General features: G+C 64.3%; 51 protein-coding genes (2 of these 51 only partly in view). 16 read left to right on the top strand and 35 right to left on the bottom strand.

The window, feature by feature from the left end; all coding sequences use genetic code 11:
• The 4 genes from BerOc1_RS19115 to BerOc1_RS10510 all read right to left on the bottom strand — a co-directional run.
• A protein-coding gene (locus BerOc1_RS19115; protein ID WP_165610808.1) for a hypothetical protein crosses the window boundary here: on the bottom strand, nucleotides 1–88 show its 5' portion. 65 nt of this gene lie to the left of the window's left edge; 88 of the gene's 153 nt are visible here — the first part of the coding sequence; the start codon lies at nucleotides 86–88; its stop codon lies beyond the left edge, outside the window.
• A 10-nt stretch (nucleotides 89–98) separates the two neighbouring features.
• Entirely contained in the window at nucleotides 99–1,259 is a 1,161-nt protein-coding gene (locus tag BerOc1_RS10520) for a putative sulfate exporter family transporter (RefSeq protein ID WP_071545656.1), read from the bottom strand.
• 27 nt (nucleotides 1,260–1,286) lie between these two features.
• Nucleotides 1,287–4,193, bottom strand: a complete 2,907-nt coding sequence (locus BerOc1_RS10515; RefSeq protein WP_071545655.1) for a hypothetical protein — start codon at nucleotides 4,191–4,193, stop codon at nucleotides 1,287–1,289.
• A 1,621-nt stretch (nucleotides 4,194–5,814) separates the two neighbouring features.
• Complete coding sequence (locus BerOc1_RS10510) at nucleotides 5,815–6,969, bottom strand: iron-containing alcohol dehydrogenase (RefSeq protein WP_071545654.1); 1,155 nt, start codon at nucleotides 6,967–6,969, stop codon at nucleotides 5,815–5,817.
• Nucleotides 6,970–7,249: 280 nt separating this feature from the next.
• Here BerOc1_RS10510 and BerOc1_RS10505 point away from each other — a divergent pair, with 280 nt between their 5' ends.
• Nucleotides 7,250–8,143: an AraC family transcriptional regulator gene (locus BerOc1_RS10505; RefSeq protein ID WP_071545653.1), complete on the top strand. Its 894-nt coding sequence runs from the start codon at nucleotides 7,250–7,252 to the stop codon at nucleotides 8,141–8,143.
• 72 nt (nucleotides 8,144–8,215) lie between these two features.
• Here BerOc1_RS10505 and BerOc1_RS19280 read toward each other — a convergent pair whose 3' ends face one another.
• The 6 genes from BerOc1_RS19280 to cooS form a co-directional block, all read right to left on the bottom strand.
• Nucleotides 8,216–10,369, bottom strand: coding sequence for a methyl-accepting chemotaxis protein (locus BerOc1_RS19280; protein ID WP_071545652.1), 2,154 nt, complete (start codon nucleotides 10,367–10,369; stop codon nucleotides 8,216–8,218).
• Between the two features lie 211 nt (nucleotides 10,370–10,580).
• Complete coding sequence (locus BerOc1_RS10495) at nucleotides 10,581–11,690, bottom strand: NADH:flavin oxidoreductase/NADH oxidase (RefSeq protein ID WP_071545651.1); 1,110 nt, start codon at nucleotides 11,688–11,690, stop codon at nucleotides 10,581–10,583.
• 150 nt (nucleotides 11,691–11,840) lie between these two features.
• Nucleotides 11,841–14,021 (bottom strand): MASE3 domain-containing protein, encoded by a 2,181-nt coding sequence (locus BerOc1_RS10490; protein ID WP_071545650.1) that lies wholly within the window; start codon nucleotides 14,019–14,021, stop codon nucleotides 11,841–11,843.
• Between the two features lie 238 nt (nucleotides 14,022–14,259).
• Nucleotides 14,260–16,284, bottom strand: coding sequence for a methyl-accepting chemotaxis protein (locus tag BerOc1_RS10485; RefSeq protein WP_071545649.1), 2,025 nt, complete (start codon nucleotides 16,282–16,284; stop codon nucleotides 14,260–14,262).
• 125 nt (nucleotides 16,285–16,409) lie between these two features.
• Nucleotides 16,410–17,213, bottom strand: a complete 804-nt coding sequence (locus tag BerOc1_RS10480) for an ATP-binding protein (RefSeq protein WP_071545648.1) — start codon at nucleotides 17,211–17,213, stop codon at nucleotides 16,410–16,412.
• 301 nt (nucleotides 17,214–17,514) lie between these two features.
• Nucleotides 17,515–19,392, bottom strand: coding sequence for an anaerobic carbon-monoxide dehydrogenase catalytic subunit (gene cooS / locus BerOc1_RS10475; protein ID WP_071545647.1), 1,878 nt, complete (start codon nucleotides 19,390–19,392; stop codon nucleotides 17,515–17,517).
• Between the two features lie 422 nt (nucleotides 19,393–19,814).
• Between cooS and BerOc1_RS10470 the strand changes: the two genes are divergently transcribed.
• On the top strand, nucleotides 19,815–20,060 hold the full coding sequence (locus BerOc1_RS10470) for a hypothetical protein (RefSeq protein ID WP_071545646.1): 246 nt from the start codon (nucleotides 19,815–19,817) through the stop codon (nucleotides 20,058–20,060).
• Between the two features lies 1 nt (nucleotide 20,061).
• Here the strand turns inward: BerOc1_RS10470 and BerOc1_RS10465 are convergent, their stop codons facing one another.
• Nucleotides 20,062–20,721: a Crp/Fnr family transcriptional regulator gene (locus BerOc1_RS10465; protein WP_071545645.1), complete on the bottom strand. Its 660-nt coding sequence runs from the start codon at nucleotides 20,719–20,721 to the stop codon at nucleotides 20,062–20,064.
• Nucleotides 20,722–20,843: 122 nt separating this feature from the next.
• Between BerOc1_RS10465 and BerOc1_RS10460 the strand changes: the two genes are divergently transcribed.
• From BerOc1_RS10460 to BerOc1_RS10450, 3 genes are all read left to right on the top strand, one after another.
• Nucleotides 20,844–21,644, top strand: coding sequence for a substrate-binding periplasmic protein (locus BerOc1_RS10460; RefSeq protein ID WP_071545644.1), 801 nt, complete (start codon nucleotides 20,844–20,846; stop codon nucleotides 21,642–21,644).
• A 3-nt stretch (nucleotides 21,645–21,647) separates the two neighbouring features.
• Nucleotides 21,648–22,268: a class I SAM-dependent methyltransferase gene (locus BerOc1_RS10455; RefSeq protein WP_071545643.1), complete on the top strand. Its 621-nt coding sequence runs from the start codon at nucleotides 21,648–21,650 to the stop codon at nucleotides 22,266–22,268.
• A 331-nt stretch (nucleotides 22,269–22,599) separates the two neighbouring features.
• Entirely contained in the window at nucleotides 22,600–23,325 is a 726-nt protein-coding gene (locus BerOc1_RS10450; protein WP_071545642.1) for a TerC family protein, read from the top strand.
• A gap of 772 nt (nucleotides 23,326–24,097) precedes the next feature.
• Here BerOc1_RS10450 and hisG read toward each other — a convergent pair.
• From hisG to BerOc1_RS10435, 3 genes are all read right to left on the bottom strand, one after another.
• A complete protein-coding gene (gene hisG / locus BerOc1_RS10445; RefSeq protein ID WP_071545641.1) occupies nucleotides 24,098–24,976 on the bottom strand; it encodes an ATP phosphoribosyltransferase in 879 nt (292 codons plus the stop codon).
• Nucleotides 24,973–25,350: a phosphoribosyl-AMP cyclohydrolase gene (gene hisI / locus BerOc1_RS10440; protein WP_071545640.1), complete on the bottom strand. Its 378-nt coding sequence runs from the start codon at nucleotides 25,348–25,350 to the stop codon at nucleotides 24,973–24,975. Before hisI ends, hisG begins: the two co-directional genes overlap by 4 nt.
• Before the next feature lie 110 nt (nucleotides 25,351–25,460).
• Nucleotides 25,461–26,498 (bottom strand): PrsW family glutamic-type intramembrane protease, encoded by a 1,038-nt coding sequence (locus BerOc1_RS10435; protein WP_071545639.1) that lies wholly within the window; start codon nucleotides 26,496–26,498, stop codon nucleotides 25,461–25,463.
• 130 nt (nucleotides 26,499–26,628) lie between these two features.
• Here BerOc1_RS10435 and BerOc1_RS10430 point away from each other — a divergent pair, with 130 nt between their 5' ends.
• Nucleotides 26,629–27,789 (top strand): DegT/DnrJ/EryC1/StrS family aminotransferase, encoded by a 1,161-nt coding sequence (locus BerOc1_RS10430; protein WP_071545638.1) that lies wholly within the window; start codon nucleotides 26,629–26,631, stop codon nucleotides 27,787–27,789.
• A 269-nt stretch (nucleotides 27,790–28,058) separates the two neighbouring features.
• On the opposite strand, the gene BerOc1_RS10425 is transcribed toward BerOc1_RS10430, so the two are convergent.
• Nucleotides 28,059–29,246: a GGDEF domain-containing protein gene (locus BerOc1_RS10425; protein WP_071545637.1), complete on the bottom strand. Its 1,188-nt coding sequence runs from the start codon at nucleotides 29,244–29,246 to the stop codon at nucleotides 28,059–28,061.
• Between the two features lie 147 nt (nucleotides 29,247–29,393).
• The gene (locus BerOc1_RS10420; RefSeq protein ID WP_071545636.1) at nucleotides 29,394–29,609 is read right to left on the bottom strand and encodes a hypothetical protein; all 216 of its coding nucleotides are present in this window, start codon (nucleotides 29,607–29,609) and stop codon (nucleotides 29,394–29,396) included.
• A 256-nt stretch (nucleotides 29,610–29,865) separates the two neighbouring features.
• Here BerOc1_RS10420 and BerOc1_RS10415 point away from each other — a divergent pair, with 256 nt between their 5' ends.
• The gene (locus BerOc1_RS10415) at nucleotides 29,866–30,552 is read left to right on the top strand and encodes a response regulator (protein ID WP_071545635.1); all 687 of its coding nucleotides are present in this window, start codon (nucleotides 29,866–29,868) and stop codon (nucleotides 30,550–30,552) included.
• A 434-nt stretch (nucleotides 30,553–30,986) separates the two neighbouring features.
• Here BerOc1_RS10415 and BerOc1_RS10410 read toward each other — a convergent pair whose 3' ends face one another.
• The 10 genes from BerOc1_RS10410 to BerOc1_RS10365 all read right to left on the bottom strand — a co-directional run bounded on the left by BerOc1_RS10410 (nucleotide 30,987) and on the right by BerOc1_RS10365 (nucleotide 39,469).
• On the bottom strand, nucleotides 30,987–31,619 hold the full coding sequence (locus tag BerOc1_RS10410) for a redox-sensing transcriptional repressor Rex (RefSeq protein ID WP_071545634.1): 633 nt from the start codon (nucleotides 31,617–31,619) through the stop codon (nucleotides 30,987–30,989).
• Nucleotides 31,620–31,734: 115 nt separating this feature from the next.
• Complete coding sequence (locus BerOc1_RS10405; RefSeq protein WP_071545633.1) at nucleotides 31,735–32,043, bottom strand: ATP synthase F0 subunit C; 309 nt, start codon at nucleotides 32,041–32,043, stop codon at nucleotides 31,735–31,737.
• A 71-nt stretch (nucleotides 32,044–32,114) separates the two neighbouring features.
• Complete coding sequence (gene atpB, locus BerOc1_RS10400) at nucleotides 32,115–32,837, bottom strand: F0F1 ATP synthase subunit A (RefSeq protein WP_071545632.1); 723 nt, start codon at nucleotides 32,835–32,837, stop codon at nucleotides 32,115–32,117.
• A 26-nt stretch (nucleotides 32,838–32,863) separates the two neighbouring features.
• Nucleotides 32,864–33,277, bottom strand: a complete 414-nt coding sequence (locus tag BerOc1_RS10395) for an ATP synthase subunit I (protein ID WP_084641372.1) — start codon at nucleotides 33,275–33,277, stop codon at nucleotides 32,864–32,866.
• Nucleotides 33,249–33,590, bottom strand: a complete 342-nt coding sequence (locus BerOc1_RS10390; protein WP_371912957.1) for an AtpZ/AtpI family protein — start codon at nucleotides 33,588–33,590, stop codon at nucleotides 33,249–33,251. The genes BerOc1_RS10395 and BerOc1_RS10390 overlap by 29 nt, the downstream gene beginning before the upstream one ends.
• Nucleotides 33,591–33,866: 276 nt before the next feature.
• Nucleotides 33,867–35,111, bottom strand: a complete 1,245-nt coding sequence (locus BerOc1_RS10385) for a DUF3426 domain-containing protein (protein WP_071545630.1) — start codon at nucleotides 35,109–35,111, stop codon at nucleotides 33,867–33,869.
• Nucleotides 35,112–35,144: 33 nt separating this feature from the next.
• Nucleotides 35,145–35,675 carry a hypoxanthine phosphoribosyltransferase gene (gene hpt / locus BerOc1_RS10380; protein WP_071545629.1) on the bottom strand — a complete coding sequence of 177 codons (531 nt, stop codon included), beginning with the start codon at nucleotides 35,673–35,675 and terminating at the stop codon, nucleotides 35,145–35,147.
• Between the two features lie 14 nt (nucleotides 35,676–35,689).
• Nucleotides 35,690–36,148 (bottom strand): N-acetyltransferase, encoded by a 459-nt coding sequence (locus BerOc1_RS10375; protein WP_071545628.1) that lies wholly within the window; start codon nucleotides 36,146–36,148, stop codon nucleotides 35,690–35,692.
• Nucleotides 36,149–36,153: 5 nt separating this feature from the next.
• Nucleotides 36,154–36,684: a TlpA family protein disulfide reductase gene (locus BerOc1_RS10370; protein WP_071545627.1), complete on the bottom strand. Its 531-nt coding sequence runs from the start codon at nucleotides 36,682–36,684 to the stop codon at nucleotides 36,154–36,156.
• Between the two features lie 373 nt (nucleotides 36,685–37,057).
• On the bottom strand, nucleotides 37,058–39,469 hold the full coding sequence (locus BerOc1_RS10365; RefSeq protein WP_071545626.1) for a homocysteine S-methyltransferase family protein: 2,412 nt from the start codon (nucleotides 39,467–39,469) through the stop codon (nucleotides 37,058–37,060).
• A 295-nt stretch (nucleotides 39,470–39,764) separates the two neighbouring features.
• Here BerOc1_RS10365 and BerOc1_RS10360 point away from each other — a divergent pair, with 295 nt between their 5' ends.
• From BerOc1_RS10360 to glpX, 7 genes are read left to right on the top strand one after another with little or no spacing between them, the layout of a single operon-like run.
• On the top strand, nucleotides 39,765–40,859 hold the full coding sequence (locus BerOc1_RS10360) for a sigma-70 family RNA polymerase sigma factor (RefSeq protein WP_071545625.1): 1,095 nt from the start codon (nucleotides 39,765–39,767) through the stop codon (nucleotides 40,857–40,859).
• Between the two features lie 29 nt (nucleotides 40,860–40,888).
• A complete protein-coding gene (locus tag BerOc1_RS10355; RefSeq protein ID WP_071545624.1) occupies nucleotides 40,889–42,640 on the top strand; it encodes a tetratricopeptide repeat protein in 1,752 nt (583 codons plus the stop codon).
• On the top strand, nucleotides 42,637–43,512 hold the full coding sequence (locus tag BerOc1_RS10350) for a hypothetical protein (protein WP_071545623.1): 876 nt from the start codon (nucleotides 42,637–42,639) through the stop codon (nucleotides 43,510–43,512). The genes BerOc1_RS10355 and BerOc1_RS10350 overlap by 4 nt, the downstream gene beginning before the upstream one ends.
• 23 nt (nucleotides 43,513–43,535) lie before the next feature.
• Complete coding sequence (locus BerOc1_RS10345; RefSeq protein ID WP_242652951.1) at nucleotides 43,536–43,841, top strand: hypothetical protein; 306 nt, start codon at nucleotides 43,536–43,538, stop codon at nucleotides 43,839–43,841.
• Nucleotides 43,838–44,278 (top strand): ribose 5-phosphate isomerase B, encoded by a 441-nt coding sequence (gene rpiB, locus BerOc1_RS10340; RefSeq protein ID WP_071545621.1) that lies wholly within the window; start codon nucleotides 43,838–43,840, stop codon nucleotides 44,276–44,278. Before BerOc1_RS10345 ends, rpiB begins: the two co-directional genes overlap by 4 nt.
• Nucleotides 44,279–44,303: 25 nt before the next feature.
• Nucleotides 44,304–46,265, top strand: a complete 1,962-nt coding sequence (gene tkt / locus BerOc1_RS10335) for a transketolase (RefSeq protein ID WP_071545620.1) — start codon at nucleotides 44,304–44,306, stop codon at nucleotides 46,263–46,265.
• A 9-nt stretch (nucleotides 46,266–46,274) separates the two neighbouring features.
• Nucleotides 46,275–47,258 carry a class II fructose-bisphosphatase gene (gene glpX / locus BerOc1_RS10330; RefSeq protein WP_071545619.1) on the top strand — a complete coding sequence of 328 codons (984 nt, stop codon included), beginning with the start codon at nucleotides 46,275–46,277 and terminating at the stop codon, nucleotides 47,256–47,258.
• 226 nt (nucleotides 47,259–47,484) lie between these two features.
• Here glpX and BerOc1_RS10325 read toward each other — a convergent pair whose 3' ends face one another.
• A complete protein-coding gene (locus BerOc1_RS10325; protein ID WP_242652949.1) occupies nucleotides 47,485–48,345 on the bottom strand; it encodes a 4Fe-4S ferredoxin in 861 nt (286 codons plus the stop codon).
• 102 nt (nucleotides 48,346–48,447) lie between these two features.
• Here BerOc1_RS10325 and BerOc1_RS10320 point away from each other — a divergent pair, with 102 nt between their 5' ends.
• Nucleotides 48,448–48,804, top strand: coding sequence for a PilZ domain-containing protein (locus BerOc1_RS10320; protein WP_071545618.1), 357 nt, complete (start codon nucleotides 48,448–48,450; stop codon nucleotides 48,802–48,804).
• Between the two features lie 10 nt (nucleotides 48,805–48,814).
• Here the strand turns inward: BerOc1_RS10320 and BerOc1_RS10315 are convergent, their stop codons facing one another.
• The 8 genes from BerOc1_RS10315 to BerOc1_RS10280 all read right to left on the bottom strand — a co-directional run bounded on the left by BerOc1_RS10315 (nucleotide 48,815) and on the right by BerOc1_RS10280 (nucleotide 56,489).
• On the bottom strand, nucleotides 48,815–49,702 hold the full coding sequence (locus BerOc1_RS10315) for a DMT family transporter (protein ID WP_071545617.1): 888 nt from the start codon (nucleotides 49,700–49,702) through the stop codon (nucleotides 48,815–48,817).
• Nucleotides 49,703–49,746: 44 nt separating this feature from the next.
• Nucleotides 49,747–50,574 carry a substrate-binding periplasmic protein gene (locus tag BerOc1_RS10310; protein WP_071545616.1) on the bottom strand — a complete coding sequence of 276 codons (828 nt, stop codon included), beginning with the start codon at nucleotides 50,572–50,574 and terminating at the stop codon, nucleotides 49,747–49,749.
• Between the two features lie 86 nt (nucleotides 50,575–50,660).
• Entirely contained in the window at nucleotides 50,661–51,479 is an 819-nt protein-coding gene (locus tag BerOc1_RS10305) for a TatD family hydrolase (protein WP_071545615.1), read from the bottom strand.
• Between the two features lie 10 nt (nucleotides 51,480–51,489).
• On the bottom strand, nucleotides 51,490–52,476 hold the full coding sequence (locus tag BerOc1_RS10300) for a glycosyltransferase family protein (RefSeq protein ID WP_071545614.1): 987 nt from the start codon (nucleotides 52,474–52,476) through the stop codon (nucleotides 51,490–51,492).
• A gap of 654 nt (nucleotides 52,477–53,130) precedes the next feature.
• Entirely contained in the window at nucleotides 53,131–54,042 is a 912-nt protein-coding gene (locus BerOc1_RS10295) for a DMT family transporter (RefSeq protein WP_071545613.1), read from the bottom strand.
• Between the two features lie 73 nt (nucleotides 54,043–54,115).
• Complete coding sequence (locus tag BerOc1_RS10290) at nucleotides 54,116–54,694, bottom strand: WbuC family cupin fold metalloprotein (protein ID WP_071545612.1); 579 nt, start codon at nucleotides 54,692–54,694, stop codon at nucleotides 54,116–54,118.
• Nucleotides 54,695–54,739: 45 nt separating this feature from the next.
• Nucleotides 54,740–55,597 carry a GNAT family N-acetyltransferase gene (locus BerOc1_RS10285; protein ID WP_071545611.1) on the bottom strand — a complete coding sequence of 286 codons (858 nt, stop codon included), beginning with the start codon at nucleotides 55,595–55,597 and terminating at the stop codon, nucleotides 54,740–54,742.
• Nucleotides 55,598–55,712: 115 nt separating this feature from the next.
• Nucleotides 55,713–56,489 (bottom strand): polysaccharide deacetylase family protein, encoded by a 777-nt coding sequence (locus BerOc1_RS10280; protein WP_071545610.1) that lies wholly within the window; start codon nucleotides 56,487–56,489, stop codon nucleotides 55,713–55,715.
• A 99-nt stretch (nucleotides 56,490–56,588) separates the two neighbouring features.
• Here BerOc1_RS10280 and BerOc1_RS10275 point away from each other — a divergent pair, with 99 nt between their 5' ends.
• Nucleotides 56,589–56,832 carry the start of a radical SAM protein gene (locus BerOc1_RS10275; RefSeq protein WP_071545609.1) on the top strand. It continues 869 nt past the right edge of the window, so only the first 244 of its 1,113 coding nucleotides appear in the window; the start codon lies at nucleotides 56,589–56,591; its stop codon lies off the right edge, out of view.

Below are 56,832 nucleotides of genomic sequence, written 5' to 3'. Positions count from 1 at the left end.
CCAGGGTATCCCGGTCCTGCTCCTCCACGCCGTTGTTGGCCATGTAGTCGAATCCCTTGTCGTCGGTGGTGAATCGATTCTTGCTCATCGTTCCCTCCCTAGGCGGGCAGCAGCCCGGTTTTGATGCAGATCAGGATGGCGGCCAGCAGCAGGACGATGCGCACCAGGCCGGATATGCAGGTGACCAGGAAGCCCTTGAAGCCATGCCCGGCGATCTCGCGGAAGGACAGGGACAGGCCGAGCGCGGCCGCGGCCAGGGAGAAGTCCCACTTGACCATCTCGAAGATCGCGTGGGCCGCGGGCTGCTTGAAGACGTGCAGGCAGGCCAGGATCCACAGGAAGACGAACACGGCGAGCCACAGGGGGAAGGTCTTGATCGCCCCGGTGGCGTGCACGTTCTCACCCCGGGGATTGCGCAGCTTGCGGATGAACATGACCACGAAGACGTACAGGAAGCCGGCGGGCATGATCACGTGGCGGGCCACGTCGAACCAGCCCACGTAGCGCCCGGCCTCGTAGCCGCTCCCGAACCCGGCGTACACGGCCTGGGCGTTGTTGCCCACGCCGACCACCGAGGCCAGGCCGATGTACTTGGCCGGGAGGCCGATCCACTCGCCGAGCACGGGCACCAGGTTCATGGCGATCAGGCCGAAGACGATGACGCAGGCCGTGGAGTGCACCACCTGGCTGCCCTTGGCCTTGATCAGCGGCATGAGGATGGCGCAGACGTGCGGATCGCCGGTGGACAGGCCGCCCGCGATGATCGAGCCGTGCCGGTCGTCGAGCTTGAGCAGCCGGGAGACCCACAGGGTGACCGTGGCCGTCAGGAACAGGAACACGGTGCAGATCAGGATCGGGGTCACGCCGAGCTTGAAGGCGTGGCCGATCATGAAGTGCGGGGCCAGCATGATGATGCCCAGGGGCATCAGCATGTGAATGTAGGACAGGCCGCGTTTCCAGCAGTCCGGCACGCCGAAGACGTTGCCGATGATCAGCCCGACCAGCAGCGGATTCCAGACGAAGTTGGAGTTCATGATCTGGAAGAAGGACTGGTGGTGCAGGGGCCCGATCACGCCGTCCAGCCAGGCGAACAGGTTCGCCAGGGTGAACGGGTTGGGCACGCCCGCCAGGTTGTTGCTGAAGATGGCGATGAAGAACATTGCCAGGAAGCCGGGCAGGACCGCCTTCAGGCCGTACAGCGAGCTGAACCAGGACTTCCGGCCCAGCTCATAGTTTATTGCCATGGTATCGGTATTCATTGTTTTCCTCGTGATAGCTTGCGCCCGTTAGCGGCGGATATGGGCGGAGCCGCCGGTGTTCACGGAGCCGCTCAGCTTGTCGTGCGGGGCCTTGGAGCCGACGCGCCAGTGATCCATGAAGCCCAGGCGAGGCAGCATGGACAGGCGCAGGAAGCCCTCGATGGTGCCGTTGACGCCGACCAGCACGTCCACGTTGTTGCGCGGACGGAAGGCGAGGTTGTCGGTCCTGTCGACTTCGCCCTTGTACTCGGTCTCAAGGTGCCAGGCCTGGACCATCTCACCGTCGAAGCTGTCGATGACGATCTTGAACAGGGGCTCGCCCTGGGCGTTCTTGGGGCCCTCGTAGACCGGATGATCCTTGTCCAGGATGATCGGCTCGGGGTTGTCCATCAGGACCTCGTTGAGCTGATAGCAGTGACCGCAGACGTCGGGACGAACCACGAAGCGCGGGTCGAACTCGAACGGGGTGTCGCGCTCCAGCTCCTGGATGCCGGTGTAGGTCCAGAGATTGGCCTTGCCGTCCTTGAACGGGTCCTTGACGTCCATCTCGGCCAGGACCGAACCGACCTTGAACTGCATCCTGCGTGCCACGACCATGTCCTGGGGCAGGAGCTTCTCGGCCTCAGCGTTCAGGGGGCCGACGACCTTGGCGGCCACGACCTTGCCCGACTTGTCCAGCAGGGTCAGGTCCACGGTGCCCGCCTTGGCGTCCACCCCGTTGCAGCGCAGGGTGAACTTACCCAGCTTGGCGGTATCGCCCGCGCCCATGGCCACGCCTTTGGGCTTGTTGTAGGTGTAGCTGATGCTTTGCAGGGACGGGGTGCCGAACTCCTTGATCTTCACGTAGTTGGAACCGATGTATTCAGGCTGGATGTAGGTCCCGCCCTCGGAGAAGACCTCAGGGAAGTAGTAGCGGTTGCCCGCCTCCTCGGACTGGTCCAACCCCTGGGCAAGATAGAAGTGCGATCCCCAGCGGTTGCCGGAATACTTCATCAGGGAGAGCGAGGCCACGGGACGGTCGTCCAGGTAGGACATGCCGGTGTAGCGCAACGCCTTGTTGCGCACGCCGAGCAGTTCGTCCTGCCAGTACATCAGGTTGCCGTCGCCCATGGGCTGGTTCTTCCAGAAGTCCAGGTTGAAGTCCTTGCGCACGAAGGTGCCGGAGGTGAACGTGGTCAGATAGGCGCGCTTGCCGAGCAGGAAGAAGCTCTCGCCGGCCAGGGTGCGGATGTTGCGCGCGTTGCGCGAGGTGTAGCACAGGCCCGCCGGCGGAATGACGATCCGGTTGTTGCGGTAGTCCACGTAGGAGCCCCGGATGACGATGGCCTCGGCGGACAGCAGCCGTTCCGCCTTGCGGTTGCGGGACAGCTTGCGCATCAGCCCCTTGAGCCGGGGCACGAAGGGCGCGGTATGATCCGGCTCGTAGAAGGAGGCGTCGGAGATCGCCTTGGGATAGGAAGTGAACTTGGACTCCTCGACCACGGTTCCGTAGGAGGAATCGGCCAGGCGGGTCAGGAAGGAACGCTCGATGATCGGCTCCAGCACCGGGGACGAGCCCAGGAAGAAGTCGAGGTTGCGGTTGCCCTCCTTGGGCCACATGACCATGTTGTCCGTGCGCATGAAATAGTAGTCGCGCACGTACAGGTTGCGGACCACGTCCTTGTCGAAGCCGTTGGCCACGACCTTGAAGGCGTGCCGGTTGTAGACGTCGGAGTATTTGACCGGCCCGTCGTAGGCGTCGTGGGCGTTGTCCAGGGTGATGGTCTCGTTGTTTTCCAGCAGCACGCGGTGGAGCATGCCGGTCTCCAGATTGGGCTCCAGCACCACCTTGTAGCGGCTGTCCAGCGGCCAGGGCTGGCCGTTCTTCACGGTGACCAGGTCGCGGTAGACCACGAAGGAGAAGTTGCCCGAGGAATAGCCGTGCGCCTTGGAGGTGGCCCAGGGCACGAAGTCGGAATCCTTCAGGAAGGCGGGATCCATGACGATCTCCACCCGGATGTTCAGTTCGGGGATGGTCAGGTTGTATTTGTCCTGCTCATCCATGCGCGTCTTGTACTCCTGGGCCGTGGTCGGCTTGACCAGCTTCTCGGCGTACACGTGGCCGCCTGAAAAGTCGGTCACCCGGACCAGGAAGCCGTCCGGGCGGCGGAAGGCGTAGATGCGCTTGTTCAGATAGAAACGGTAGTCCTCCTGGCGCACCTCGAGGATGAGGGGCCGCTGCAGGGAGAAGGTCGCCTCGCTGATGGACGGGAATTCGATGGACTCGAATTCGGCGTCGTCGAAGCCGACCTTTTTGGCCACGTACTTGCTGGCCCCGAAATAGTAGGTGTTGTCCAGATAGAACTTGTCCAGCTGCGGGTTGATCCCTTCCTTGAGATGAATGTCCCGAACCTCCTCGCGCTTGGCATGGGTGGTGGAGATGGGGAACTCGAGGGGAAAGCCGCCCGAAGGCGAAATCACGGCGAACTCGCCGTAGGGCTTGTCGAAATGGTCGGTGGAATAGTCGAACCAGAGGCGGTAGCCGGTGTCGCCCAGAGGCGTGCGGTCACCCTTCTTGAGGGCCACGTCCCTGAACGTGAGCTTGGCCGTCTTCAGGCCCACCAGGTAGGCGTGCTCGCCCAGCAGCAGGAACGGGTCGCGCCGAAAGGGCGCGGCGTCATGAGAGGTCTCGGAAACATAGAACAGACCGCCCGGCTGGATGGTGGCCCTGCCGTCCGCGATCTCGCTGCCGCGCAGCACGATGGCCTCGGACAGGCTCTTCTTCTGTCCCAGTTGGTTCTTGTAGACCTTGTTCCGCAGCCCCGCCAGGTGCGGGAGAAAGGTCATGTCCGGAGACGGCGACAGGCCGTTCGGATCGGTTGCGGCCAGGCCCGCGCCCGGGAGGGCGGACAAAACGGCCAAGGTCAGGACCAGTAATCTGAATGTGTGTAGCATGTTCCTCTTTCCCCAATGGTGAATTCAAAGTCCGAAAGGACATCGTCTCCCCAGAGGAACAAGAAGCGTACCAAGCAATCAGAATTAGAATATCCAGTCGAAATCAATGTATTTTAACAATTACACTGCGTTTGATTCGCACATGGACTGTGCGTTTCACCGCACACGACAACCAAGGCTGTTTGCCCGAACGCACACCAGTATCGCCGTTGGCTGCGCGCTGATGACGCAAGCAAAGCCATCGCGGCAAGCTCGAATCGCGAAACATATGCTTGAATGACTTGGCCTAGCCTTCCCCGGCGGCCGCCTGCATCTCGCGTACGGTAGGTCTACGCGAAAATCAGGTATTATCCGGCGTAAGGTTAGAAAAGAGTCTATCCCTCAAAGAATTCCGCTTGATAGAAGTATGGGGTCAGTTCAAAACAAAATAAGGTATTGAGTCCAACCGATAAAGGCACACCTGAACAACCAAAGGAGTTATCGCCACTTCCACCCGTTTATCCGGCACAACTTGCGCCAATTTTGCGCCCCTCAGTTGAATGCCTGGTAGTCAAAAGTAGTCAAAACTCACCAAACCAACTAAAAACAACCGCTATTTCAGTACGGTTTTATATTTTATCTCATAAATTCAATATGTTAATATCGCCCTTCTAAGCCGAATGCCGTGGGTTCGAATCCTACCTGGCGCACCCAAAACATAAGGATTCAGGCGATTGCCTGAATCCTTATGTTTTTGGTCTTCAACCTTCCGTGTGTTTGCGCCCATTATGCGGCACTTCGGGCACATAATTCCCGAGCGTGCACAGTCGAGGTCTTCTCGTCCTCGGGAATATCCTGCGCCTGGGCGGGGTCGTGGTTGAGGCTTTCCAAACTGGCGGGATCGGAGCGGGTGGTTATCTCGACTTATATTTCGCGCACCGTTCACGCATCAGCTCGATAAGGGGAAGCCTACAGAGGCATCAGCTAAAATAAAGAACGGGGCGCTTCTCGACCGACGTAATCGTATCCCCTTTGCTTCATACAATTTACTATACAATCATTATACTCTGATCGGTTGAGATGTTTACTCTTTCTTGCATTATTCGCACGATCCTTACAAAGATAGTATTCCATTTCCGTTGGGCTTTCGAACACCACCCCAAACAGCACATTTTTTGTCCTTGCACAGGATTCTTCAGTTCGACACACATAATTTTTATGATTATCAACTGGATAAACCCCTCTTGCACATCCCACAATCGCTACTACGGCCATTAAGACCAGCATCAAGTTTCTGACGCACACGGAAAAGCCCATACCCCCTCCAGCGCCCCTGCGTTGGGGACTCGGTTTCAACTTCACCTTCGCGGAATCAGGAATGACACCTTACGACTTCCCAATATAATAGTTGTTGATCTTTCATTAGGAAGATGTCTCCATTTTTCAGCTTCAGATGTCACTCTAGTGAAATGTCCGGAAATCTGGGAACACAATACTATTCCCCCCGAACTCTCCGGGCCTTCCGGTCAGCTATTCCCACCCCCGTATCAATTCAAGAGTTCCGATACAAGCGGCTGTCCGCGCACGAAAAAGGGAGGAGCCCTCAGGCTCCTCCCTTTTCATATTGTGGTTGCGGTCGCGCCTACTTGCCGTAGTAGGCCAGTTCGAAGAGGGTGCGCATGGCTTCCTTGTCGATGCAGCGGGGGTTGGTGCCGGTGCAGGGGTCGGCCACGGCGCCTTCGGCCATGCGTTCGAGGTTTTCCTTGAAGAACGCCTCGTCCACGCCGAATTCGGCCAGGGTGGACGGGATGTCCAGGGCCTTGTTCATGGTCTCGATGTGAGCGGCCAGGGCAGTGGCCTTTTCCTGGTCGGTGTCGCCCGCAAGGCCCAGGCGGTCGGCGATCTCGGCGTACTTGGCCGGGGCCTCCGCCGCGTTGTAGGCGATGACGTGGGGCAGGAAGATGGCGTTGGCGCAGCCGTGGGGCAGGTCGAGGATGCTGCCGCTCTTGTGGGCCATGCTGTGCACGATGCCCAGGATGGCGTTGGAGAACGACATCCCGGCCAGGCACTGGGCGATGTGCATCTTGCCGCGCGCCTCCGTGTCCCCGTAGTAGGAGGGCTTGATATACTGGTCGATCATCTCGATGGATTTGATGGCCAGGGCGTCGGTCAGATCGTTGGACACGTTGGACACGTAGGCCTCGATGGAATGGGTCAGGGCGTCCATGCCGGTGTGGGCCACCAGCCTCGAGGGCAGGTCGGCGGACAGGTCGGTGTCCACGATGGCCACGTCCGGGGTCAGGTTGTAGTCCGCGATGGGGTACTTGATGCCCGTCTCGCCGTCGGTGATGACCGAAAACGAGGTGACCTCGGTGCCCGTGCCGCTGGTGGTGGACACGGCCACGAACCGGGCCTTGCGCCGCAGGGTCGGCAGCGAGAACGGCACGGCGGCCTTCTCGAGGGTCATGTCCGGCTGCTCGTAGAACAGCCACATGGCCTTGGCCGCGTCGATGGGCGAACCGCCGCCCACGCCCACGATCAGGTCCGGGCCGAACTCGCGCATGCGCTCCACCCCGGCCAGCACGGTCTGGATGGTGGGATCGGACTCGACCCCCTCGATGACCTGGGTATCGATGCCCGCGCCGCGAAGCTCGGCCTCGATACGGGCCAGGCCGCCGTTCTTCTTGATGGAGCCGCCACCGATGACGATGGTGGCCTTCTCGCCCTTCAGCTTGCCGAGCTGGGCGACGACGCCCGAGCCGAAATAGGTCTCGCGGGGGATGATGAAACTTGCCATGGATTCCTCCTTGGTGATGTGGTCTGGTTGTCAAAAAATATAAATCTTCACTGTGAGCCTGCCGACCGCGACGCGGAACGATCTCCGTTTTCAGTCAGGAGAGTTGCTCGACGCTCGACGGCATGCGTTGGCTTCCGGTCATTCCGTCCGTCCGTCACGGATGTTGACACTACGGATTATCGGGAATACTTGAATACCCAATAGTCCACGCCTATTGCCTGATAATACACGGCGAAGAATAATCGAGCGCCGCTCCGCGGCGGCGCATGAGGATAAGGATATGAACGGCCCGGCTCTCAACGCGCTGGCGGACATCGTTTCGCGCCACACCCCGAACAGAAACCTGAACCAGACCCCGATCCAGGGGGTGTCCTGCGTGCGCATCGACAGGCCGGACGAGCATCTGCCCGAGGTCTACAACCCGTGCATCTGCCTGGTGGTCCAGGGCGCCAAGGCCATAACCTACGGCCACGATCTTTACGCCTGCGGCACGGGCGACTACATGACCATCCCGGTGACCATGCCGATCATCGGCATGGTCACCCAGGCCTCGCCCGAGCGCCCGTACCTCTGCCTGCAGATGGACATCGACCTGACCATGGCCGGGGAGATATTCCTGGCCGGGAACATTCCCCCGAGCGGCTCCGGGCAGGCCGCCCGGTCCCTGTTCGTGGAGACCATGGACGACGCCCTGGGCGAGCCCCTGCTGCGCCTGGCCCGGCTCCTGGACGCGCCCGAGGACGCCGGTTTCCTGGCTCCCATGTACATCCGGGAGGTCTGCTACCGGCTGCTCAAGTCCGGCCACGGGCGGCACATCGCGCACCTGGCCATGCAGGAGGGGAGCCTGCAGAAGGTCGGCAAGGTCATCGCCCACATCAACCGGCGGTTCCGCGAGCCGCTGCGCATCAACGAATTGGCGGACATCGCCGAGATGAGCGTGTCCGGACTGCACCAGTGGTTCAAGAAGATCACCACGCTGACGCCCATCCAGTTCCAGAAGCAGCTCCGGCTGATCGAGGCCCGGCGGTTCATGGTCGCCGAGCAGAAGGGCGCGGCCGAGGCCGCCTACCACGTGGGCTACGAGAGTCCCTCCCAGTTCAGCCGTGAATACACGCGGATGTTCGGCTCTCCCCCGGCCCAGGACGCGGAGCGCTACCTGGAGGACCGGGAGTGAACCGCAAGCGGGAACGAAAAAAGGCGGAGCCGCGCGGCCCCGCCTTTCCTATCTGATTGATTGCCCGGACGGCTAGAAGCGCTCGAAGTCTTCCTGGTCGTCCATGTCCATTTCCAGAGCCAGCCCCTGGGGCTTGACCGGGGCCGGCTTGCCCGGGGCGAGGGCGGGCGCGGGCTTCCGCTTGACCACCTTGGTGGTGGAACCGTAGCGGGCCCCGCCGCCGTCCACGTGGAAGAAGGCCATGACCTCCTGCAGATGCTGCCCCTGACCGGCCAGCTCCTCGCAGGTGGAGGCCATCTCCTCGGACGCCGAGGCGTTCTGCTGGATGACGTTGTCGAGCTGGGCGATGGCCTGGTTGATCTGGGTCGCGCCCGCGTTCTGCTCGTTGCTGGCCGCGGTGATCTCCTGGACCAGCATGGCGGTCTTCTCGATGTCCGGGACCAGCAACTTGAGCATCCCGCCCGCCTTTTCCGCTACCTCCACACTGCTGCTGGACAGCTCGCTGATCTCGGCGGCGGCCGTGCCGCTGCGCTCGGCCAGCTTGCGGACCTCGGCGGCCACGACCGCGAACCCCTTGCCGTGTTCGCCCGCCCGGGCCGCCTCGATGGCCGCGTTCAGGGCCAACAGGTTGGTCTGTCGGGCGATCTCCTCGACGATGGATATCTTCTCGGCGATGCTGCGCATGGACACCACGGTCTTTTCCACGGCCTCGCCACTGACCCGCGCGTCGTCCGCCGCCTTGGTGGCCAGGGTGTCGGTCTCCTGGGCGTTCTGGGCGTTCTGGGCGATGTTCGAGGTCATCTCCTCCATGGACGAGGTGATCTCCTCGATGGACGCGGCCTGCTCGGTAGCCCCCTGGGACACGGCCTGGGACGAGGACGACAGTTCGGTGCTGCCCGCCGCCACGCTCTCCGAGGCGGACTTGACGTCCATGACCACGTCCTTGAGCCTCTCGGCCATCTCCTTCAGGGTTCGGGAAAGGGCTCCGATCTCGTCCTTCTGCTTGACGTCGATGCGGTTGTCCACGAAGTCGCCGCCCGCGATCTTTTCGGCAAAGGCCACGGCCTTGCGCACCGGCGCGACCAGACCGTTGGCCAGGAACCAGAGGACCAGGCAGGCCAGGACCACGATACCCGCTCCCGCGCTCACGCCGAGGACCGCGTTCTGCCGCGAATTGTCGGCCATGACCTTGGCGAGCTGCTCGGCGTCGGCAAAGACCACGCTGCGGGGAACCTCGATCAGGATGCCCCACGGCGTCCCGGTGCGGCCCAACTCGATCGGGGCGCTGATGTCGACCGTCTCCTTGCCCGGCGCCATGTCGGCGTAGGACTTGCCGCCCTGGATGCTGTCCACGATCTTCTTCCAGTCGCCGTCAAAGACGTCCTTGAAGGGCTTGCCCACCGCGTCGGGGTTCTTGCTGTCCGCGACCATGATGCCGAGATAGCTGATGACCTGCACGCGGGCCGCCCCGTCGTACAGGGACTTGGCCACCTTCTCGCTGAGCTGCTGGATGAACTTGAGCCGCAGGTCGGTGCCGGCGATGCCCAGGAACTTCCCATCGAGCATGATCGGGGCGGACATGGTGGTCAGCCACTCCTGACGGCCCTGGACGATGTAGGGGAAGGGATCAAGGATGTTCTCCTTGTGCCGCTCGCGGGGGAACAGGTACCAGCCGCCCTTGGTCACCCCGTTGGGGTGGGTGGACGCGTCCTCGTACCCGACCAGGGCCTGACGCGCGATGCGGCCGTTCTCGTCCCGGTTCCAGTAGGGGACGAACCGCCCGGTGTCATCGTGGCCCGTGGCCTTGTTCCCGGCGTGGGCGGAGTCCTGGCCGTCCAGGGCGCCGGGCTCCCACGCGCTGTAGGTACCCAGGAATTCCGGATTATTCTCCAGCACCCTGAGCAAAATATCGTTGAACGCCGTGCGCAGGTCAAAGGTCGCCCCCGCGCCCGAGTCCTTCCGGACCGCATTGAACGCGTCGGCAATGGTCCTGGCGGTGTCCAGGTTGATGTTCAGCGTCCGGCTGATGGTCCCGGCCTCGCGCTGGGCCACGGCCGTCAGGCTCTGCCGCGTCTGCTCCTCGATGAGCTCGTTGACCTTTTCGCCGACGAACCGCTCGGAGCGCGACTGTGAAATCATCTGGATGCCGACCAGCACCACGACGGTGGCCAGGAGACACCCTCCGGCCATGACCACGATCTTTGTCTTGATGGACTTGAACTGCATATCCCCACCTAGTTTGTTTGACGAACTACCATCGGCCCCCGCAGGGCCGATGCCACACCCTACTTTCATACACAGCCGTAATACCTGAACCGGAAATTTACAGCTATTATTATAACGCATCCGTGACATACGTTTTCCCCCGGCCCGGAACGCAAAAACGCCCCGGAGGATTCCTCTTCCGGGGCGTCGTCGCCGTCCGTTCGATGCGGGCCTAGCGCTCGTCGCTGGCCTTGTAGCGGTCCAACCAGTGGGCGTAGGATTCGGGCAGGGTCTTCCAGCCGGGATTCTCGATGCCATAGGCCTTGGCCAGGGTGTAGGGATAATGCGGGTTGGACAGGTGGCGGTGGCCGAGCATGACCAGGTCCAGCCGCTCGTCGGCCAGGACGTCGCGGATGATCTCCGGGGTGTCCACGTTCCAGGCCGCGGACACCGGAATGCCGGCCTCCTTGCGGATGCGCGCCGCATAGGGCACGACCAAGGCCGGTCCCCAGGGGATGTTCGCCTCCGGGGTGGTGAAGCCCAGGCTCGCGTCGAGCAGGTCCAGGCCGAGGGACTTGAAATCCCTGGTCAGGCTGACCGCGTCCGCGACCGTCTCCTCGTCGCGGCCGTCGAACTCGATGACCCCGAGGCGGACGGCCAGGGGCAGCCGTTCGGGCCAGACCTCGCGCACGGCGGCCAGGGTCTCGCGCATGAACCGGCCGCGCCCGGCCAGGTCGCCGCCATAGCCGTCCGTGCGCCTGTTGGCGTGCACGGACAGAAAGCTCTGGGCCAGGTAGCCGTGGGCGAAGTGCAGTTCCAGCCATTCGAACCCGGCATCCCGGGCGCGCCGCGCCGCGCCGACGAAGTCGTCCTGGACGCGCTTGATGTCCTCAAGCGTCATCTCCCTGGGCACGCGCGGCAGGTTGGCCCCGAAGGGGACGGCCGACGGGGAGATGGTCTGCCACGCCCTGGGGTCGTCCTCGGCCATGTGGTCGTCGCCCTGCCACGGCACGTTGGCGCTCGCCTTGCGGCCCGCGTGGCCGATCTGGATGCCGGGCACGGCACCGGCCCGCTTGATGCCCGCCGCGATCCCGGCCATCTTCCCGGCCTGGGTCTCGTTCCACAGCCCTGTGCAGCCCGGCGAGATGCGCCCCTCGGGCGAGACCGCCGTGGCCTCCACGATGACCAGCCCGGCCCCGCCCCGGGCCATGGACGGATAGTGGATCTCGTGCCACTGGTTGGGCACCCCGTCCACGGCCTGATACTGGCACATGGGCGGGACCACGATGCGGTTTCTCAAGGTGATGTCCTTCAACGTGAATGTATCGAATGCGTTGGCCATGATTCCTCCGGTATGTCCTGTGGGGTTGCTGTCGTGCCTGCGTGAACGCGGTCCGGCCCGGGCCGGAAGACGCCCTTCCCGTCATGGTAGGCCCAAGACGCGGCCTTGTCACGGCCAATCGGAAAAAAACGGGGAAGTCGGCGAACGGGATCACGCCCCGGACAAAAGGATGGAGATGACCGTGACGTCGTCCTCGTCCGAGGTGTCGAGATGCAGCCCGTAGCCCATGGCGTCGGCCATGAGCTTGGAGGAGTAGGTGCCGAGCCCGGTGCCGCGCTTCTTGCCCCAGGTCTTGTATTTCTCGAAGAACTGGTCGCGGATCTCCGCCGGGACCGCCCCCCGGTTGCGGATGCGGATGACCCGGCACGGGACTCCCTCGAGGCTGACGTCCACGGCGCCGCCGACGGGCGAGGCATCCACCGCATTGGCCACGAAGTTGGAAAGCATGCGGTAGAGCAGGTCCTTGTCCGACAGGATGAGGCCGTCCGCTCCGCAGGCCGCCCGCTCCACGAACAGATTGAAAGCGATGTTCTTGCTCCTGGCCGGACTTGCGTGGTCCTTGAGGACCGCCTCGACGACCTCCGCGACGTCCACCTCGACCGGGATGTATTCGTAGACCCCGGTCTCCATCTTGAACAGGTCCAGGGAGTGATCGACCATGCCCAGAATCCGGTATCCCGTGCTCTCGACCAACTGCACCAATTCGACCTGCTGCTCGGACAGGTTCCCCTCCTCGATGAGCAGCTGGGGAATGCCGATGATCCCGTTGAGCGGGCTCTTGAGGTCGTGGCGCATGATCTGCTCCACGTCCTCCTTGAGCTTCTCGAGGACCTTGCGGTCGGTGATGTCCTCGAAGGTGGCCACGAAATTGACCAGCGTGCCCTGCCGGTCGGTCACGGGCGCGATCATGACCTGCTCCCAGACCAGGTCCCCCCGGTAATTGCGGCGGGCCAGGTCTCCCCGCCACAGGCGGCCCGCGCGCATGGCCTCGCCGACCCCGCGCACCGCCGGATCCTGCGCGCCGTCACCCAAAAAACCGGCGATGTCCCGGCCCAGGGCGTCCACGCCGGTGATCTCCCGCCGCCCGAAGAAGACCGGGTTGCCGTATTCGATGATCCCGCCGGTGGAGGTGATGACGATACCGATGGGGCTGCTCTCCACGGCCCGCTGAAGCTGCCTGAGTTCAAGCTCGCGGTGCTTGCGCCCGGTCACGTCCCGGTCCACCCCCCGGTATCCGGCCACCCGGCCGTCGGCGTCCAGGATCGCCACGCCGCGCGTCTCCATGACGACCTCCCGTCCCTTGGTGCTCAGGACGGTGTTTTCGCGGTGCACCGGCGCCCCGCTCACGGCCGCCTCGCGGAACGCCTCGCGCGCGGCCCCGGCCTGGCCGGGGGGCATGAAGTCGAAGGGCGTCCGGCCGAGCATCTCCTCCGGGGCGTAGCCGAGGATGTCCGGAGCCAGAGGGCTGACGTAGGTGTAGCGCAAGGCCTCGTCCACCTCCCAGATGAGGTCCCGCGAACTTTCCACCAGTCCCCGAAATTTGGTCTCCGAGTCCTGCAGGGCGCGGAAGAGCACCGCGTGCGGGGCGGTGATGCCCGTGGCCACCAGGGCCCGGTAGATGAAATAGAAGGAAAAGAGCTTGAAGTAGTGGCCCACCAGGTTCGAAAAGCCGTAGTTGCTGATGTAGAAGGTGAAGGCCAGCTCCGAGCAGATGGTGAACACCAGGGACCAGACCAGCCAGCGGTGGACCACCGGATCGAACCGGTCGCGCATGCGGAAGAGCAGCCAGGTGGCCGCCCCGAGGATCAGGCAGATGACGTACTCGCTGTTCTTTTTGAACGGGGTCAGCCCGATTCCGTCCACAAAGCAGACCGGAAAGATCCTCCACCAGAAGACGACGGCCACGATCACGGCGGTCAGGGCGAAATAGGCCGAGAACACCCGGACCGCGTTCACGGCCCGGCTCTCCTTCAGAAACCAGAAGGCGGCCAGCAGGGAGAGGCTCTCCATGTAGCGCGTGGCGATCCACACCTGGTTGGCATAGTAGTCGTAGTCGGTGAAAATGCCCATGCCCTTGTAGGACATGGTGTGCAGCAGATCGAGAAAGGCGATGAACAGGTAGGCGATGGCCAGGAAGAGCAGGTAGTTGCTCTTGATGTAATAGCGCGAGTTCCAGCCGATGGTGAAGATGCCGAAGGCGACCACGATGGAGAACATCTCAACCATGGTATGGAAGAGGAGATAGTTCCTGAGGCTGGCCAGATACAGCCCGAGGAACACAACGGCGGCCAGGGTGGCCTTGAAGGGGAGCGATGTGGACTTGGTGTGCAAGATTCCCCCGGAAGTTGCGTCTCGTTTCTTCGTTCCCGACATACGGGTATCCTTCGAACTTATACGGGACTTGCCCTCCAAAGTACAATTATAACGAAAACCATTCCGAGACGCATGGCCCGGACGGACTGGGGGAGCGCGACCCGCCGGGCCTGAACGGAAACGGGGCCGCCCCGGAGCGTACACCCCGAAGCGGCCCCGTCCCGCCTGTTCGCGTTCCCGCCGGCCCAGGTCGTGATCAGAACTTTTCGAAATCCTCATCGTCGCCCATGTCCAGGGCGAGACCGGAGTCCTTGGCTTGGCCGCGCCCGGCCTTGGCCGGTGCGGCGGGCAGGGACCTGGCCGCGGACCGCCGGGCCACCACCGTGGTCCGGCCCCCGCCGGAGGCCACCTTGAAGAAGGTCATGGCCTCGGCCAGCATCTGGGCCTGGCCGGACAGCTCCTCGCTGGTGGAGGCCATCTCCTCCGAGGCCGAGGCGTTGCCCTGAACCACGTCGTCCAGTTGGGTAATCGCCTTGCCGATCTCGGTCACGCCCTTTTCCTGCTCCACGGAGCTGGAGGCGATCTCCTGAATCAGCTCGGCCGTGCGCCCGATCTGCGGCACCAGTTCGTCGAGCATCCGGCCCGCCTTGTCGGCCACGCCCATGGAGGCCGAAGACAGGTCGCCGATCTCCTCGGCCGCCTTGCCGCTGCGCTCGGCCAGCTTGCGGACCTCGGCCGCGACCACCGCGAAACCCTTGCCATGCTCGCCGGCCCGGGCCGCCTCGATGGCCGCGTTGAGCGCGAGCAGATTGGTCTGGCGGGCTATTTCCTGAATGATGGTGATCCGCTCGGCGATGGATCTGAGCGCTTCCATGGCCTCTTCCACGGCCAGGCCGCTCTCCTTGGCCCCTTCGGCGGCCTTGGAGGCGATGGTCTCGGTCTCCTTGGCGGATTGCGCAGTGGTCCGCACCCCGGCGCTCATTTCCTCCATGGACGCGGAAATCTGCTCGATGGACGCGGACTGCTCCACCACGGACTGGGACAGGGACTGGGCCGAGGCGGACAGTTCTTCACTGCCCGCGGACACGCTGTCCGTGGCCCCGTTCACGTCGGCCACGACCTGGTTCAGCCGGTCGGCCATGCCGGTCAGGGCCTTGGCCAACTGGCCGACCTCGTCGCTCTGGTCCAGGTCCACCGAGGCGGTCAGATCGCCGGTGGACACGATCCGGGCGAAGTCCATGCCCTTGCGCAGCGGCCCGATTATCCCCCGGGCGATGAGCCAGGCCAGGAGCACGCCGACCAGCACGGAGACGACGCCGAAGATCATGACGCCCAGGCGCGTGCTGGCCGCCTTCTGGAGCATCTCCTCATCGGTCATGATGTTCGCGGAAATGAGGTCCATGCTCTTGTTCAGCAGCTCCTGGACCTTGTTCAGGGCGGGCACCGTGACCCCGGCGTAGACCGCCTTGGCCGCCTCATACCCCTTGATTCGGGCGTCGTTCAGGCCGAGCACCCCGTCGATGGCCGCCAGGGTCTCCTCGCCCAACGGCGCGGTGATGTCCCGGTACCATTCCTGGGCCTTGGCCCGTTCGCCCGAGGCCAGCTCGGTGTCGATCTCGGCGGCGGATTCGTGCAGGGAACGGTGCGGCTCGAAAATCTTCTGGACCAGGGCCCCGAACCCGGGATCGTCCTTCATCCGCCTGGCCGTCTCGTCGGAGTAGAGCCATTTGCCGAACGCGCACTGGTGCGGGTCGGTCTGCACCCCGGTGCTTGTGCTCGCGGGATCGATAAGCGCATCCTTGACCTTGCCCATCCAACGCAGGTGGTCGAGCTTCTTGTCGCGCAAAAAAGACCCCAGCGCCACATCCGCCGGGGCATATTTCTCGCCTATCTCCACCGCCGATTCATGCAATGTGTTGTGATACTTTTCGATCTCGGCCATGAGCGGCTTCAGGCCGGGAACCAGTTTCTCGGCATCGGTCCGGGCGTCGCTGTAAAACCACTTGCCGAAGGCGCATTGGTGCGGGTCGGTCTGGACGTGCAGTTCGTTGACCTGGGAATTGGTCAGCAACTCGTTGACCTTTTCCGACCACTTGAGGTGGTCCACCACCTTCTGGGTAAAATTCCCCCGCAACTTGTTGCCGGTAATGACCTCCTTGGCATTGCCGACAATGCCGTTGATGCCGAACAGCGCCCAGCCCCCCAGCACCAGCAGCAGCAACAAGACCGAACCGAAACCAATACCAAACTTTAAATAGAGTTTACAGTCCTTCCATCCCATCAGCCACCTCCCGGACACGCGTCATTGCCAAGCAACCCCCTACCCTTGCGCATGAAAATGCGCTTTTGGATAGACGGATGCAATTATAAATCACCGGAAAGATACAGTACTTACGGTATTAGTTATCAGTTGCCGCCCGTTTCGCCCCGCTCCCTCGCGGCCAGCCCGTCCAGCAGGGCGCGGGCCAGCCCGTCCAGCAGGGCGCTTTCGGGCAGGCCGAGCACGGAGGCGTCCGTCATCTGACGCTCGGCCAGTCCGTCCAGCACCGGCACGGACATCCGCCATTCGGGCAGGCCGTCCAACTGCGGCGGCTCACCGCCCGTATAGCGGTTGAGCACCAGCACCTGGTTGTCCAGCCCCAGGTCGGCGGCCATGCGGCCCACCTCGGCTCCGGTCCTCAGGCTGCGCATGGACGGCTCGGAGACCACCACCAGCCCGTCCACGTGGGCCACGGTGCCGCGTCCCAGATGCTCCACGCCCGCCTCCAGGTCCACCAGGACCCACTCGTCGCGGTCCATGACGATGTGCGCCAGCAGCGCCTTCAACAACGCGTTGGCGTCGCACGCGCACCCGCCGCCCGCATTGGTCACCGCGCCCATGACGATCAGCCGCTTGCGTCCCGGCTCCACGCCCGGCAGCGGCTCGCCGCCCAGCGGCACGTCCACGGCCAGTTCCTCGGGCAGGTCGCCCACCTCGGGGTTGAGATTCAAAAATCCGCCCTCGTGGATTCGCTCGCGCACCAGGTCGCCGCGCAAAACCAGCGGCTCGGGCAGCGCGTCCGCGTCCAGCCCCGAGGCCTGGCCCAGCGACAACGCCGTGTCCGCGTCCACCAGCCAGACGTTTTTGCCGCTGCGGGCCAGCCAGTCCGCCACCCACGCGCACAACGAGGTCTTGCCCACGCCACCCTTGCCCGCAAACGCTATTTTCATGGAAGATGCCTCCGGCGGCCGGGGGAAGGGGAGAGGGAAACTTTTGGAAAAGTTTCCCTCTCCCCTTCCCCCGGACCCCCCATCCCCTCTCCTTTCCAAACTTTTTTGTGTCGCTTCACGAGGGGTGTACGGAAGCGGCAACGAATCCTTTCGTCTTGACGATGCAGCAAGAAGTCGGGAACCCCGGCACTCCCCCACCTCAACCCTCCGCACGCGCGGATGCGCATACAAAAAGTTTTGAAGGGGAGTCCAGAGGGGAAACTTTTTCAAAAGTTTCCCCTCTGGCCGCCGGAGGCATCCCCTACTCGCTCAGGCCGAGGGCCTTGCGTTTGGTTTTGATGCGTTCGTCGAACATGTCGGCCGCCTTGACCATATCCCCTTCGATGAAGAAGGTCGCGCCGACCAGGTCTTCGAGTCCGGACACGGCCAGGTTGGTGACCGTTTCCGAGCCGAGGATGTTCGGCGGATGGCCGAGGTGGGTGTAGATGCCCGAGGCCACGGCGTAGAGGCCGATGGCGGCGGCCTTCTCGGAGTACCATTCGGGCGAGGAGGCGCCCACGGGCAGGTCCGAGATGTCCACGTTCAGGGCGTTGGCCAGGGCCGCGCAGAGCTGCAGGATGCGGGCGTTGTCCACGCAGGAGCCGTAGTGCAGGACCGGCGGGATGCCGAGGGCTCCGCAGACCTTTTTCAGGCCCGGCCCGGCCTTTTCGATGGCGTCGGGCACGAGCAGTCCGGCCTTGCCCGCGGCCGTGGTCACGCAGCCGGTGACGAGCACGAGGATGTCCTTCTTGATCAGCTCTTCGGCGAGCTTCACGTTCAGGGAATCCTGTTTGATCTTGGGGTTGTTGCAGCCCACGATGCCGACCGCGCCCCGGATGTCGCCCGCGGCGATGGCCTGGACCAGCGGATCCAGGGAGCCGCCCAGGGCGGCGGTGACCGCCTCGTTGGAGAAGCCGGTCATGATCTCGACGGGCTCGCAGGGGATGTCCACCCGGCCCGCGTCGCGCTGGGCAAAGGCCTCCACCGCGATGGACACGATCTCCCTGGCCTGCTTCATGGCGGTCTTGGGCTGGAAGTCGAAGTGGATGGCCCCGGAGAAGCGCGCCTTGTTTGCGGTGTCGATGAACTTGGTGTGGTAGCAGCCGGAGACCTGAACCAGCGACGGCATGATGCACTGGTAGTCGACCACGATGGCCTCGACCGCGCCGGTGATGATGGCCAGCTCGGTCATCAGGTGATTGCCCGCCATGGGGATGCCCTGGCGCATGAGCAGTTCGTTGCCGGTGCAGCACAGCCCGGCCACGTTGATGCCGGTCGCGCCCAGTTCCTTGGCCCGGGCGAGCAGCTCGGGGTCGCGGGCCGCGGCCAGGATCATCTCGGAGACCACGGGGTTGTGCCCGTGGACCAGGAGGTTGACCTTGTCGGCCTTGATGACGCCCAGGTTGGCCGTGGACATCTTGGGCGTGGGCACGCCGAAGATGACGTCGGACAGTTCGGTGCCGATCATGGACCCGCCCCAGCCGTCGGCCAGGGCCGTGCGGGCCGCGTGGATCATGGTGTTGGGCGCGTCGTTGTCGCAGCCCATGTGGGTGCGGTGCATCATCTCCGCGATCTCGCGGTCCACGCCGCGCGGGATCATCTTGAGCCCGGCCCACTTGTCCTTGCGCACCTTTGGCACGCGCGACAGGAAGGAGACCTCCTTCTTGCGCGAGCCGAAGTCCGCGAAGAAGCACTCCATGACGTCGCGGGCCACATCCATGGTCGGGCGGCCGTCGGTCTTGATGCCGACCTCACCGGCGATGGCGCGCAGCTTGTTCTCCTCGGTGATCTTGTAGTCCGAGGTCTCGCCTTCGACGATGGCCTCCAGGACCTCGATGAGGTCGCGGCCGTGGTCCGAGTGCCCGGCCGCGCCGCCGGCCACGAACCGGCCGAAGTTGCGGGCCACGATGACGTCCGCATCGGCCCCGCACACACCGAGCGGGTTCTTCTCGCTGACCCGGCAGGGGCCCATGGTACAGTTGCGGCAGGTGGTGCCCAACTCGCAGAATTTGCAGTGCGGGGTCTGCCGGTCCAGCCGGTCGTGCACGGTCTGGATGCCTTCGGCGCGGGCTTTTTTCAGCATGGCCTTGGCGTCGTCCCAAATAGACAGTTCTTCAATAGGTCTCGGTTCTTTGGCCAAAATGTACCTCCTATCCCTTTTTGCCGGGTCTGATTGAAGCAACCCCCCGGCCGTACAATTGGTGATGCCGATAGTGGATTTTAGCCTACCAGATCAACGCGATCCTGTATGTCGGATGTCCGACAAAACAGGCGGAAAACCCGGGTTCAGTGAAAAAATGACGTCGAAAAAGGGGGTTCCGAGGATGATTTTTTAAAAATCGAGCCGAAAACGAGCCAATTCGGGCGCCCAGGTGTGAATATGTGGAAAATCGTTCACGCGAAAAGCGACGCGCACGGATCCGGACGGATCAATTCGCGGAAATCCGCGAGTTCAAAGGTGACACATTGCCCCAAGTGACTTAGGCTGGGTTTAAAAATATCGGCAGGGGAAACGCGACGAACGGACATCACCTTACAAATCGTACCGAGGAGAGAAAGACAATGGCGAAACACCACGACATCAAAGGGGCTCTGGACTTCATGCGGCAAGGCTATTCCGACGGCACCCCCTTCACCTTCACGGTCGCCGACATCGTGGGCGAGCTCGACATATCGGAAAAAAAGGCCAGGGACGTTCTCCGGGCGATCAACACCAGGGCCCGCTTCTGGAGAGGAGATTTCCCGGCGGGCGGCGAACTCGTCGTCAGCGGGCCGGTCTATGAGCGCATAACCAACTGGTTCGATTAGATCACTTCGGGTCATCCCCGGCCGCCTTGGCCAGAGCGTCCAGGTCGGGGATGAAATAGACGCCGCGCCCGCGCTTTTCCATCAGCCCGGCCCGCTCCATGTCGTTGAGCAGGGTCGACACGGTCTGGCGGGTTGCCCCCATAAGCTGGGAGAGCTGCTCGATGGTCAGGTTCAGGCTGAGCAGCCGGCCGCCGCCCTCGGGCGTGCCCGAACTCCGCGCCTCGCTCAGGATGTAGTCCATGAGCCGGTTGTAGATGTCCTTGAAGGCCAGGCCGCCGATGATGGAAAAGGAATTGCGCAGGATGTGGCCCAGGACGCGGACCATGGTCCGGGTGAAGAGCGGAATCTCGGCCATGCAGCGCTTGACCGAGCGCACGTCCGTGACCAGCAGCTCGCCGTCCTCCAGGGCCTGGATGTAGCACCCGGAGTGCGTGGAGTAGGGGTCGCCGGGATTGAGGATGGCCAGGGTGAACTCCTTGTCCTCGTAGGCCAGGTAGACCCGCACCCTGCCCTTGGCCACCACGAAGACCAGGTCCTCGGCCCCGTCCGGCCGGAACACGACCTCGCCCTTGGCCACGGACCGCCCGCGGAAGACCGCGCGCAGGTCCGCCATCTCCCGCCGTTCCAGTTCATCGAGCAGATTGACCCCGGTGAATTTCATGCTTTCCCCCTGTGATTTCCCTTGGGTAGCATGATTGCCGAAGGGCCGTCCAATCCCCCCGCCTTGGTCCGATCCGGCACCGGACAAGGGGGTGACTTGCTTCTTCGGGGATGCTATAAATCATGCCCATGAACCCTCTGCGGATATTCACCGGCGCCCTGTTCGCCCTGTTCCTGGCCGCGCGGCTCGCCGCGGCCGGCGCGGCCCCTGTTTCCGACGCGGCTGCGGACAACTGGGACGCGGTGCCCGTCTGCGTCTTCGGCATGCCGGAGGCAGGCTATGCGGTCAGCGCCGACGACTCCGGGTACGTCACCGAAGTGCTCCGGGCCGCGCTGGCCCCGGCCGGGTACGACCTGGTCTACAAGGACATGCCCTACCTGCGCGCCCGGGGCGACTTGGCCGAGGGACGCATCCAGTGCAGCCTGTCCAGCAAGGGCGAGACAAAACGGGCCGCTCCCGCACGGTCCGTGATCGCCGCCTGCGACCTGTCCGTGGCCTATATCGCCGCCGACGGATTCTCCGGAATCAAGGACCTGACGAACCAGAAGGTCGCCCACCTGTACGGCTTCGACTTCCAGCAGCTGCTGCCCGTGCCCATCCGGCCGCAGACCACCTACGACCGGACCTCGGCCATCCACATGCTCGACCGGGGGCACGCGCGGTACGTCGTGGGCGAGGAAAGCATGCTCAAGGATGCCATCCGGGAGACCGGCCTGCCCCTGACCGAGTTCGGCTTCTCCCGGTTCATGAGCTTGGACGTGGTCCCGGTCTTCGCCCCCAATGCCGAGGGGTACCGCCTGCGCGACATCTTCGACAAACGCATGGCGGAAATGGCCGCGTCCGGCGAACTGGCGGCCATATTCAGGAAATACGGGCTGTCCGAGGAGCGCATCCGGCACATCCTCAAGTCCGACACGCCCTGATCCATGGATGAATACGGCCGCATCGCACGACTCTACGATCCGCTTGTGGGCCGCCCCCTGCGCCCCATCCATCGAGCCATGGCCGAACGTCTGGCCCGGACCGCCCGGACCGTCCTGGACCTGTGCTGCGGCACCGGCCTGCTGGCCGGGCAGGCGTTGGAGCGCGGCCTGGCCGTGACCGGAGCGGACCTGTCGCCGCATATGCTCGCCGTGGCCCGCGCCAGGCGGCCCGGCGCGGAATACATCCTGGCCGACGCCAGCGCCCTGCCCCTGCCCGACGACGATTTTGACGGCGCGGCCATCAGCTTCGCCCTGCACGAAAAGCCGCTTCACACGGCCCGCGCCATCCTGGCCGAGGCGCGCCGCGTGGTCCGGCCGGGCGGCCCGATCCTTATCGCCGACTACCTGCCCACCGGGCCGGGCCAATCCTGGCTCACGGGCCGGGCCATCCGCCTGGTGGAGCGGCTGGCCGGGCGCGGCCACCACGCCCGCTTCCTGGAGTATATGGCGGGCGGCGGCGCGGTCCCCCTCCTGGCCCATGCCGGTCTGTCCGCGCGGCTGGAACGGACCTTCATGGACGGCTGGGTCGGCCTGTACGCGGCCGAAGCAACCCAGGCCGATTGATTTCACGCCCGGCATTCCTCATAGTGTCACCATTGAAAAGAGACGCGCCGAAGGCGCAAGAAAGGGATGCAAGGGGTCGAGCCCTATCGCTGCTGTCGCTATCTCTAGGGCTCGAGGACTCGCCTAAAAGCCAGTGCTGCCCACCGACAAATCCGTAGGACAGCGGATTTGGACGCCGGGCTTCCCGGCGCCCCGAAGGGGTGAGCCCCAGGACGGGGCGAATCAAGGCGGAATCACCAGTGAAACGCCGCGAAGCGGCCTTCAATTCCTGATTTATCCTCCCGGGAAACCAAACCAATAAAGCCACAGTAACCCCGACCGAGGGAGCGTCATGTTCGAAGGATTGTGGACCCTGGAAAACCTCATCGCCCTGGTCACCCTGGCCGGGCTCGAGATCGTGCTCGGCATCGACAACATCGTCTTCGTGGTGGTGGTCACCAACAAGCTGCCCGAGGCCTCGCGGGACACGGCCCGGCGGCTGGGCATCGGCCTGGCCATGGTCACCCGCATCGCCCTGCTGCTGGCCATTTCGGCGATCATGGGGTTGACCGCCCCGCTGTTCACCGTGTTCGGCCATGCGGTCTCGGGCCGGGACGTGGTCCTGCTGACCGGCGGCCTGTTCCTGCTGGCCAAGGCCACCCACGAAATCCACGACAAGCTCGAAGGGCCGCCCACGGGCGGGGGCGCGGCCCGGGCCGCGCACTCCTACGCGGGAGCCATCGTCCAGATCGTGCTCCTGGACATGGTCTTCTCGCTGGATTCGGTCATCACCGCCGTGGGCATGGCCCAGCACCTGACGGTCATGATCGCGGCCATCGTCATTGCCGTGGCGGTGATGCTGCTGTTCGCCGGGCCGGTCTCCAGGTTCGTGTCCGCCCACCCCACGGTGCAGATGCTCGCCTTCTCCTTCCTCCTGCTGGTCGGCATCTTCCTCATGGCCGAGGGCATGCACAAGCACATCGACCGGGGCTACATCTACTTCGCCATGGCCTTCTCCCTGTTCGTGGAGTTCATGAATCTCAAGGTCAGGAAGCGGGGGAAGGCGGCCGCTTCCTGACCTTGGGCGAAAAGGAGGAGAAGAACGCGCCTGCGGCGCGGGAGCCGCTGTGCGGGGCTTCGCCCCTGCACGATGCTCCATGCCCTCCCGGCGGGGTCCATTTTTTTGCTGGCCCCAAAAAATAGACGGGAAAAAGGGCCTTGGAGTGTGGGACGGCCGCCCGGAGATCGGGGGATAAGAAGCTGATTCGGGTCGGCTCCCGATTCAAGGCTCGCTACGCTCGCTCTGAATCGAAGAGCCGCCGCCCCTCACCGTCAGCTTCTAATCCCCCGATCAAGGGCTCGTTTGGGTGAAGGAAAGAGTGGTGGTGGGGCTCGGTTATGCGTGCCTCGGTGCATGACGATAGAAATCCGCTGTCGGACAAAGCATCCGATTCGCTCCAGGGGACACAGGAAGGAATTCCTGCCAAGCCTTACGCCGGGCTATAGGCGACAACCCAATCCTCTCTTACGCAGGGCGGTAATCGGAAGCGGCCCCTAGAGCCCGTCTCCGGCGGCGAAGCGTCGGCCGGATCGCGTCTGCGCAGCAGACCTTCGATCCGGCCAGCGAGAGCCGCCTACGGGCTCTTGGGTCCGCTTCCGCCGCGTTCGCACCACAGCGCAGTTTTTGCTTCCTTTTTTCTGCGCCAGCAAAAAAGGAAGTCGCCGTAAAGGCGAAACACACAGTAAGGAGAACAGCCCAAAGCCCGAACGCGGATGCGCGGACAATAAAAAAAGGCCGGGAGAAGCAACGCTTCCCCCGGCCCGTTCTTTCAAAAACAGGGGCAGTCCGTTTAAATGACCTTGTTGAGCGGATACTCGATGATGCCCTCGGCGCCGAAGCCGACCAGCCTGGGGATCAGTTCGCGGACGATCTTTTCCTCGACCATGACCTCGACGGACAGCCAGTTGGGGTCCTGGAGCTCGGCCACGGTGGGGGAGTTGAGGGACGGGAGCGTGCCGTTGAGCTCGGCCAGCTTGTCCTTGGGCAGGTTCATCTTCAGCCCGACCATCTTGCCGGCGCGCAGGGCGCCCTGCAGGAGCATGTTGATCTCCTCGATGAGCTGGCGCTTCTTGGGGTCGGCCCAGGCGTCCTTGTTGGCGATGATCTGGGTGTTGGTCTGCATCAGCTCGGCGATGATCCGCAGGCCGTTGGCCTTGATGGTCGTGCCGGTCTCGGTGATCTCGACGATGCCGTCGCACAGCCCCTCGACCACCTTGGCCTCGGTGGTGCCCCAGGAAAAGGAGACGTCCACGTTGATGCCCTGGGACTCGAAGTACTCCTTGGTGAAGCCCATCAGCTCGGTGGAGATCTTCTTGCCGTCCAGGTCCTCGGGCCGCTTGTACGGGGAGTCGCCGCGCACGCACAGGACCCAGCGGGCCTTGCGGTTGCTGACCTTGGAGTAGATCAGGTCGTCGACCACGACCACGTCGGACTTGTTCTCGCGGATCCAGTCCATGCCGGTCAGGCCGACGTCGAAGGTGCCGTTCTCCACGTACATGGACATCTCCTGGGCGCGGGCCAGGGAGCACTTGATGCGGTCGTCGTCGATATCCGGAAAGTAGTTGCGCTCGTGCAGCTTGATCTTCCAACCGGCCTTTTCAAACAGCTTGAGGGTGGCGTCCTGGAGGGAGCCTTTGGGAACGCCGAGTCGAAGGAATTGTTCACTCATTTCTTATATACCTCTTTGGGGTCGAAGACGAGGGGCGAGCATTCGCCGACCACGCCGTCCTTGAGTTCGCGGTAGAAGCAGGAGCGGTAGCCCTTGTGGCAGGCCGCGCCGCCGATCTGTTCGATCAGAAGTACCAAGGTGTCGTCGTCGCAGTCAATGCGGATGGACTTCACCTTCTGCGTATGGCCCGAGGTACCGCCCTTATGCCATAGCTCCTGACGGCTGCGGCTCCAGTAGTGGGCCTCGCCGGTCTCCAACGTCTTATCCCATGAAGCTTCGTTCATGTAGGCCATCATCAGGACCTCGCCGGTCTCGGCGTCCTGGGCGATGGCGGGCACAAGTCCGTTCATCTTTTCGAAATCTGGTCTGATCACTGCGGCACCTCGTATCAGATGTGTTTCAGCGGCCCGGGATTGGGCCGGGGGAGCTATATAGCCAATGGGCTGCCAAAGCGCAACCTGCGCGCCCGGACGTCACCCGATCGTCATCGGCCGTTCCGCTCCCGGAGGAGCTTGACCGTGAGCTTGCCCATGCCGCGCGCCGCGAAGCCGATGCCGTAGACGAAGAAGACCACGGCCACGGCCAGGGAGATGCGCGACATCGGGTCTTCCGGCGCGCCCATGTGGGCCGCTCCGGCCAGGGCGCAGAACACGCCCGCCAGGCACAGGGCGGAGAAGAGCAGGTCCATGGGCGCGGTCTCGTCCTTGTACGCCTTGATCCACCGCCTGACCCGGCTGCGCCGCACGGCCGGGTCAGGGTTGCGCACCCGGTTGGGCATGACCCGGCTGAAGCCGAAACTCGGGGGTGCCTGCTCGCGCTGGATGGCCTTCATGGACCGGGTCAGCACGGCCACGTACCGGACCATGACGAAGATGACCGCGCCGAACAGGACGTTCAGGCCCAGCGACACGGACGAGGGGATGGCAATGCCCATGGCCTGGGCGTTGCGCAAGATCAGGGGCGCAAAGTCGTACAACCCGTGGAAGAGGATGGCCAGCAGCAGCGCCTTGACGTAGAGCCCGCTGCGCTCGCCGCGCGAAAAGGCGGCCAGCCCCACGTGGTAACCCATGACCGCGCCGACCATGGCGTGGCACGGCACGGCCAGGAACGCCCGGCCCACGGCCACGTGCACCCCTCCGTCCAGAACGAAGAGCAGGTTTTCGGCCGTGGCGAAGCCCAGGGACACGGTCACGCCGTAGACGATGCCGTCCATGGGCTCGTCAAAGGCCGGATGGTTGACGCAGTAGCGCCGCAGGACGATGAGCTTGAAGCCCTCCTCGGGAAGGGCCGCCAGGAGAAAGGCCTGGATCGCGCCCGTCAGGTAGGGATTGTCCGGGGGCACGCCCGAGTCCACCAGGACGAGGAAGGGATAGAGCAGGTAGATGCCCAGGACGATGAGCGCACCGAGAAGAAAGGACGAGATCAGGGCCCCGGCCGGTTCCGGATACTTGTCGTTCGACACGAACAGCCAGAGCAGCACGGCGGACGGCACCACGGCCATGAGGAAAAGGAGAAAATCCACGGGGGCCTCTTGTCAGGTTTGGAGTCGACCCGTATTGGATACCGACGTCGGGCGTTGCGGTCAACGTTTACCCCCCGGCCGGAATCTGCTAAACCACGCCACACGCAACCCACACAAGGAGAATACGGACATGCCCGTTCGTTCCAAGGATAATTTTCTGGTTTTCGGCGCGCCGCGCATCGAGCAGGAGGAGATAGACGAGGTCGCGGCCTCCATGCGGTCCGGCTGGCTCGGCACCGGCCCCAAGGTGGCCCGGTTCGAGAAGGACTTTTCCGCCTATGTCGGGGCATCCCACGCCGCGGCCTGCAACTCGTGCACGGCCGCCCTGCACCTCTCCCTGGTGGCCCTGGGGCTCGAGCCCGGCGACGAGGTCATCACCACCCCGCTGACCTTTTGCGCCTCGGTCAACGCCATCATCCACGCCGGGGGCACGCCGGTGCTGGCGGACGTGGACCCGGTCACCCAGAACATCGATCCGGACCGCGTCCGCGAAAAGATCACTCCGCGCACCAAAGCCATCCTGCCCGTGCACTTCGCGGGCCGGTCCTGCGACATGGACCCGATCATGGCCATCGCGGGCGAGCACGGCCTCAAGGTGGTCGAGGACTGCGCCCACGCCATCGAGACCACCTACAAGGGGCGGCACGCGGGCACCTTCGGCGATTTCGGCTGCTTCTCGTTCTACGTGACCAAGAACGTCTGCACCGGCGAGGGCGGCATGGTCATCGCCCGCGACGAGGCGGACATCCAGGACATCAAGGTGCTCGGCCTGCACGGCATGTCGGCCGACGCCTGGAAGCGGTTCTCGGACGAGGGATACAAGCACTACCAGGTGATCCACGCCGGGTTCAAATACAACATGATGGACATCCAGGCGGCCATCGGCATCCACCAGCTGAACCGGGTGGAGGAGAATTTCAAGCGCCGCTGCGAGATCTGGGACATGTACCAGGAGGCGTTCCGCGCCCTGCCCGTGGGCACCCCGGCCCCGGAAGAACCCGGCACCCGCCACGCCCGGCACCTGTACACCCTGATGATCGACCCCGTGGCCTGCGGGCTGGACCGCGACCAGTTCCTGGTCCGGCTGACCAAGGAGAACATCGGCGCGGGCGTCCACTACCTGGCCGTGCCCGAGCACCCCTACTACCGGGAGCGCTACGGCTGGAAGCTCGAGGACACCCCCCACGCCGTGGCACTGGGCCGCGAGACCCTGAGCCTGCCGCTGTCCGCCAAACTGACCGACGACGACGTGGCCGACGTCATTAAAGCCGTGACCCTCTGCCTGAAATAGAATGTACGCGCGCCGAAGGCGCATAATCGGGATGCAAGGGTGCGAACCCTATCGCTGCTGTCGCTATCTCTAAGGCCCGATGACTCGCCTAAGAGCTGGTGCTGCCCGCCGACAAATCCGTAGGACAGCGGATTTGGACGCCGGGCTTCCCGGCGCCCCGAAGGGGTGAGCCCCAGGACGGGGCGAATCAAGGCGAAGTCACCCGACAAACGCCGCGAAGCGGCCTTCAAAACCTGATTTTCTCTCGGCGAAAACCCAGTTGGCCCGGCCTACTCGGCCCCGGCCAGCTGGTTCCTGCCGCCCGCCTTGGCCGCGGACAGGTACTGGTCGGCGCGGGCGACCATGGACGCGGCGCTGTCCGTGTCCGCGTTGTCGGCCAGCCCCATGGAGATGGTCACCTTGAGGTCGGAGTGGAATTCGCCCCAGGGATATTCCTCCACGGCGCGGCGGATGTTCTCGCAGGCGATGGCCGCCTTGTCGCGGGCGGTGTGGGTGAACAGGACCACGAACTCCTCGCCCCCGTACCGGGCGACCACGTCGCTCTTGCGGGTATTGGCGACGATCAGTTCGGCCACCTTTTCCAGGACCATGTCCCCGACCTCGCGGGAGAAGGTCTCGTTCAGGACCCGGAAGTGATCCAGGTCGCCCATCACGATGGACATGGGCTGTTCGTAGCGCTTGGCGCTCTCGAAGAACTGTCGGGCCTGCTCGTCGAAATGGCGGCGGTTGTACAGGTTGGTCTGGGGGTCGAGCACGGACAGCTCGTTCATTTCGAAACGGCAGCGGGCCGCTTCCTCGCGCATGGCGTTGTACGCCTCGGCCAGCTCGGCCAGGTCCTCGTCCGCGGGCACCGTCATGCAGGCATCCTCGCCCTCCATGCCGCACCGGGCGCGCAAGGACCGGATCACTTCCTTGAGCGGACCGGACTGCCGCCACCCCAGGGCCAGGCCCAGGAGCACGGCGAGCGCGGCCGCGACCGCCGTGCCTACGGCCAGGGACGCGTCGGCCATGCCCAGAAAGGCCGCGTCTTCGGCGACCATGCGCTCAAGCCCCGTGTGCGCGGCCAAGGCCACCACCTTGCCGTCCACGGTCACGGGCTTCGCCGTTGCCAGGACCTCGCCGGACACGGTCTCCCCGGCCTTGTATCCGTCCGCCGGGAAAAGGACGACTCCCGCCCGGTCCATGACCAGGAAGCGGAACGGCTGGCCCTGCCACCGCCTGGTCGGGTCGGTCGGGGCCGCGAAGGTGCTGAACGGGGCCATGTGCATGGCCCGGTCCAGGCCGCCGTAGCGGGCGGCGTAGTCCGCCAGATCGGCGCGGAACAGCGAGAATTCCTCCCGCAGTACATAGTCCCTGAAATCGCTCCGGATGATATCCCGTGCGATGAATACGACAGTCAGGCAGCAGATCAGACCGATGGCGACGTAGCTCGCGGTCAGCTTGGATTGCATGTGCATGGATGGGTCCCCCGGTTCAGGCTATCGCCAAGAGTCTTCCGACGGTAGTGACTTTTGCCCAAGTCCGCGCCGGAGTCAATTATTACCCTTCCGACGGCACAAAAAAGCCCGGATAACCGGGCTGTTCACACCTGTTTCGCGGAGCGGTCAGCAGTCGTGAAAATCCTTGTTGATGTAGAAGCAGAGGTCGAACAGGTTCTGGACCATTTCGTCGACCATGCCCTCGCGGCTCGCGCCGTCCGTCTCCACGCTCACGGTCTTGTTCACGATCTTGGAGAAGAGCATGCCGATGAGCTGGTCGTCGTACAAGGTCCAGTACTTGCTGCCCGAGGGAAACTTCTTGTCGAATCCGTGGTAATACATGCGGCGCGCTCCGATAAGGCTTGATGGTTCCGGTCGATGCCTACTTATCGGCCGCGCCGGCGATCCGCTTTATGCCCGTCCGCGAGATTGTTGGCACATGAATTCAACCGGTTACCCGGAAGGCCCGTTCCCGGCTGTTCGTCGTTTCCGAAACGATGCCGCGGGGATGCCAAGTTGCGAAATTGTTGCCCATATGTAACACTGATTGTTACAGACATGGGGTATAGCAGTCCCATCACACCGAAAGGAGTCAACAGTGTCAGCCCAGAAAATCCTGGTGGTCGAAGACCACAGAGACACGCGTGAACTGCTGAAATACAACCTCACCGCCGCCGGATTCGACGTGGCCGCCGCCGAGGACGGCCAACTCGGCCTCAACCTGGCCCATGCCTTCAAGCCCGACATCATCCTGCTCGACCTGATGATGCCCGGCACCGATGGCCTGGAGGTCTGCCGCCAACTCAAGGGCGACCCGGCCATGGCCCGCATCCCGGTCATCATGCTCACCGCCAAGGGCGAGGAGGTGGACAAGATCGTGGGCCTGGAACTCGGGGCCGACGACTACGTGGTCAAACCCTTTTCCCCGCGCGAGCTGGTCCTGCGCATCAAGGCGATCCTGCGCCGCTACGGCGCGCCCGAGCCCAACGCCCCCAAGCTGTGGGAGCGCGAGGGGCTGCGCATCGACTTCGAGGCGCACCAGATCACCATCGACGGCGAGGAGACCGCGCTCACGGCCACGGAGTTCAAGCTCCTGACCGTGCTCGTGTCCGGCGCGGGCAAGGTCCAGACCCGCGACAATCTGCTCGACACGGTCTGGGACACCCACTTCGAGGGCTACTCCCGCACCGTGGACACCCATGTGCGCAGGCTGCGCCAGAAGCTCGGCCCCTATGCCTCCTGGATCGAGACCATCCGAGGGGTGGGCTACCGCTTCAAGGCCTAGCCCGGAACCGGATACCAACGGCAACACCCCGGCCAGCTTTATGCTTGCCGGGGCTTTTTGTTGGCGGCGGTTGGCCGGGGCCAGGCTCGAAGCTCGCGGGAAGAGGGACGAGCTCGGGGAATCGTCCGCGCATCCGCGCCCGGGCCTTTGGCTCTCCTCCCAACATTGTGTTTCGACTTTACGGCGACTTCCCTTTTTGCTGGCGCAGAAAAAAGGAAGCAAAAAATGCGCTGTGGTGCAAGCGCGGTGGAAACGGCTCGGACGTTCACGTCCGGCAGCGGCTCTCACGTGCCGCAGGCACGCTCTTACGCAACATGACGAGCCCAACTTCCTCCCGGCACTGAAAAAGCGCCCTGCACCGCACACAGCACAAAGTGCGCGCCAAAGGCGCGCTCTCCAAAAAAGGCGCGGGGCCGAACCCCGCGATCCCGAACCTAGTCGTTGCCGAGGGTTATCTGGAACGCGATGGAGTATAGGTGGTCAAAAAAGTCCACATACTCCACCGGGATGTGCTTGGGCACATTGATCCTCGACGGGGCGAAGTTGATGATGCCCCGGATGTTGGCCTCCACCAGGTGGTTGGCCGCGCGCTGGGCGCGATCCGGCGGCGTGGCGATGATGCCGATCTCGAGGTTGAGTTCGGGGGCCTGCTCCTTGAGGTGCGTGGGGCAGACGATCTCCATGCCCTCGAACTCGAGCCCGATCTTGTCCGGATCGCAGTCGAAGGCAGCGCAGATCTTGAACCCGCGCTTTTCGAAATCGTGATGCCTGAGCAGCGCGCTGCCCATGTTGCCCACGCCGATCAAGGCGCACTTCCACTGCCGGTCGATGCCCAGCGACTGCTTGATGGAGGTGATCAGCTCCTGGACGTAGTACCCCACGCCGCGCACGCCGAATTCACCAAAATAAGCAAGATCCTTTCGGATCTGGGACGAGTTGACCGAGCAGGCCCGGGCCAGGCGTTCCGAGGAGATGACCTCGTTGCCGTCCCGCAGCAGATTTTCGAGGACCTGAATGTAGACGGCAAGCCGTCCGATGGTCGCTTTGGGGATGTGTTCGCTTTTCATATCTTGGTGCTCTTTCCGGTCAAGATGGGCCTAGCCATGTGAAATTCTTAACATGAAAGAGGCTGAAAAAGGGAGGCCGAAGCCTCCCCTTCAAAAGCTTTTCGTGGACCTGAAACTAGACGACGAAGAGCAGGATCAGGTTGACGACCAGGGCGTAAATGGCCAGGGACTCGATGAAGGCCAGGCCCAGGATCAGGGTGGTGGACAGCTGGCCACCGGCTTCGGGGTTGCGGGCGATGCCTTCGCAGGCGCCCTTCACGCCCATGCCCTGGCCGATGCCGCACAGACCGGCGGCGATGCCCATGCCGATGGCGGTGGCGTAAGCCTTGGCGGACATGACCGGGTCGGCGCCTTCGGCGGCGAAAGCGACGGAAGCAACCAGGACCATAGCCAGGGTGGTGAACAGAATCTTAGCGATTTTCATGTAATCCTCCAAAATGGATCGTAATATTGTTTTGGTCCAAGGACCATTTCCCCAAGTTAAGCGGTCTTCCTCTAGTGAGCGTGCTCGATGGCACCCTGCAGGTACAGCATGGTCAGCATGAAGAAGATGAAAGCCTGAATGGTCTTCGCCAGGACGAACAGGAAGTACATCGGCAGGGAGCCGAGGATCGGCGCCAGGAAGAACATCAGGATCAGGACGATTTCCTCGCCGCGGATGTTGCCGAAGAGACGGAGCGTCAGGCTGAGCGGGCGGGCGAGGTGAGAGATGGGTTCGAGGATGAGCATCAGCGGGGCCAGAAAGCCGACCGGGCCCATGAAGTGCTTGATGTACCCGGCACCCCATTTCTTGATGCCCACGAACTGGTAGAAACAGAAAACGATGATGGCCATGGCCGCCGGCGTATTGATGTTCGCGGTGGGCGCGTCGCAGCCGGGCACCAGGCCGATCCAGTTCATCCCGAGGATGAACAGGAAAATCGTGATGAGAAGAGGCATGAACTGGCGGCCTTCCTCGCCCAGGTTGGCGACCACGAAGTCCTCCAGCCCGCCGATGATGGTCTCGAACACGTTCTGCATGCCGCCGGGCACCAGCTGCAACCGGCTGCGGACCATCAGCCCCAGACCGAGAATGATGGCCATGACCAGCCACATGTAGAGGACGTGGTTTATGCTCTCCACGCCCAGGGCCTGTTCAACGTGCGCGCCCCAGTGGCCGATGCCTTTCAGCATGTCCATGTACAAGAGAGGATGCGGCAATCCACCTGCGAAACCCATATCGAAGCCTCCTTAAAGCAGCTCGGCTATTTCTTCCCCAACTGACTCAGGCCCGTTGCCGTAATGTTGACCACCACGGTGCCCAGACCCGTTATCAACCCCCAGTGGGGAACCCGTTCGACTCCGATCAGCCACCAGAGGGCCAGCCCGCTCAGAGTCATTTTTCCCATGAATATGACAAACAGTAGATATGGTCCCCTCTTCTGGTCGTACACCAACGACTGGGTCACGCGGGCGAGTGTCCAGAAGTTGACCAGGGCGATGACCGCCCCCGCCAGATAGGCCAGGGACCACCGGGAAAAAAGTGTTACCAGCATGATCACTAGAGAGGTCCCCAGCGACACATAAATCTGATTGCGGACAACGATGCGTACGTCCGGTTTGGTGAAGCCGCTCCTGACGAGCAGCCGCTCAAGCCTTTGGTTCATCCTGCCCAGCACTCTCTTCTCCGTCCTGTTTCAAAGAACTTGCTTTTCTTGCTTCTTCCCGTCTCTGGAGACGTCGGAAATCCTCGAAAATCATCTTGAACCCGGCGATGATCCCCAGGAAAAAGAAGATCATCAGCAACCAGGGTCCGGTCCCGAAATAGTCATCCAGGAAATACCCGATGGTCAGGCCGACGACGGTGGCCGAGACGATGTGCAGTCCCATCGTTCCGGCGGTGCCACCCAACTGGGTGATCTGCACCACTCGATCGTCTTTTGAAAAGAGCATGTTCGCACCTCGCGAAGATTGTTTTTCACGCTCGCCCACGGCTGTCAAAAACCCTGTATCGGCATTTCGTGCAATCCTTCACAAGTGGAGGAGGAGTAGCACACGCCGTCAATTCCCGTCAACGTATTTTTAAGAAATGGCGGGTCTTTTTCGCGCTTTCAATATCGGCCATAATGCCCGTTGTTCCGCCATGTTATATACCACACGCAGGGAAAATGTGAAAAATATCCCGTTTTTTGTTCCGTGGAGGTAAAAAAGCGGGTGGATGACGCCATCCACCCGCTGGTTTTTCCATTTTCCGGCCCTCGGCCTCCCCTACTGCGGGTCGCCCACGTCCACCACCTTGACCATGAACTCCTTGACCCCTTCGGGCGGCGTGAAGAACACGGCCATGAACGGCGTGGACGCGCCGGGCCGGATGAAGGTGTTGTTGGACAATATGCCCACGTCCGAGGCCAGGCCGTCCGAGATCTCCTTTTCGGTCTGCACCTGGAGCTGGAACTGGGAGAGCACGTTGCCGCACAGGAAGGACTGGGAGGTCAGAACGTTGTTGGCCGCGTCATAGAGGATGACCTCAACCTTGATCCGCTCCTTGGGCTTGGAGAACTTGTTGACCGCCTTGCCCTCGACCACGAACAGGTTGCCCACCTTCTCGTTGGCCACGTAGTACTGCTTGACGTTCTTGAGCTCGATCTTGCGCACGCGCTCGGCCGGGGACTCGCCCGGAGCCGCCTCCTCGTCGCCGCCGGTCTTCTCCATGAACATCTGACCCACGAAGGGCACGTTCTTGAGCATGTCGGCCAGGTCCACGCCCGCGTAGGACCAGACCCGGAAATAGATGGCCGCGCCGATGCCCACCGCCAGGACGAGCAGGACGATCAGGCAGCCCAGGGACTTGCGTCCGCCGGGCTCCGGCTCCTCGTCGAGCTCCAGGCTGCCGCCCAGGCCGCTCACGGGCTCGTCCGCGTCCGGCTCCTCGTCCTCGTCAGCCTCGAACAGGGCACGGGAGTCGTCGGTCTCGGCCTCGTCGTCGTCCTCGAAAAGATCACCGTCGTCCTCGTCGCCTCCGTCGGCGAACAGGTCGTCGGAGTCCTCGCCCTCGTCGGGCTCGTCCGCGAACAGATCGCCGGACTCGCCGTCATCGCCGGGCTCGCCTCCCAAGTCGGCGAACAGGTCGTCCTCGTCCCCGCCGAGAGCGTCTTCGCCGGGCTCCTCCGCCTCGGGCTCCTCGTCCGCGCCGTCGAAGAGATCGTCCGCGCCGGACATCTCCTCCACGACCTCGTCGGCCGGGTCGGCCGCCGGAGGAGCGGCCTTTTCGGCCAGGCCCGCGGCCTCGGCCGCACCGGCGGCCACGTCGTCGAAGGTCTCGTCGAACCGCTCGCCCGCGTCGCTGCCGTCGTCCTCGAGCAGGGCCTCGAATTCGTCTTCGGGCGCCGCCGGGGGCACCTCGACCTTGAAGACGTGCGCGCACTTGGAGCACTTGACCTTGGCCCCGGTGGCCGGAACCTTCTCATCGGGCAGGTTGTAGCTGGTCTCGCAATTCGGGCAGGTGACGATCATAGCAAGATCTCCAGAAAATCCGGTTAGTTGGCTCTAAGACTCGTTGGACAGTTCGAAGATTCCGCCCAATTCCCTGTACCGCTCGTCATAGTCCAGGCCATAGCCGACGATGAACCCGTCGCTCAGCTTGAAACCGGCGAAATCGACGGTCACGGCTTTTTCCCGTCGCTCATGCTTATCAATAAGCGCACAAATTTTCAAACTCTTTGGATTTCTCCGCCTGAGCACGTGGAGCAGGAAATCCATGGAGTGGCCGGTGTCCACGATATCCTCGATGACCAGGACGTCCTTGCCCTCGATGGAGATCTCGAGGTCCTTGGAAAAGACGATGTCCTCGGACCGGGACGTGGCCGAGCCGTAGCTGGCCAGACGGACGAAGTCGATCTCGATCTCGCGGTCGATCCTGCGGATGATGTCCGCGAAGAAGAGGAACGCGCCCTTGAGCACGCAGATGCAGACCAGGGGCTTGTCGCCCGAGTAGGACGCGGTGATCTCCCGGCCGAGTTCCACGTTGCGCCCGGCGATCTGCTCTGCGGTGATGAACGGGGTGAGTTTGTGTGCCATTGCGCTGTCCGGGATTACAGGTTGATGATCATGGCCACTTCGTTGCAGTGGTCCGGGAACCTCGGGCAGTTGAGGCAGTCCAGGAATATCTTCTGGTTCAGGGTGTCCATCTCCTCCTGCGCGAAGCCGACCTTCTCGAAGAAGCCGGGCACCTCGGTCAGGGTGTAGACCTTGTAGATGCCCAGCGTGACCGCCTCGGACAGGCAGGCCTCGACCAGCTTGCGGCCGAGGTTTTTGCCCCGATGGGTCGAGGTGACCACCAGGGAGCGGATCTCGGCCAGGTTGTCCCAGATGATGTTCAGGGCGCAACAGCCGATGATGGTCCCCTCGTCGTCCGTGACCACCAGGAAGTCGCGCAGATGCGAATACAGCTGGCTGAACGACCGGGGAAGGACCAGGCCGTCATGCTGGTCGGTGAGCATGAGCAGCCCGTGAATGGCCTTGACGTCTTCTATGCGTGCCTTGCGGATCATGTTCGCTACTGGTTCAGTTTGTCGGCCATGGCGCCGAGCATGGAGCCGGGGAAGACCCCGGCCTGGGAGAAGATCTTTTTGCCGGTCTTGTCGAAGATGACCAGGGTGGGGATGGCCTCCACCTGGAACTCGCGGGCCAGGTCCTGGTTGCCCCAGTAGACGGGCACGTCCATGGGGTGCTTGTCCAGGTAGCGCTCCAGCGCGCCCTCGCTCTCGTCCACGGACAGGGCCACGAGGTTGATCTGGCCGCCCTTGTCCTTTTGCAGCGTCTCCAGCTCGGGAATCTGCTGCTTGCAGGAGGGGCACCAGGTGGCCCAGAAGAAGAGCATGGTGGGCCTGCCCGCGTTGGCCTTGAGATATTGGTCGAGCTCGGCCACGCCCATGAAGGGATGGGAGCCGTCGGTGGAGGCGACCGCCGCGTGGGAGGGGGCCATGGCCGCCCCGCCGGTCTTGGCGTCGTCGCCGGATTCGCCCGAACAGGCGGTCAGGGCCAGAAGCCCCAGGGCCAGGGCGATGATGAGCCATAATTTTTTCATGAAGCACCTCGGGAGTGGGTTTCGGACACTCTACCAGAGTTGATTGCCAAATTGAAGCGAGAGGCCCTCTCTCAAAACATTTGACCGCCCCCTTGGTCAAGAAACTTTCTTGAAGAGCGGCTCTCGAAAGCCTATGCCGAGACCGGTTGGGCGGCGGAGAGAGCCGCTGTCGGGTGCGGCGCACCCGAATCGCTCCAGGTGGGGAGGTTGGCGGGGCCTCGCCTCACGGCTGGGCAAAAGGCCGTTTCGTGCGCTCTGCCCCGCGAAGCGGCCACAAAAAGTTTGGGAAGGAAAGGGGGATGGGGGTCCGGGGGAAGGGGAAAGGAAGCCTTTCAAAGGGTTTCCTTTCCCCTTCCCCGGCCGCCGGAGGCGTTTACTGCGTCAATCGCTGCGCCAGCTTGACGGCGGCCACGGCGTCGGTGGACCAGCCGTGGGCGCCGATGGCGTTGCAGAACTTTTCGGTGACCACGGCCCCGCCGATGATGACTTTTGCGCGAAGATTGCGCTCGGCCACGAGTCTGACGGTGTCCTCCATGCGCACCATGGTGGTGGTCATGAGCGCGGACAGGCCGATGATGGCCGCGTCGTGTTCGGCGGCCGCGTCCACGATCCTTTCGGCGGGCACGTCCTTGCCCAGGTCCACGACCTCGAAACCGTAGTTCTTGAGCATCAGGCAGACGATGTTCTTGCCGATGTCGTGGATGTCGCCCTCCACCGTGGCCATGACGACCACGGGCCTGGAGCCCGTCCCGCCGTCCTCCTCGAGCAGCGGCTTGAGGCGCTGGAAGGCGGTCTGCATGGTCTCGGCGGACTGAAGCAGCTGCGGCAGGAAGTATTCCTTGGTCTCGTACTTGTCGCCGACCACGAGGATACCGGGGATGAGCAGGTCGTTGACGATGTCCATGGCGGACACGCCCGCATCCAGCTCGGCCTCGACCAGCCTGACCACGTTGTCCTTGTCGCCCTTGACCACGGCGGCCTGGACCGGCGGCATGGAGGCGGTCCCGGACGGGGCGGCCTGACCGGTCGCGGCCTGGGCCCCGCCCCCGCCGACCCAGCCGGAGAACTTGTCGATGTAGCGCGCGGCCTGGGGATCGCGGTCGAGCAGGACCTCGGCGGCGTGCAGGGATTCCTGGATGCGCGCGGAGTTGGGATTGGCGATGAACGAGCACAACCCCGCGCCCATGGACAGGGCCAGGAAGGTGGAGTTGAGCAGCTCGCGGGCCGGCAATCCAAAGGAGATATTGGACAGGCCGATGGTCGTGGGCAAGCCCCACTCGTCGCGGCAGTGGCGCATGACCTCCATGGAGTGGCGGGCCGCCTCGGGCTTGGACGAGACGGTCAGGGCCAGGGCGTCGACCATGATCAGGCGGCGCGGGATGCCCAGCGCGTCGGCCTGGGCCAGGAGGCCCTCGATGACCTTGATGCGCTCGGCCGCGGTCACGGGCAGCTTGTTGCCCACGATGGGCAGGAGTATGAACGGCGCGCCGAAGAGTTTGCACAGGGGGCCGAGCCTCTCCATCTTGCCCGGCTCGCCGGAGATGGAGTTGACCAGCGGTGAACCGGGATAGGCCCACAGCCCGGCCTCCACGGCCGCCGGATCGTTGGAGTCGATGGACAGGGGCGTGGTCACCCGGCCCAGCAGGGAGGTGATCAGTTCGGGCAGCAGCTCGACCTCGTCGACCAGGGGCGCGCCCACGTTGACGTCGAGCACCGGCGCGCCCAGCTCCACCTGCTCGGCGGCGAAGCGGTGCGCTTCGGAAAAGACAGACTCCTGGAGTTCGGCGGTGAGCTGCTTCTTGCCCGTGGGGTTGATGCGCTCGCCGATGATCACGCCGGGATGGTCGAAGCCGACCGGCACGGACACCGCGCGCGAGGTCAGGACCAGCTGGGCGTTGTCGGTCTTGCGCGGACGCCTCCAGGCGGCGTCGCCCACCCGGTTGCGCAGGGCGCGAATGTGGTCGGGCGTGGTCCCGCAGCAGCCGCCGATGAACTTGGCCCCCAGGTCAGCGAACCGGGCGGCCTGCTCGGCGAACGGCTCGGGCTGCAGACGGAAGGCGGTGTTGCCGTCCGCGTCCAGCTCGGGCAAGCCCGCGTTGGCCTCGGCGAACGTCGGGGTCTGAAGGCGCGGGGCCCAGGCGCGCAGGGTGTTGCGCATCTGTTCGGGCCCGGCCGAGCAGTTGGTGCCGATGAGTTCCACGCCCATGTTCTGCATGGTGTCCACAAAGGTCAGCGGCGAGGTGCCGGTCAGGGAGGCCTCGCCCTCGAAGGTCATGGAAATGGCCACGGGCAGGTCGCAGACCAGGCGCGCGGCGACGACCACGGCCTTGGCCTCGGCCAGGTCGAAATGGGTCTCGCCCAGGATCAGGTCCGCGCCCCCGGCCACGCACCCTTCGATCTGCTCCTTGAAGATGTCCACCAGTTCGCGGAAGGTCATCTCGCCCAGGGGCTTGACGAAGTGCCCGGTGGGTCCGATGGACGCGGCCACGAAGGCGGTGTCCCCGGCCACCTCGCGGGCTATGGCGGTCATGGCCCGGTTCAGTTCGTACGGGTCGGCGTTCAGGCCGAGCTTGGGCCGGGACCCGCCGAAGGTGTTGGTGGTCAGGATATTCGCCCCGGCCTCGAGATAGTCCCGGTGCACGGCGCGGATGACGTCGGGCTCCTTGAGTCCCCAGAGCTCGGGCGAGAGCCCGGCGGGCAGTCCCCTGCTCTGCAGCAGGGTGCCGTAGCCGCCGTCGAAATAATAGATTCTGTCGTCGTCGAGTATTGACCTGAAATCGGGCACTGGTATCCTCCGTCTGATCGGGCATGCGGCCTGGACAGCCCCCGCCGGGGGCGGGGCTTGCGCGCGGGCCGATGTATTCTTATATCAAGATATCTCGATATAGCGGCGGCCCGCCCGGAAATCAAGCTTTTTTCTCGGCCCGTCCGGGCGGATGCGGGCCATGTGCACGCAGGGTTTTGCACAAGTTGCCCTCGCCTGAAAATCATTGATAAGGTCGGACAAAATCTATAGTGTGGCTTTCTTGCTCTTATATTTGTATTGAACCGGGCGCCCTTGCGCCGCATCCAACGTAGCAATGACATCTGAAAAAACGACAGCGGTGGTCGAACCGGAGATCGTCGAGGACGATCTCGAGGAGACCGACTTCACCGAAGACGACTTCGACGAAGAGGATCTCGACGAAGACGGCTTTGACGAGGACGATCTTGACGACGACGCCACCGATATATCCCCCAACGCCCCGGCCAAGGCCGAAGGGCTGGAGAACAGGCTCCCGGCGCTGAACCTCGCCCCTTCCTCCAAGGCGGTCCGGATCCGCGACCCGCTGCAGCTGTATCTCAAGGAGATCGCCCGGTTCCCCATGCTGGAGCCGGAAGAGGAATACGCCCTGGCCAAGCGGGTCCAGGAGGACAACGACCAGGACGCGGCCTTCAAGCTGGTGTCCTCGCACCTGCGCCTGGTGGTCAAGATCGCCATGGACTTCCAGCGCCGCTGGATGCAGAACGGCCTGGATCTCATCCAGGAGGGCAACGTCGGCCTGCTCAAGGCCGTGACCAAGTTCGACCCGGAAAAGGGGATCAAGTTCTCCTACTACGCGGCCTTCTGGATCAAGGCGTACATCCTGAAGTACATCATGGACAACTGGCGCATGGTCAAGATAGGGACCACCCAGACCCAGCGCAAGCTGTTCTACAACCTGAACAAGGAGCGCCAGCGCCTCCAGACCCTGGGGTTCGACCCCTCGACCGAGGCGCTGAGCGAGCGGCTCGGCGTGTCCGAGGCCGAGATCGACGAGATGGACCAGCGCCTGTCCAAGAACGACATGTCGCTGAACACCCCGCTGGGCGAGGATTCCGACGCCACCAGGATGGACTTCCTGCCGTCGCTCTCCCCGGGCGTGGAAGAATCCATCGCCAACGACCAGATCGTCGGCCTGCTCCTGGACAACATCAGGGAGATACGCTCCTCCCTGAACGACAAGGAAGTGGCCATCCTCGACCGCAGGCTGCTCTCCGACGACCCCGTGACCCTGCGGGAGATCGGCGAGGAGTACGGCGTCACCAGGGAGCGCGTCCGCCAGATCGAGGCCCGGCTGATGGCCAAGATCCGCGAGCACCTGACGGACAAGGTCAAGGATTTCTCCAGAGACTGGGTGCTGGAACACGACTAATCGGCGGCGACGCCAATCGGGACGAACGGATGAAACGATTCTCAAGGCCTGACTCACATACCGCACTGGCTGCCTTCGCGCTCCTCGCGCTCCTGGCCGTCGCCGGCTGCGCCGCCGGAACCGGCGCCAAGTCCCAGCCCGCGCCGGTCATATCCGAGTCGGCCCGGCTCGACTACGACTACCTGACCTACCAGGACCTCCTGCACCAGTTGCAGAAGCACATCCAGGAGGGCGAGCGGTCCACCCTGACCTCCAAGGAAGTCAACGAGATCCACGCCCGGGCCGTGGCCGCCCTGGACCGCGTCCTGGCCCAGGCCCCCACGCCCGAGCTGTACGTGGAAAAGGCGGGCATGTTCTGGAACCACCCCGAGGGCACCAGCCGGTCCCGCGAGGCCCTCAAGGAGGGGCTCGAGAAATTTCCGGACAACCGCCTGCTGACCGTGTACCTGGCCAACTCCTACGTGGCCGACAACCGCACGGACGACGCCATCGCCATCATGGACGGGTTCCTGCGCCGCCACCCCAAGGACATGGAGGCCCGCGAGCGGCTGGGCCAGATGCTCATGGACGCGGGCCAGGACGCCAAGGCCCTGGACGTGCTCAAGCAGATCCCGGAAAAGCAGCGCTCGGCCGACGCCCTGTACGCCATGGGCCGGGTCCAGGGAAACCTGGGCATGCGCAAGTCGGCCATCGCCAACCTCAAGAAGGCCGTGGCCAAGGACCCGGAGTTCACCGAGGCCATGGTCGAGCTGGCCTACCAGTATGAGCTGGCCAAGGACTACGTGTCCGCCGAGCAGATATACGGCTCCATCCTGGAACAGAGCGACTCCTTCCCCGAGGCGCGGCTGCGGCTGATCAACCTGAATCTCAAGCTGAACGACCCGGCCAAGGCCCTGGAGCTGGCGCTTAGCGGCCCGCCGACCAAGTCCTTCATCCTGGACGCGGTGCTCATGTTCATCAACGACGGGTTCTTCGCCCAGGGGTCCACGGTCCTGGACATGCTGACCACCGGCGGCACCGTGCCCGCGGAGTACTATTTCTACAAGGCGGTCATCGCCGACGAGGGCGAGAACGACCCGGCCAAGGCCCTGACCTATCTCGACGAGGTCAAGGACACGGACCGACTCTATCCCCACGCCCTGCGCTTCAAGGCCCAGCTGCTGGCCGTCCAGGGCAAGGAGGGAGAGGCCCTGGCCCTGGCAGCCCAGGGCAAGAAGCTCTACCCCAACGCCTCCATCTTCTACATCCTCGAAGCCGGGCTGAAGAAGAACCAGGACGACCTCGAAGGGGCCGAGGCCGCCCTCAAGGAGGGGCTGACGCGCCTCAAGAACGACCCCGAGCTGACCTACGAACTGGCCATGATCTACGAGGTCACCAACCGCCGCGCCCTGGGCCTGGCCCTGATGGAGGGCGTGATCCGGGCCCACCCCGACCACGCCAACGCGCTCAACTACGTGGGCTACACCCTGGCCGAGGAGGGCCGCGAACTGGACCGCGCCCTGGTCCTGGTGACCAAGGCCTCCAAGCTCGACCCGGAAAACGGCTTCATTCTCGACTCCGTGGCCTGGGTCCACTTCAAGCGGCAGGACCTGGAAAAGGCGTGGGAGTACATCGGCTACGCCGTGGACGTGGTCGACAAGGACCCGACCATCTGGGAGCACTACGGCGACATCGCCGCGGCCATGGGCAAGACCAAGGCGGCGCGCAAGGGCTATAACTACGCGCTCAAGTACCACTCGCCCGAGGCCAAGGCCGTCAGGGAGAAGCTGAAGAAATTATGAGCCGCCTCGGATCGACGCTCGTTCCGGCGGCGACAGCGGCCGTCCTGATACTGGCGGCCCTCTCGGGCTGCGCCACCAGGATACCGCCCGGCCTTGAACTGGACACCCCCAAGGCGGCCTGGTCCGCCTTCCGGCAGCACTACTGCGTCCGGCCCGGGGGCGAGGGGGTCCGGGTGAGGGCCAGCCTGTACTATTCCAGGATCAAACCGACCAAGCGGACCAACCGGACCCTGATCTCCCTGTGGGGCGACTTCGACGGCCCCATGCGTCTGGACGTGTCCGCCTCCATCGGCACCCTGCTGGCCCACATCCGGGAGGACGACTCCGGACTGCTTGTATTCTACCCCGAGGACCAAAAGGCTTACGCGCACAAGAATTCCGTGCTCGGAGCCACCCGGCTGGGCATGCCCTTTCCCTTTTCCCTGAGCGAGCTGGCCCACGCCCTGTCCGGCGACTTCTCCGGGCTTGCTCCCCGGCGCTACGCCAAGACGGAAGCCGAGGGCGGGAACTACGCCTTCACCTTTGCAGGCGGGCTCACCCGGCGCATCGTCCTGGACCGCTGGGGCCGCCCGGTGCGGTTGGAGGGGCTGACCTCGCGCTCGCGGGACGCCCGGCAATGGGCCTTCACCGTGGACCGCTTCGAGGACGCGCCCGAGGGGCGGGTTCCCCTGCCCGACAAGCTGACCCTGTCCCTGGACAACGGGGAGCGCGGCGTCTTGCACATAAAGTCCCGGGAGCTTATGCTGGCGGCCTGGCCCGCCCGGTCCCTGGCCCTGGAACTGCCCGAAGACGTCGTCCCCATCCGGCTGGACAACGGGTACACGGACGAAACAACCGGGGATATCCCCGTCATACACGAGGACAAGCAATGAGCGAACAGCCGCGGGAAACGGTGATGGACATCTTTATCCTCGGCCTGAAGACCTGGCTGGCCGAGATGAAATGGCTGGTCCGCTCCCTGTCCGGGAGGTTCGAGGTCGGCAGGCTTGAAAAAGAACTGGAACGGGAATATGGCATCCTCGGGCGTATCGCGGAGGCGCCCCGGGGCAAGAAGGCGGAGAAGGAACTCTGCCTCAAGCAGATCGCCTTTCTGAAGGAGGAGATCGACGCCCTGAAGGATGAACTGGCCAACGACCGCGAAGAGCGTATGAAGCACATCCGCCGCGAGGGCGGCGGCGCATCCCAAGGGGGGGAACAGTGAGCAAGACCATCGTCATCGGCTCCGATCACGGGGGCTATCATCTCAAGCAGGTTTTCATCAAGGCCCTGACCGACTGGGGCTACACCGTGGAGGACGAGGGGCCGGACTGCCTGGACTCCTGCGACTATCCCCTGTACGCGGCCAAGGTCTGCAACAAGCTCAAGGCGGACGACGGCAAGCTCGGCGTGCTCATCTGCGGCACGGGCCAGGGCATGACCATGACCGCCAACCGCATGGGCGTCCGGGCAGCGCTGTGCACCAACGAATTTCACGCCCGCATGGCCCGCGCGCACAACGACGCCAAATGCCTGTGCATGGGCGAGCGCGTCACCGGGCAGGGGCTGGCCTTGAGCGTCCTCAAGGTCTTCCTGGAATCGACTTTCGAGGGCGACCGGCACCAGCGGCGCATCGACCTCATCGAAACCGTCTCCCAATAACCTCACTAACCAAGGGTATCGACCAATGACACAGACGGACAAGACCATCGCCGTGGTCAAGGGACTGATCATGGACGGCGTGGCCAAGGCCAACTCCGGCCATCCGGGCGGGGCCATGTCCTCCGCCGACTATGCCACCATCCTCTTTTCCGAATTCCTGAACTTCAATCCCGACGACCCCCAGTGGTTCAACCGCGACCGCTTCATCCTCTCTGCCGGGCACGAATCCATGCTGCTCTACAGCCTGCTGCATCTGAACGGCTTCATCTCCATTGAGGACATCAAGAATTTCCGCCAGTTCGGCTCCCTGACCCCGGGCCATCCCGAGGTCCACCTGACCCCCGGCGTGGAGGCCACCACCGGCCCGCTGGGCCAGGGGTTGGCCATGTCCGTGGGCTTTGCCACGGCCGAGGCGTACCTGCGCGAAAAGCTCGGCGCGGACGTCATGGACCACTACACCTACGTGCTCTCGTCCGACGGCGACCTGCAGGAGCCCATCGCCATGGGCGCGGCCGCCCTGGCCGGGCTGTGGAATCTGGGCAAGCTGATCGTCTTCTACGACTCCAACAAGATCCAGCTGGCCGGGCCGACCTGCAAGGCGGACTGCACCGACCACCGCAAGGTCTTCGAAGGGCTGTGCTGGCAGGTCCTGGAAGTGGACGGCCACAACCACGACGAGATCCGCAAGGCCATCAGGGGCGCCCAGATGGAGACCGGCAAGCCGACCCTGATCATCGGCCACACCACCATGGCCAAGGGATGCGCCTCCATGGAGGGCAGCCACAAGACCCACGGCGAGCCGCTCAAGGCCGACGAGATCAAAGCCACCAAGAAGAAGCTCGGCCTGCCCGAGGAAGACTTCTACGTGCCCGGGGACGTCGTCGCCGAGTACCGGGCCCGGTTCGACGGGCTGCGCAAGAACGCGGCCGACTGGCGGGCCATGGTCGACGGCAAGCTGTCCGACAAGGACTTCGCTAAGATGTGGGGCCACGTGACCAAACCCCGGCCCGAGCTGTCCATCGAGTGGCCCGAGTTCACCCCCGGCGAGTCCATGGCCACCCGCAAGGCCTGGGGCACCTGCCTGGACGCGGTCATGGAATCCCTGCCCACCCTGGTGGGCGGCTCCGCCGACCTGGACCCGTCCAACCAGACCGCCAATTTCCGCAACACGTACGGCGACTTCGCCGTGGACGGCTACGGCGCGCGCAACCTGGCCTTCGGGGTGCGCGAGTTCAACATGGCCGCGATCATGAACGGCATCCAGCTGCACGGCGGCCTGCTCCCGTTCGGGGCCACCTTCCTGACCTTTTCGGACTACTGCCGCAACGCCATCCGCATGTCCGCCCTGCAGGAGCTGCCGGTCCTGTACGTCTTCACCCACGATTCCTTCTGGGTGGGCGAGGACGGCCCCACGCACCAGCCCATCGAGCACGTCAGCTCCCTGCGGCTCATCCCGGGTCTCATCGACCTGCGCCCGGCCGACGCCAACGAGACCAAGGTCTGCCTGGACATCGCGCTGAAGCAGGAAAAGATGCCCTCCACCCTGTTCCTGACCCGCCAGGGGCTGCCCATTCTGGACCCGGCCGAGTTCCCGGCCATCCTGGACGGTCCGCGCAGGGGCGGCTACGTGCTCAAGGACTGCGACGGCACCCCGGACTTGATCCTGGTGGCCTCCGGTTCCGAGGTTTCGCTGTGTCTGGAAACGGCCAAGCTGTTCAAACGCAAGGTTCGTGTGGTATCCATGCCTTCGGCCAAACTGTTTGACGATCAGCCCGAATCGTATAAAAATGACGTATTGCCGCCCGAAGTGACCGCACGGGCCGCGGCCGAGGCCGGCCGGACCCCCCTGTGGCACAAATATGTCGGCCTGAACGGCGTTGTTCTCGGCGTCGACCATTTCGGCGCCAGCGCCCCGGGCAAGACCCTGTCCGACAAGTACGGGTTCACCCCGGAGAACTTCGCCCGGATGATCCGGGAGAAATACTAGGAGACGCACATGGAAGCACCACAGAAAAACCTCGCACTGGACCTGGTCCGTGTCACTGAAGCCGCCGCCCTGGCCTGCGCCCGCTGGCTCGGCAAAGGCGACAAGATCGCAGCCGACCAGGCGGCGGTCGACGCCATGAGGCTGTGCTTCAACACCCTGGAGATCGAAGGCCAGATCAAGATCGGCGAAGGCGAGAAGGATGAGGCTCCCATGCTCTACGCCGGGGAGAAGCTCGGCCTGGGCACCGGTCCCAAGGTGGACATCGCCGTGGACCCGCTGGAGGGCACCAACCTGCTGGCCAACGGCCGTCCCAACGCCATCTCCGTGGTCGGCGTGGCCCCGGCGGGCGCCATGTTCGATCCGGGCCCGAGCTACTACATGCAGAAGCTGGTCGTCCCGGCCCACGCCAAGGACGTGGTCGACATCGAGGCCCCGACCGGCCACAACCTGAAGCTCATCGCCCGCGCCCTGGACAAGGACGTGGACGACCTGGTGGTCTTCGTCCTGGACAAGCCGCGCCACAAGAAGCTCATTTCCGAAATCCGCGAGGCGGGCGCGCGCATCCAGCTGCACACGGACGGCGACATCACCGGTTCGCTGATGGCCATCGACCCGCGCTGCGAGGTGGACGTCATGATGGGCACCGGCGGCACCCCCGAGGGCGTGCTCTCGGCCATCGCCATCCGCATCATGGGCGGCGAGATGTTCGCCAAACTCGACCCGCAGAAGCAGAAGGAAAAGAACAACCTGGCCGAGTTCGGCATGGACATCCGCCGGGTCCTGACCGTGGGCGACCTGGTCAAGTCCGACGACCTGTTCTTCGCGGCCACCGGCATCTCCGGCGGCACCTTCCTCAAGGGCGTGACCTACCACGGCCACGGCGCCGAGACCTCGTCCCTGGTCATGCGCGGCAAGACCGGAACCATCCGCTACGTGGAGGCCATTCACAACTGGGACACCCTGATGCGCTTCTCGGCCGTCGAATACGACTAGGCCGACCTCTCAGAAAGATCACAAAAGGCCGGTTCCCAATACGGGAATCGGCCTTTTTTAATGAAAAACTCCGCGCCGAAGGCGCATAAGAGGGATGCAACGGTGCGAACCCTATCGCTGCTGTCGCTATCTCTAAAACTCGAGGACTCGCCTAAGAGCTAGTGCTGCCCGCCGGAGGCGAAATCACCCGACAACCGCCGCGCAGCGGCCTTCAAGCCTTGGTTCTCTACCCGCCCCGCTTGACCGTCGGGTTCCTGCTCTCGCACGGCACCCTGACCTGGCACAGCCCGCAACTGTTGACGCGGAAGCCGAGCTGATTCGCCTCCACGTGGGGCGCGGTGACGGAGCGGATGTAGGTCTTGCACTTGACCTTGTCGTGCCCGTTTTCGGTGATGGCCCCGGCCGGGCAGCGCTTCATGCAGGCCCGGCATTTGCCGCCCGCGTGAAAGAGACACCACTCGTTGTGGCGGGTGTACGGCCTGGGGGTGGGCGTGAGATGCGCCCGGACCACGACCGAGCCCACGCGGATGGCCTTGCCCCGGGGGGTGATCAGCCCGTCGGACAGGCCGAAGGTGCCCAGGCCGCAGACGTGGGCGGTGTGCCGTTCCGACCAGGTGGAGGCGAACCCGTAGCGGGGCGACTCGGCCCGGGTCCACTTGGGGAGCAGCGCTGGCGCGCAGGCGTCCACGCCCTGCTCGGCAAAGAGGCCGACCACGAACCGGCGCAGGGCCTCGTTGACCTTTTCGCCGTAGTGCCGGGCGCGGCTCCACTCGACGCTGGGCATCTCCTTGTTTTGCCCATGGGCCTTGCGAGTGTGCTCGGTCTGGGGCAGGACCCAGGAAACCACGCTCAGGTCGGCCCCGGAGGGGGCGTTCTCGGGAAACGCCTGGGCAAAGGCCCGGGCCGGGGTCCAATAGAAATCCGGCCCGATATCCTGCCTGAGGAAGTCGAACAGGGGGTCGTCGCCCGCGGCGCAGCCCAGCAGCGGGGCGTCGAAGGCGGGCAGCATCAGGTCCGGCCCCAGGGAATTGTTCCCGGGATCGGCCATCCAATCGGCCATGCGTGCGGAAAGGGTGTGGATATTCATGGTTCCAGCGTAAAGCGGCCGCACGGCGCGGTCAATCCCCGCACGGAAACATTGAGTCCTCTCCGATTATTGTGATATGGTTCTCAATAAGGGGACCATGCCATGGACAGGAACAAGCGAAACAGCACCCGCATCGAAGCCGATTTCGAGGCTTACATCACCATCGGCGAGGTGGTCACGCCCGTGTCCACCCGCAACCTGAGCCTCAAGGGCGCGCTGCTCTACGGCTGCGAGGACTGCGTGGCCGGGACCCCGTGCGAATTGCACCTGCCCCTGTCGCCGGGCATCCGCATCGTGGTCACGGGCGAGATCGTGCGCATCAAGGGCAGCTTCGCGGCCATGTCCTTCAAGGAAATGGACGAGCTGTCCTTCACCTTCCTGCACCGGCTGGTGACGCTGAACGCGGACCACCCCGAAGAGGTGGACGAGGAACTCTTGCGGATATTCGAGAAGTTCTGAGCCCGTCCGGTCAGGCGGCCTGGCGCTCGCGCAGCCGTTCCCGCACCCCGCTGCGCCCGAGCAGAAGGACGCCGACGACGATCAGCGCGCCGCCGCCGATGGTCCACAAGTCCGGAATCTCTCCCAGAAACATCATGCCCCACATGGCCCCGAAGACGATCTCCAGGGTGGACACCCCGCTGATGCGCGCCGCGGCCTCGATGGCGTAGCCCTTGGTCATGAAGAACTGGCCGAGGTTCATGAACAGCCCCACCGCGGCAAGCACTCCCCATTCGGTCATGGTCGGCGCCACCCAGCCGTCGGCGAAGAGCGGCGAGAGCAGGGATATGGCGATGGGCGGATAGAGCATGACCACGGCGGGCCGCTCGGTCTTGGCCAGGACCCGCACGGCCAGGATGGCCCAGGAGGTCAGGAACACGCTGCACAGCGCGGCCAGGATGCCCCAGGTGTCCAGGTCCGGGCTGCCGGTCCCGAACAGGAAGTCCGGGCGGCAGACCAGGGCCACACCGACCACGGAGGTCAGGATGGCGGCCATCCCGCCCCTGGACAGCGTCTCGCCCATGAGCAGCCAGGCCAGCAGGGCCACGGTGATGGGATGGGAGAAGATGAGCACCAGCGCGTCGGCCAGGGGCAGGTGCACGATGGCGTAGAAGTCGGCGAACATGGCCCCGAAGCCGAGCAGCCCGCGCGCGGCCAGCAGGAACTTGCGCTTGCCGAACATGCCCGCCCCGGACTTGCGCAGCATGATCAGGCAGAGGAACACGCCTATGAGCCCGCGCACGAAAAGGATCTCCATGGTGGGCAACCGGCTTCCGGCCAGTTTGACGAAGAGCGACCCGAAGGAGAAGAAGAAGGTGCCGAGCAGCATGAAGCGCATGCCGGGGGTCAGGAAATTCATGGCCGGAGACTATGCCTTTCCCTTTCCGAGTCAAGCGGAAAGAGCTACCGCGCGGGCTCGACCAGGGGGCAGGAACCGGCGAGATTGTTGAAATGCACCTGCATCAGGTGCAGTTCGATGGCCTTGAGCCGCCCTTCGGCGGCCATGTCGCGCAACACGGCGTCGATCTTGGGCACCAGGTCCGCGTGGCGCTTGTTCAGGTAGTGATACATGGGGTTGGAAGCCATGGGTTCGCAGAGCATGCGCACCCTGCCCATGCCGACTTTGCCCAGGGTGGGCAGGATGTCGAAGAACTCGGCCAGCCCGACGTCGACCCTGCCGTTCTTGAGCAACTGCATCATCTTCTCGTAGGACGAGACCACATGGCAGTTCTCGCCCTTGACCCGGCTCTCCAGGAACTTGTACCCGTTGCGGATGCACGTTCGCAGGCTCAGGAACTGGTCCCACCCCTTGGCCGGGTCGATCTCGGTGTCCGTGGTCAGGATGGCGATGCGGTTGACATACAGGGGCGTGGGCACCCGGATGAGGTTCGGATTGTTTTTCTCCACCACGCTCACCCGGCCCGCCTCGCCGTCCACCAGCCCGTCGTTGGCCATGAACAAGGCGCGCTCGGCCGGGTAGCCCTGCAACTCGACCTCGTAGCCGAGCCGGGCGTAGGCCTCGCTCAGGATGTGGTCGAACAGGTCGTGCATGCCGCCCGCCGGGAAGGTGGAGAAGACCAGCCGGTGCTCCGCGCCATGAAGTTCGGCCCAGGCCCGGTGCGGCAAAAGCAAGAGCGCCAGGCCCGACAGGATCAGGCCGGCCAGCAGGACCACCGGCAGGCGGCGGATCGCGAGGTGCGATCGGACGGCGGGAACAACGGTTTTCAACATCGCTCGCAACCGTAGCCTCAAACCGTCTCCAGCGAAAGGGGTTTGGATTATTTTTTACGCCCTGCGGCCAAGTCGGAGGGAAACGCCTACAGGCCGAAGAAGCGCCGGGCGTTGTCCCCGGCCATGCGCCAGACGTCCTCCAGAGGGCGGCCCTTGATCTGGGCCACACGCCGGGCGGTGAACACGGACAGGGCCGGATGGTTGCGCTTGCCCCGCCACGGCTCGGGCGCGAGATAGGGGCAATCGGTCTCGATGAGCAGCCGATCGAAGGGGATGCGCGCCACGGCGGCCTGCACCTCGTCGGAATTCTTGCGGAAGGTCACCGGACCGGGGATGGAGATGTGCCAGCCGTTGGCCACCAGCCGTTCGGCCAGGCCGATGCCCGCGCCGAAGCAGTGCCAGAGCAGCGGATAGTCCCTGCACCCCTCGGCCTCGAGGATGGCCACCGCGTCGTCGTTGGCGTCGCGCGAGTGGATGACGATGGGCAGGGAGAGTTCGCGTGCCAGACGGATCTGGCGGACGAAGGCGTCCTTCTGCACGTCGTGGGGCACGCGCTCCCAGTAATAGTCCAGGCCGATCTCGCCCACGCCCTTGAGGCGCGGGTCCTCCTGGAAGAGGGCGCGCATGCGTTCAAGCGCCGCGTCGGTCAGATCGTCCGCGTTGTTGGGATGCACGCCCATGATGAAGCTGATCTCCGGGTGGCCGTCGAACAGGCCGCGCCCGCGCTCATAGGCGTCCGGCCCCAGGAAGACGTTGACGATGCGGTCCACGCCCGATTCCCGGGCGCGTCCGATGATCGCCTCGCGGTCCTCGTCGAAGTCCTCGAGGTCCAGGTGCGCGTGGGAGTCCACCCCCACCGGGGGCAGGTTCAGGGATTCTGGTTCGGCGCGTTTGGTCTTTCCCATCAGTCCGCCCTCACAGCTGTTCCCACAGTTCGAGGACGGCGGCCTTCTGCGCCTCGAGGGAATAGGCGTTGGCGGTCTTCTGGCCCGCGGCCAGGGCGGTCATCAGGGCCGGGTCCCGCTCCTGAAAGAGCGTGACCGCCTCGCCCAGGCTGAGCGCCGCGTCGAGCACGTCGCTGTCCGCGCACCACAGCCCGTTGCCCTTCCACGGGACCTTGCGCAGGGGAATCCACGGGGTGTAGCGCGGCTTCTCCAGGGTCTGGCGCATGTAGTCCCAACCGCCGAGACCGGCGAAGCCCACGGGCAGGCAGCCGCAGGCCATGGCCTCGAGCGGCGGCAGGGGGCACCCCTCGGGGAAGCCCGTGGCCAGAAAGATGTGCGCCGCGCGCAGGGTCTCGGCCACGCCGTTCGCGTCCATCCCGTCGATGGGCATCCAGTTGACCTGCTCCGCGCCGCAGCGGTGTTCGTGGATGGCCCTGATCTGCTCCACCAGCGCCTTGTTCTTGCGCGGCATGAAGGCCACGTTCACCCGGCCGCCGGGCTTGGACTCGGGCGCGTAGAAAATGTTTCGGTCGATGCCCGGCCGCAGGACCGGGGCATCCTTGCAGGTGGTCTCCTTGATGAACCGGGAGACCGGGTCGGACACGGCCAGGAACTCGACGGGCAGGCTGTGCCAGTTCACGCCGTCGGGCATGGAGGAAAAGAGATAGGCCCAGTTCTGAACGTAGCTGAGGCAGTGGGCGTTGGCGTACAGCCCGGGGGCCAGGGCGTTGACCCACCCCTCGGGCACCACCCAGACGTCGGACTCGGTCAGCTTCAGGTCCCGCCATTCCAGCACCGGCGCGGCGTCGGCCAGCCCCTCGGGCCGCCAGCCGCCCCGCTCCCTGGCCACGAGACAGGCCTCGTGCCCGGACTGGTGGAGAATGTCGGCCATCTGCCGAAGCACGGTGACGCCCCCGGTCGGTTTGGTGACCGGCGGCAGGAAGATGTAAGTTCGCATGATCGCTTTCTGTGAACCACAAACGGGCATGTTTGGCAAGGAGAGGCTGCGGGGCGGGCGTGCAATGGGGAGGCCCGCCCCGCAGTGGAGGGAAGGAGTCTTGCTTCCGTGCTGGCTGAATACCTTCTACCCGTCCCGCCGGTGACGCGCCCGTCGATCCCATCACGAGTGGGCGACAATCAGGTCACAGGGGGAGCCATTCGCCTGGCGGCGGGCTTGGAGCGCTTCGGACTTCCACGTCCGACAGCGGCTCTCCCCCGCGCCGAGGCAAGCCCTCCCGAGTTCCACCGCCCCTCTTCACTTCACCCAAACCAGCCCTTGAACGGGAGGTTAGAAGCTGACCGCGAGGGGCGGCGGCTCTTAGAATCGCAGTGAGCGCAGCGAGCCTCGATTCGGGAGCCGCCCCGAGCGGATCAGCTTCTTGCCTCCCGTTCTCCGGGCGGCCGCGCTCCCCTCCAGGCCTTTTTTTTCGTCTATTTTTTGGGGCCAGCAAAAAAATGGACCCCGCCGGGAGGGCATGGAGCAAGTGCAGGGGCTTTAGCCCCGCACAGCGGCTCTCAAGCGGTGCAACCGCGCATTTTATCCCACGAAAAAGCCGCCCCGACGGGCGGCCTTCCTTATCTCTTTTATCTCTTCAAGACGGTGAAGACGCCGTCACGGCTTCAACTGGCTGAGCAACATGCCGGAAAGCATGAGCCCACAGCCGATCATCCCCCGGGTGGTGAGGACCTCGCCGAGCATCAGCCAGCCGCCCAGGGCGGCGAAGACCGATTCCAGGCTGAGGATGATGGCCGCGTGGGCTGGCTGGGCGTCGCGCTGGGCGACCACCTGAAGGGTGTAGGCCACGCCCACGGACATGAGCCCGCCGTAGGCGATGGCCGGGGCCGCGCCGAGGATGCCGGACAGGGTGATCTCCTCGGTGGCGAACGCGCCGATCAGCGACAGGACCGCGCAGGCAGCGAACTGGATGGTGGACAGCTTGATGGCGTCCACCCCGTCCAACCCCGGGGAGAGCCTGCCCACGAGCAGGACGTGTCCGGCCCAGAAAAACGCGCCGATGAAGACCAGCAGGTCGCCGAAGGAGATGGTCAGGCCGGAGGTCACGGACAGCAGGTACATGCCGACCACGGCCAGGCCCGCGCCGAGCCACGTGCCCCAGCCGGGCCGCTGCGCCAGGAGCAGGCCGAACAGCGGCACCAGGACCACGTACAGTCCGGTGATGAACCCGGCCTTGCCCGCGGTGGACGCCTCCAGGCCGAACCCGGCCAGCTGCGGACCGGCCAGGCCGATCTGCTGCAGGGAGGCCCCGGCGAACAGGGCCAGGCCGAGCAGCCCTCCGCCGATGGCCATGCGCCTGCGGTCCGCGCCCGCATTGCCGGGCGCACGCCGTTTCTCCATGGCCATGGTCAGCGGGACCAGGGCCAGCGCCCCGAGGGCGAAGCGGATGCCGTTGAAGGTCAGGGGGCCGACGTGTTCCATGCCCACGCGCTGGGCCACGAAGGCCAGGCCCCAGATGGCGGCGGTGACGAAGAGCAGGATGTCGGCGCGGAGGGCGCGGGTGTTCACGGGAAGGTCTCCTTACGGGAAAAACTTCCCCCGTGTACTGTATTCGGTGCCGGGCGGCAAGACCGGCGGGCGGCTATTGGTCCGGTTCGTCGCCCCGTTGCGCCTTGACCGCCTCGGCCTCGGCGTTGGCCTTGGCGGCCAGGGTCTTGAGCAGCTCCAGCAGGTATGGCTCGGCCTCGGGGGTGCCTTCGCGCGGGGCCCAGTCCGGCACGTCCTTGTCCGACTCGACCGAATACGGGCCGGTCTTGCACTCGAAGACCAGGGTGTCCGCCTTGAGCGGCACGTAGGTGTGGTAGACGTGCGGAGCCACGTCCACGCCGAAGGTCTCGGTGCCGGGCTGAAGCAGGATCTGCTCGGCGATCTCGCCGTCGTCGGTGAAGCGGATGAAGAGCATTGACCCGGCCATGACCAGGATGGTCTCTTCCTTGGCCGGATCGAGGTGCCGGTGAGGCGTGATGTAGGTGCCGGGCTGCATGGCGTTGAACATGCGGTGCGCGGTGGCGTCCAGGGACTGGTGCAGCTTCTGGAGGATGCGTTTGCGCGGGCTCTGCCGGGACTGGGCCAGCAGCTTGCCCACCAGGCTCAGGGTCAGGGGCGTGATGTCGCCCGTGGGCGCTTCCAGGGCCGTGGGGTAATTTTTTTCTTCGCTCATGCCCTGACAACTACCCTGCCGGGCGATTTTGGGCAAGGGCGGACCCTAGTCCAGCTTGAGCCCCAGCAGGGATATCTCGGAATAGGCCAGGTCGATGTCCCTTGGCTGGACTCGCGCGGACTTGAAGAAGCGCGGGGACTTGATGATCTCCACCTCGCCCCCGGCGTCATGGTTCGTGAACCGCCGGTCCGCGGCCAAGACGCATTCATCGTCGGGCAGCAGGGCCTCGGCGATGTCCTGGATACGGTCGGTGAACAGCGTCGGGTTGGAGCGGTAGAGCACGTCGTAGTAGATCCTGCCGCCGTGCTTGACGGCCCGGGACAGGAAAAGCAGGCACTGGGTGCAGCGGGTCATGACCAGGACCGGGATGATCGGCAGGTCATGGTGGTCGTCGAAGACGCGGATGTCTCCCTGGTCGCAACACTGGCGGATCTTGACCGGGTCGCTGACCAGTTCGAGGTTGTCGTACTTCTTTCCGGTCCTGCGCCACAGCAGCCGCTCCTCGTCGAGCACGTTCATGCCGAGCGTCTTGAAGAAGTCGGTCTGCTTGGGGGACAGGGAAAAGACGGTGCAGGTCACCTCGGGGTCGTCGCAGGCCATTTCGACCATGGCCGAGCCCAACCCGTTCCTGCGGTAGTCCTTGAGAATGTACCAGGAGGTGAAATTCCGGAACCGCTCCCGCTGGCCGTCAATGACCCGGTAGGAGCAGACATGGCCGTGCACGCCCACGATGCGCCCGTTGTCCTCGGCCACGATGCCCAGGTCGCGCTTTTCCTCGCACCAACCCGGCGAGAAAAGCGCATTCCAGCGCTTCGCGGTGAAATTCGGATTCATATGCTCATGCAGAAGCGTACAGACGGCGTCTATGTCCGCCGCCTTCATGGGGCGCAGTGTAGCGGTCATGGCAATCCTCTGGGAAGTGGTTCGACAGCGACGGTAGATCGTTCGCACGCCGTGTGCAAGCAAAACCTACCTGTTCGGTGCCAAACAGCCGGAATCGGCCGGAATCAGAGACGGATCAGTCCTTGGCGGACCAGATGGCGGCCGGAGAAAGCCACGTGGCGGCGGGGTGGGCCGAGGTCGCCTCGAACAGGGCCTCCACGAACGCCCAGGCGTCGGCGTCCATGGCCATGTGGTGGGTCAGCACGCAGGACGGCTCGCTCGCGTCGGCCTGGCCCGTGCGCTTGTCCCTCAGGTGGTCGGCCAGCAGCTTCAGGCATTTTTCCGTTCCGGCAAAGCGCACGTTGGGCTTGTCCTTCCAGTGGAGCACGTCGCAATGGGCGTCGGCCACGCGCAGGCCGGCGGGCGGCGCCGGGCGCGATTTCTTGTATCCGGCGGACAGCCCCCGGTAGCCCAGGACCGGCAGGTAGGGCAGCAGTTCCGGATCGATGCGGTTCCACGGCGGCACCAGGACGGGCACGAACTGGAACTTGAACAGCTGGGTCAGCTTGCCCATGCCCTGCCTGAGTTCGTCCACGACCACGGACTTGGGCCGGTGGTTGCCGAGCTCCCAGGCTCCGGCCCCGGACGGGGCGTGGTTCTTGTGGGCGAAGCCGTGCTGCAGGACCCAGACGAGGTGGGCGTGGGACACGGTCTTGCGCAGCGGTTCGCCCGCCTTGGCCGGGACCGTGGCCAGGCCGCAGGGCACGCCGAACCGGCCGCTCAGGGAGAGGAGCCGGTCCAGGGGCACGGTGGGTTCGGCCGCGTCGTCGTCGCGCCACCAGAATTCGGCGGTCTCGCCCGCGTCCTTCCAGGCGTCCAGTTCACGCATCAGGATGTTCATCTCGGCAGTCATGGGACGATGAATCTAACAGAGCTTGAGAATAAAAGCCACTACCCGCGCTGGCATTTTTACCGGCAATGTGGCAGGACCATGCACGGAGGCCATGCCGGTATGAACGTCCCCTGCAACTCATTGATCTGGAACATGACGCGGAAGTGCAATTTCCGCTGTGAATACTGCTATTTCCCCCACGACAACAGCCCCGTCACCGAGACCCTGGACGCGGGCCGCATCAAGGACTTCCTCGACGCCACGGGCGAGACCTGGAAGGTCGGCCTGACCGGGGGCGAACCGTTCATCTACCCCGGGATCGTCGACATCTGCGAGACCCTGACGCAAACCCACGTCATCGGCA

The organism is Pseudodesulfovibrio hydrargyri (assembly GCF_001874525.1).
GTDB lineage: Bacteria > Desulfobacterota > Desulfovibrionia > Desulfovibrionales > Desulfovibrionaceae > Pseudodesulfovibrio > Pseudodesulfovibrio hydrargyri.
This window is presented reverse-complemented; position numbering and strand designations above follow the sequence as displayed.

What these genes read in the sequence shown, in the direction of transcription:
- BerOc1_RS10520 (WP_071545656.1), bottom strand. Translation starts at nt 1,259, where the DNA reads ATGAATACCGATACCATGGCAATAAACTATGAGCTGGGCCGGAAGTCC.
- BerOc1_RS10515 (WP_071545655.1), bottom strand. Translation starts at nt 4,193, where the DNA reads ATGCTACACACATTCAGATTACTGGTCCTGACCTTGGCCGTTTTGTCC.
- BerOc1_RS10510 (WP_071545654.1), bottom strand. Translation starts at nt 6,969, where the DNA reads ATGGCAAGTTTCATCATCCCCCGCGAGACCTATTTCGGCTCGGGCGTC.
- BerOc1_RS10505 (WP_071545653.1), top strand. Translation starts at nt 7,250, where the DNA reads ATGAACGGCCCGGCTCTCAACGCGCTGGCGGACATCGTTTCGCGCCAC.
- BerOc1_RS19280 (WP_071545652.1), bottom strand. Translation starts at nt 10,369, where the DNA reads ATGCAGTTCAAGTCCATCAAGACAAAGATCGTGGTCATGGCCGGAGGG.
- BerOc1_RS10495 (WP_071545651.1), bottom strand. Translation starts at nt 11,690, where the DNA reads ATGGCCAACGCATTCGATACATTCACGTTGAAGGACATCACCTTGAGA.
- BerOc1_RS10485 (WP_071545649.1), bottom strand. Translation starts at nt 16,284, where the DNA reads ATGGGATGGAAGGACTGTAAACTCTATTTAAAGTTTGGTATTGGTTTC.
- BerOc1_RS10480 (WP_071545648.1), bottom strand. Translation starts at nt 17,213, where the DNA reads ATGAAAATAGCGTTTGCGGGCAAGGGTGGCGTGGGCAAGACCTCGTTG.
- BerOc1_RS10470 (WP_071545646.1), top strand. Translation starts at nt 19,815, where the DNA reads ATGGCGAAACACCACGACATCAAAGGGGCTCTGGACTTCATGCGGCAA.
- BerOc1_RS10465 (WP_071545645.1), bottom strand. Translation starts at nt 20,721, where the DNA reads ATGAAATTCACCGGGGTCAATCTGCTCGATGAACTGGAACGGCGGGAG.
- BerOc1_RS10460 (WP_071545644.1), top strand. Translation starts at nt 20,844, where the DNA reads ATGCCCATGAACCCTCTGCGGATATTCACCGGCGCCCTGTTCGCCCTG.
- BerOc1_RS10455 (WP_071545643.1), top strand. Translation starts at nt 21,648, where the DNA reads ATGGATGAATACGGCCGCATCGCACGACTCTACGATCCGCTTGTGGGC.
- BerOc1_RS10450 (WP_071545642.1), top strand. Translation starts at nt 22,600, where the DNA reads ATGTTCGAAGGATTGTGGACCCTGGAAAACCTCATCGCCCTGGTCACC.
- hisG (WP_071545641.1), bottom strand. Translation starts at nt 24,976, where the DNA reads ATGAGTGAACAATTCCTTCGACTCGGCGTTCCCAAAGGCTCCCTCCAG.
- BerOc1_RS10430 (WP_071545638.1), top strand. Translation starts at nt 26,629, where the DNA reads ATGCCCGTTCGTTCCAAGGATAATTTTCTGGTTTTCGGCGCGCCGCGC.
- BerOc1_RS10425 (WP_071545637.1), bottom strand. Translation starts at nt 29,246, where the DNA reads ATGCACATGCAATCCAAGCTGACCGCGAGCTACGTCGCCATCGGTCTG.
- BerOc1_RS10420 (WP_071545636.1), bottom strand. Translation starts at nt 29,609, where the DNA reads ATGTATTACCACGGATTCGACAAGAAGTTTCCCTCGGGCAGCAAGTAC.
- BerOc1_RS10410 (WP_071545634.1), bottom strand. Translation starts at nt 31,619, where the DNA reads ATGAAAAGCGAACACATCCCCAAAGCGACCATCGGACGGCTTGCCGTC.
- BerOc1_RS10405 (WP_071545633.1), bottom strand. Translation starts at nt 32,043, where the DNA reads ATGAAAATCGCTAAGATTCTGTTCACCACCCTGGCTATGGTCCTGGTT.
- atpB (WP_071545632.1), bottom strand. Translation starts at nt 32,837, where the DNA reads ATGGGTTTCGCAGGTGGATTGCCGCATCCTCTCTTGTACATGGACATG.
- BerOc1_RS10385 (WP_071545630.1), bottom strand. Translation starts at nt 35,111, where the DNA reads ATGATCGTCACCTGCCCGAATTGCGAGACCAGCTACAACCTGCCCGAT.
- hpt (WP_071545629.1), bottom strand. Translation starts at nt 35,675, where the DNA reads ATGGCACACAAACTCACCCCGTTCATCACCGCAGAGCAGATCGCCGGG.
- BerOc1_RS10375 (WP_071545628.1), bottom strand. Translation starts at nt 36,148, where the DNA reads ATGATCCGCAAGGCACGCATAGAAGACGTCAAGGCCATTCACGGGCTG.
- BerOc1_RS10370 (WP_071545627.1), bottom strand. Translation starts at nt 36,684, where the DNA reads ATGAAAAAATTATGGCTCATCATCGCCCTGGCCCTGGGGCTTCTGGCC.
- BerOc1_RS10360 (WP_071545625.1), top strand. Translation starts at nt 39,765, where the DNA reads ATGACATCTGAAAAAACGACAGCGGTGGTCGAACCGGAGATCGTCGAG.
- BerOc1_RS10355 (WP_071545624.1), top strand. Translation starts at nt 40,889, where the DNA reads ATGAAACGATTCTCAAGGCCTGACTCACATACCGCACTGGCTGCCTTC.
- BerOc1_RS10350 (WP_071545623.1), top strand. Translation starts at nt 42,637, where the DNA reads ATGAGCCGCCTCGGATCGACGCTCGTTCCGGCGGCGACAGCGGCCGTC.
- BerOc1_RS10345 (WP_242652951.1), top strand. Translation starts at nt 43,536, where the DNA reads ATGGACATCTTTATCCTCGGCCTGAAGACCTGGCTGGCCGAGATGAAA.
- tkt (WP_071545620.1), top strand. Translation starts at nt 44,304, where the DNA reads ATGACACAGACGGACAAGACCATCGCCGTGGTCAAGGGACTGATCATG.
- glpX (WP_071545619.1), top strand. Translation starts at nt 46,275, where the DNA reads ATGGAAGCACCACAGAAAAACCTCGCACTGGACCTGGTCCGTGTCACT.
- BerOc1_RS10325 (WP_242652949.1), bottom strand. Translation starts at nt 48,345, where the DNA reads ATGAATATCCACACCCTTTCCGCACGCATGGCCGATTGGATGGCCGAT.
- BerOc1_RS10320 (WP_071545618.1), top strand. Translation starts at nt 48,448, where the DNA reads ATGGACAGGAACAAGCGAAACAGCACCCGCATCGAAGCCGATTTCGAG.
- BerOc1_RS10315 (WP_071545617.1), bottom strand. Translation starts at nt 49,702, where the DNA reads ATGAATTTCCTGACCCCCGGCATGCGCTTCATGCTGCTCGGCACCTTC.
- BerOc1_RS10310 (WP_071545616.1), bottom strand. Translation starts at nt 50,574, where the DNA reads ATGTTGAAAACCGTTGTTCCCGCCGTCCGATCGCACCTCGCGATCCGC.
- BerOc1_RS10305 (WP_071545615.1), bottom strand. Translation starts at nt 51,479, where the DNA reads ATGGGAAAGACCAAACGCGCCGAACCAGAATCCCTGAACCTGCCCCCG.
- BerOc1_RS10300 (WP_071545614.1), bottom strand. Translation starts at nt 52,476, where the DNA reads ATGCGAACTTACATCTTCCTGCCGCCGGTCACCAAACCGACCGGGGGC.
- BerOc1_RS10290 (WP_071545612.1), bottom strand. Translation starts at nt 54,694, where the DNA reads ATGAGCGAAGAAAAAAATTACCCCACGGCCCTGGAAGCGCCCACGGGC.
- BerOc1_RS10285 (WP_071545611.1), bottom strand. Translation starts at nt 55,597, where the DNA reads ATGACCGCTACACTGCGCCCCATGAAGGCGGCGGACATAGACGCCGTC.
- BerOc1_RS10280 (WP_071545610.1), bottom strand. Translation starts at nt 56,489, where the DNA reads ATGACTGCCGAGATGAACATCCTGATGCGTGAACTGGACGCCTGGAAG.